This is a genomic window from Hydrogenophaga sp. RAC07 (assembly GCF_001713375.1).
Lineage (GTDB): Bacteria > Pseudomonadota > Gammaproteobacteria > Burkholderiales > Burkholderiaceae_C > Hydrogenophaga.
This window is the reverse complement of the sequence record NZ_CP016449.1, coordinates 1,568,670-1,625,479: the sequence shown is the minus strand read 5'-3', so window position 1 is coordinate 1,625,479 and position 56,810 is coordinate 1,568,670. Positions and strand designations below refer to the sequence as shown.

Genomic DNA, 56,810 nt, shown 5'->3' with positions numbered 1-56,810 from the left:
TCGGCTTCGACCGCAGCACACCCCTGCTCGGCGACCTGCCCGAGCTCGACTCCATGGCCGTGCTCGCGCTCATCACCGGGCTTGAGGATCACTTCGGTATCGCCTTTGAAGACGACGAACTCAACGGCGCCGTGTTCGCCACCGTCGGCAGCCTCACCGATCTGGTCGAACAACACCTGAGCAGCACCGGCGCATGAACGCAGCGCCGGACCGTTCCCAAGCGAGCTCGCACCTCAACCTGCAGGGCGAAGGTCCTCCAGCTACCGCCACCGAACGCCCAGGCCTGCCCCAGGCGTTCTTTCTGCCCACGCCCACCGGCCAGCGCTTCTGCCTGTTTCACCCGCCGCAGGGCGCGCCGAAAGGCCGCGTGCTTTACCTGCACCCGTTTGCCGAAGAACTCAATACCACCCGCCGCGCGGTGGCACAACAAGCGCGTGCCTTGGCGCAGGCCGGGTTCGCCGTGTTGCAGATCGACCTGCTCGGCTGCGGCGACAGCGAAGGTGAACTGGTGGACGCCACCTGGGAAGCGTGGCTGCAAGACGCCCAACACGCCCACGACTGGCTGATCGATCACGCGCAGGGCCCGCTCTGGCTTTGGGGCATGCGCGGGGGTTGCCTGCTCGCCACCGTGTTGGCGGCCCGGCTGCCGCAGGCGCCCCACCTGCTGCTCTGGCAACCGATCATCAACGGCCAGCAGATGCTTCAGCAGTTTCTGAGGCTGCACGCCGCCGGCCAGTGGCTGGGCGAAGGCAGCAAGGGAGAATCGCCCGCGAAGGCACTGGCGTCTGGCCAATCGGTGGACATTGCCGGCTACACCCTCACCTCGTCCCTGGCCACCGGCATGGGCGCAGCCCGCATGCAAGCAGTGGCCACAGAAGCGCCCGGCCGGTTGGTCTGGCTGAAAACATCCACCCAGCCCGAGCCCGCCCTCGGCCCTGCAGCCACGGCACACCTGGACACCTGGCGCGCCGCAGGATGGGCGGTGAACGCCCAAGCCGTGACCGGACCGGCGTTCTGGCAAACCGTCGGCACCGACGAAGCCCCCGCCCTGATTGCTGCCACCCTGCAAGCAATGAGCGCCGATGGGGAGCACGCAGCATGAGCATCAACGAACACAGCATGTGGTTGCACGGCGAAGGCTTCGACATGCTGGGCATCGTCAGCCTGCCGCCCACAGGCAAGCCCCTGCAAAACACCGGCGTGGTCATCGTGGTCGGCGGCGCCCAGTACCGCGCCGGCAGCCACCGCCAATTTGTGCAACTTGCGCGCTATCTCGCCGATGGCGGCTTCCCGGTGCTTAGATTCGACTTGCCCGGCATGGGCGACAGCCCGGGCGAGCTGCCTTCGTTCGAAGACTCCGCGCCGCACATCGCTGCGGCCATCGACGGGTTTCAACAGCGGCACCCAGGCGTTGAACGCGTGGTGCTGTGGGGCCTGTGCGACGGCGCTTCGGCCAGTCTGCTCTATGTGGACGCTACCCACGACGCTCGCGTTGCCGGTTTGGCGCTGCTCAATCCCTGGGTGAGGAGCGAGGTGAGTCTGGCTCGGGCGCGGGTGAAACATTACTACTGGCAGAGACTGCGGGAGCCTGGGTTCTGGCGAAAGTTGTTCAAGGGCCGCGTGAGTTGGAACGCCTTGAAGGAGTTGGGGGTGAACGTGCTTGGCATGTCAGGCGCCCCACCGGCAACACAGAGCTTCCAGGCGCGGATGGCTCATGCCTGGCGCGCCTTTGACTCACCCATTCTGCTGCTGCTCAGCGAGCGCGACCTGACCGCACAGGAGTTCGTGGAACACGCCAACCTTGGCGCAGCGTGGGCCGAGTGGAATCACCATAGGTGCCTTGACCAACACACCCTTGCGCTCGCAGACCACACCTGCTCGGCGCTGAAGTCGGCCAGTCAATGCGGCGAGTTGAGCCGCAGCTGGTTGCAACAGTTGCCCTGAGCAAGGCCCGGGGTCCAAAACCCCTGCTCCAATAGAAAAGGGCTGGCAAAAGCCAGCCCTTTTCACCTGCAAGACAGGCTGGTTGGACGTGTCAGACCTTCGCTGCGCGACGGCGGGCAGCCCCCACGCCAATCAGACCGATGCCCAGCAGAGCCAGCGAGACGGGCTCAGGCGTTTCGTTCGTGATTTCCTTGATCAGCTTTCTTTCGATGGCTGCAGCAAAGTCGCTGAAGCTATCAACGCCGATCACGAACCCACCACCACCCTTGACATCGCTGTTGTAGTAGCTCGTGATGCTGCTTCCGCCAATGGCCAAGCCGTTGATGGTGTCGACGCCCAGGGTATTGATCGCGTAGTCGCGACCGTAGGCGGTGGAGCAATCTCCGCTGTTGCAAGCGCCGTCACCCGACACGTCGATCACCTGACGCAGGGATTCGAAGCCGTTTGCGAACAGGCCAGCACCGTAACGAATGGCCGCTTGCACGCCGGTGTTTCCCGAGAAGGCTCGGGTCTCGTCCGCGATGTCGTTCGCAAATGCGATCGCGCTGGCAGCGCTGTTGATCAGCGACCATCCCACCTGCACCGCTTGCTGGGTGGCAGAAGACCATTCCACGTAAGTCACAGCGATCGCACCACCCTCGCTGGCCAGGATGGCGTTTTGCACGCTGACGTTCTGGAACGCCTGCACGTAACCATTTCGCTGCAACAAATATTCGCTGTTGCTGACGCTGCCGGACACGTCGACCAACAGCACAAGTTCCAGACCCACCGGCACAGCCGAGGCTGGGGTCGAGGCGAACAGAGCAGCAGCCCCGCACACCGATGCCAAGAGTTTCTTCAACATGATTTCCTTCTCCTTGGTTAAGCCGGCGGACTGCCGCGCACCAAGCGATTAGCATCTGGTGTGCCAGAGTTCACACATCCTTGATATTCTTGAAAATTCCCGCGGATACCCTGGGCAGTGGGGTGGACTTTGTCAAAAAACCCGACAAGTAGTCAGCCCATGTTCAGCACCCCCGGCATGCGGCCCGCTCCAGACACTTCTGCTTTAGGAGCGACAGAGCCGCCCAGATTCATCTTCAAGTCTGTCGAATTGCTTTACAGATTTTTGTTACTTTTCCGGTAAGTACTTGATTTCATTGCCTGGCATGGATATCGCTTAGTAGCGTAACAAGCCGCAACTGCGGTCTAACCCTCCAAGGAGTTTTTCATGCGTTTCATCAAGTCTTTTGTCGCAGCCGCCGCCCTCGCGGTTTCTGCCTCCGCCTTCGCCACCCCGGTGAGCGGCACCAGCCTGCAGAACCAGATCAACAATTTGTATGGTGGCGTTGGCGCTTCCTCGGTTTCATCGGCACCCAACGTGCAGACGGACCAAGCGGCTGAGTCTGGCCTGTTCCAAATCGAGGTGAGCGCAACTGCTTCTGCCTCCATCGTGTTTGAACTGGCTGGCTTTGCACCAACTACCACATTCGGCATCTACGATCCGAATGCAATCGGCACGAAGCTGGAACTGTTTAATGGCGCTGCAGGCCCAGGTGTCAAGAAGGAACTGACGCTGTCTCTTGGCAACTTGTTCACCACCTACCGCTTTGACCCACTGGTCCCGCCCTTCGCATTTGATGTATCGAGCGCAGCTTTCTCCACGAGCACGTTTGGTTATTACATCAAGACTCCCAACGATATCTTTTACTCGCAGGCATATCTGAATGGCGGCGATGACCACATGGTTGCCTACCAAGGCGTCGGCGATACCATTCGCCTGCCTGGAGCCCCTGCAAACAGCTTCTGGGGCAGCGAAAGCTACCTGCTCGCTTGGGAAGATCTGCCACTCGCTGGCTCGGACAAGGACTACGACGACCTGGGTGTGTACGTGACACTTGTGAAGCCAGTTCCCGAGCCAGGCTCCCTTGCCCTGCTGGGTCTGGGCCTCGCCGGTCTGGCAGCAGCCTCGCGCCGCAAGCAAAAACAAGCCTGATCGTTCTTCGGAACCGTCAACATCAAAAAGGGTGGCTCTGCCACCCTTTTTGCTTTTGGGAGCCTGGCTTTTCTGTCGACATTCTTGACATACTCGTGCCTGACTCGCGCAGAGCCACACAAACGCCATTGAATTCATTGATTTTTTTACTTTGGCACAGACTGTGCTTGTAAAGCACCATCGAAACCCCGCCGAAAGAAATTATGAAATCCATCTCGAAAACCGCCGTAGGCCTGTTGTTTGCCTTGGCAGCTGGCGTGGCCAGCGCCCTCCCTGTCAACCTTGTGTCCAACGGCAGTTTTGAGAGCGGACTTACGGGCTGGACTATTGGTGGGACCGATAGCCAGGGCTTTCCGCCCGTGGCCATCTTCTACAACTCCGCCGCGGGCTACCCCACCGGCGCCTTCGGCGAAGCCGTTCCACAGAACAACGCACCGACCAACTCACCCGACGCCGTGGGCGATCGCGCTGCCTACTTTGTCAGTGACCGCACGGTCAACCAGAGCTTGTCGCAGTCGATCACGGTCAGCACCGGCGGCATGTACCAAATCGGATTCAGCGCCTACGCACCCGCCAACGGCTACGCCAACTTCTACGACGCCACCTTCTCCGGCGTGATTGCCACCGTGCAACTTGCCAACTATGCCGTGAGCACGGGCCCAGTCACCACCTGGCAAACGTTTGCCGGTGCGGCCGACCTGCTGGCAGGCAACTACCTGGTTGAATTCGTGTTCAACACCAATGGTGTCCCCGCCAAAGACGTGGTAATCGACCAAGTCTATGTCATTGCCGGCAATCCTCCGGTCGGCGTGCCCGAGCCAGGCTCGCTCGCACTGCTGGGCCTTGGCCTCGCCGGCTTGGCCGCAGCTTCGCGTCGCAAGCAAAAACAAGCCTGATCGTTCTTCGGAACCGCATGCATTAAAAAGGGTGGCTCTGCCACCCTTTTTGCATTTCTGCTCAGCTCAAGCCTTGCGGTGCCGGCGCCACCAAACCGCTGCAAAATGCCGCGCGGCAGCCGCCACCCCACACAGGCTCCGCCTGTCAAGCGCCACCAGCCCCACCCGCTCACGCCGCAGCGCCATCCAGTCTGCCTTGTATGCGTCGTCACCACTCAGATAGTCCACCTCGCCCACGCCGTCCACGTCCATGGTGTGTTGCATGAGTGCGGTGGTGAGCACCGAGCCGGCGGACAGCTTTTCGAACCCCTGCACGTAGGCCAGCTTGTAGATGTTGGCCTTGCCCTGGCACACCAGCCACAGCTGGGCGGCCAGGGGTTCGCCGTTGAGCCAGAGCACACCCAGGCGCAGCCAGCCCAGGCGGGCAGCCAGGCGAATGAGGCCTGGCATGAATTCGGGACAAGGCTCGGGTGTCTTCCAGCTCTTGGCGTACACCGCCTCGTACGCAGCAATCGCATCTTCCAGCGCGTCTGATGCCTGGCTGTGGATGTCGATGCGCCATGCGCCCGCTTTGCCCAGGCGTCGGCGGCCCCGGTCGACACTATTTCGCAGGGCCGAAGGTCGCATCGGCCAGTAGGCTTCAAACCCGCCCTCAGGCACCGGCTGGTACCAGTTGCCGAAGGCAAAGTACCGGTCTGTCCAGTAGCCGGCTGCGCGCAGGCCGCCTTCCAGGTGTGGTAACCAGTCCGCAGAAGTGTCCAGCGGCTGCAGGCGCAGCACCGCGCCACCTGGCAGCGCTTTCATGGCCTGCGCCGCCGCCTGCCATTGCTCGGGCGACACAGTGCCCGCATCGCCCTGCGGGCCGTAGAGGCCGCTGTAGTAGTTGCTCAGCGAGCTCAGCGGCTCACCGCCTGCCTGCTGCATGAGCTGGAGGCAGACGCCAGGCGCCAGCGGCAAGGGAAAGTGGCGGGGCTGGCGCTCGAAGCCGTGCGCCAGCAGGTGGGCAAACCAGGCTTCGGACTGGAACAGGTCAATGGCCATGAAACGCAGTGGCCCTGCTCCGCCCGCTCAATCAGCGGCCGATGGCCAGGTAGTCGAAGCCCATGCCGCGCACCAGCGCCGGGTCATACAGGTTGCGGCCGTCCACGATCAGCGGCTGCTTGAGGCGCTGCTTGATCAGGTCAAAGTCCGGGCTGCGGAATTCCTTCCACTCGGTCACGATGACCAGCGCGTCGGCGTCCACCAACGCGTCGTTGGGGTTGTTGGCGTAGGTGATGCGGGGCTCGTCGCCCAACACGCGCTGGGCTTCGTGCATGGCCACCGGGTCGTACACCGTGGCGGTAGCGCCGGCGGCCAGCAGGTCGGCCAGCAGCTCCAGGCTGGGGGCTTCGCGCATGTCGTCGGTGTTGGGCTTGAAGGCCAGGCCCCACACGGCGAAGTGGCGGCCCTTGAGGTCGTCACCCAGGCGCTGCTTCACCTTGCGCCCCAACACATGCTTTTGCGCGTCGTTGGCGGCTTCCACGGCGGTCAACACCTTGAGGTCCAGCCCACCCTGGTCGGACGCGGTTTTGATCAGCGCCTTCACATCTTTGGGGAAACACGAGCCGCCGTAGCCCGCGCCGGGGTACAGAAAGTGATAGCCGATGCGCGGGTCGGAGCCCATGCCCTGGCGCACCATTTCAATGTCGGCGCCCAGCGCCTCGGCCAGGTTGGCCAGCTCATTCATGAAACTGATGCGCGTGGCCAGCATCGCGTTGGCTGCGTATTTGGTGAGTTCGGCGCTGCGCACATCGGTAACGATGAGGCGTTCGCGGTTGCGCTGAAACGGCGCGTAAATGGCGCGCATGAGGTGAACGGCCTGCTCGTCGTTCGCACCCACGATGATGCGGTCGGGCCGCATGAAGTCTTCAACCGCGGCGCCCTCTTTCAGGAATTCGGGGTTGGACACCACGGCATACGGTGTGGCCACACCGCGCTGGCGCAGTTCGTCGGCAATGGCTTCGTTCACCCGGTCGGCCGTGCCCACCGGCACCGTGCTCTTGTCCACCACCACCTTGTAGTCGGTCATGAGGCGGCCGATGTTGCGCGCCGCGGCCAGCACGTATTGCATGTCGGCCGAGCCGTCTTCGTCGGGCGGCGTGCCCACGGCAATGAACTGGATTGTGCCGTGGTGCACGGCGCGGGACACGTCGGTGGTGAAGCGCAGGCGCCCCGCCGCCACGTTGCGTTGCACCATCTCCTGCAGGCCCGGTTCGAAGATCGGGATGCCCCCCTCTTCCAGAATGCGGATCTTGTCCGGGTTCACGTCGAGGCACAACACGTCGTTGCCCACCTCCGACAAACACGCCCCACTGACCAAGCCCACGTACCCGGTTCCAACCACTGTGATTTTCATGTTGTGCTGAATTGATGCGGCGCTTGGGCCGGTTGAATGAACCATGCATCATAGCGAGGCACTATGTATTCAAAGACACACAACGAGGCACTACACGCATGCGACGTCTGACCCGCTGGACAGCCTGGCTCGCTTTGTGTGCGCTATTGCTCACCGCAGCTGCGGCAGCCTTGCTGACCCTCACGCCCACCGGCCAGAACCTGGTGGCCGAAGCCAACAGCCGCAGCCCGCAAGAAATCATCAGGTACCTGAAGCGGCGGCTGGAAGGGCACAACAAACTGGAAGCCGTGCTGCTGCCGCCGCTGCACGCCGCACAACGCCACTTTGAACGCGAGCCGCCCGCAGGCCCGCTGCCCACGCTGGGTAAGGGTCGGCAGGCCACTGCGTTGAAAGAACCCATTGCAGGAATCAGCCAGCAAATACACGTGGACAGCCCACAGGCCATTCGCCAGGCGCTGCTGCAGGCCAAGGCAGGTACGCGCATCGTGGTGGCGCCCGGCCTGTACCCCTTCAGTTTGAAAATGCGCCTGGGAAACGAGGGCCGTTCGGACGCACCCATCGTGCTCAGTGCCGAGCGGCCCGGCGCAGTGTGGTTTCAGTTCGGCCAGGTCGAAGGCATCCTGGTCGACCGGCCGTACTGGACGTTTGAGAACCTGGACATACGCGGCGTGTGCAAGCGCCACGATGACTGCGAACACGCCTTTCATGTGGTGGGCCGGGCGGCCTTCACCACCATCCGCAACAACCGCATCACCGACTTCAATACGCACATCAAGGTGAATGGCTACAACGGTGACTGGCCCGACCACGGGATGCTGGCCCACAACACGCTCACCAACACCAGCGAGCGCGCCACCACCAAACCCGTGGTGCCGTTTGATTTGGTGGGTGCGAACCACTGGCGGGTGCAAGACAACCTGGTGAGCAACTTCGTCAAGCGCGATGGCAACAAGGTGTCTTACGGCCTCTTCATGAAAGGCGCCAGCGAAGGCGGCCGCATCGAACGCAACCTCGTCATCTGTACACCGAATGACATCTCTCGACCCGGCGCACGGGTGGGCATTTCGTTCGGGGGCGGAGGTACCGGCCCGGCCGTGTGCAGAGACGGCACCTGCCAAGCCTATGAACACCGTCTGGGCCTGGCCGCCAACAACATCGTGGCCCACTGCAACGACACCGGGCTCGATGTGAACCAGAGCAATCAGATCGTGCTGGCGCACAACACGCTCATCAACACAAGCGGCGTGGCCACGCGAGGCACTTTGGCGCAGGCACGTCTGTACGGAAACCTGTATGAAGGTGTTGCAAGAGCCCGGGACGGCTCCCGGATCACCGCCGAATTCAACGAAACGCTGAACCACGGCAGCGCCTTCGTGAATACAGATGGACTACTTTTGGACTGGCGGCAACCGCCCGAACGAGTACTCAGCTTCAAAAGCCTCCAGGACGACTTTTACCGCCAGCCGCGGGCTCCCGGCAGCCTGCCTGGCGCATTGAGCCAATAAGCGTTAATTGGCCACAGGGGAATTCTGCATTGGTAGTAATCCAAAGCAGAATTCCCATTTCATTGTGAGCGGGCTTTCAATTCGTTACAGCGCCTGACGAATTCGTTTCAACTGCCCGGCAGAATCGCGCCGCCCACCAAGCCTTACCTCCAGTGTCTCGTGCGGTCCGCTCCAGCAGCGGCCTGCTCCCTCACTCACTTACGACACAACAGCTTGCGAGGCCGTCCTCACCGGTCTCCTCGCCTGCCCGTATCGACTTGCCAGCGAATGACCTTTGATCCTCGCAAATGCACCGCTTATTAATGCCAATTTCCACACATCGTTCTCAATTGGCGTCCCGTCCGGTTGGTGACGAAATTCACGGACTGCCCACCTAAAGTCCAACCCGTTGTCGTCGAGATAGGTGCAACAGGTGGCGTGAAAAAAATCACGCGTGACACCAGACCACGTCCAAGTTGCCCATGTCCCCTTGCCCAGCCTGCACAAGCAACAGCCCGCAGGCCGACAAACTGAATACCAAAGCATCCATGAACTCGAAAACCATTTTCAAAGGTCTCCGCAACAGCTCGTGCCGGCAAGTGCCCGGTGCGGTGCTCCTGGCCGCGCTGGCTGCCTGCGGCGGCGGCGGTGGTACAGCCAGCACCACCAGCGACATGGAGTCCAGCAACGCCAAGAAGGTGACGTCGCCTTCTCAGGGCAAGGGAAACAACCTCATCAACGTAGGCTTGGACACGACCAACGACACGGTGGTGGTTGCACCTGCACCTGCTCCTGCTCCTGCTCCTGCTCCTGCTCCTGCTCCTGCTCCTGCTCCTGCTCCTGCTCCAGCTCCAGCTCCAGCTCCAGCTCCTGCTCCAGCTCCAGCACCTGCCCCAGTGGCATCTGGACCCTTCACCTGTGCCGCAGGCGCAATCACATGCTTTGAGGTCTCATCCACCGCGTCCAGCACCCAAGAGGCTGCCTCTGTCACGCTGGGCCAACCGTTTCGCGCTGGCGACTGAAAACCCGCTGAGTCCGGCTTGATCGCTCGTGACAGCTCCAACAACAACGTCGTCTTTCAGGCCAACGAAGTCTCAACGCGCCCAGACGGTACTGCCCGCTTTGCTGTGATCAGCGCCCAGATCCCCAAACTGATGCCCGGCGAAAATAGAGTCGTCAACTTGTTCAAGGGGGCAGCGGCACCTTCGAGTGGCAGTTTTCAGGTTCCTTCGTTTTACGATTTCAAGATTCAGGCGACTGTATACGGCGCGCAACTCACCGAAGTAAGGTTTGGAAACCGAAACGGCCAGACCGCCGGGACCCCGTTTCTTGTTGGTCAAGTCATCACGCTCACCCTCAATGGCCCTGCAACTGAAAGCCATTCCGTCACCGTTGATTCCACGATGGCAGGTGGCGGCTGGGAAACCCTGAGCAAAATCGCAGCCGCATTCATGTCACGCGTGAATTCGAATAGCGCGGTGTACAAAGTCAACCGCATGGGCGACGCTTACGAAAAGATGTGGCTCAGCACCGTATCGCCCAAGGCAGGCGCCTTTACGGTCAGCTTCAGTTATGGCGGAGCAGCGCCCATCAGTCAGAACACGCTCAGGTCGTACACGACCCCCATGTCTTTGGTGTCTGACTCGGCTCAACTGTTGAAGTCTGCCGTCTCCTCTGGAGCAGCTCGCCGCCTGGATGGACCGGCGGTGCAGGAGTACACCACTGTGGCCCGTCTGAAGGACCCAGTGACCAACGTGGTACATCCACAGCTGACTGCAAGGCTGCACACCCGCCTGTTCGCCGACGGGAAAAAGGTCCGCACAGACATGGTGATCGAAAACGCCTGGGCCTATGAGGCAGCCCCAGGCAACCTTACTTATGACGTGAAGGTAACGCACGGCGGAAACACATTTGTCCAAGAACCGTTCACACACAACCACCATTCGCGTTGGCACAAGGTGTTCTGGACAGGCCCGCAAGTGAGCGCGAAGGTACGCCACCACATGCCGTACTTCATGGCCAGCGGCGCTATCTGGAACTACAACCAGAAGCTTTATGAGGGAGCTGCCACCGTGAAGGAAAGCGTGCTTTCTGCTGAGGCATCGGCGCTGGCTGCAGCAGATACCAAACCCATGGGTAAGGCTTTCATTACGCCCTACTTCCCAATGACAGGAGGGCGCTCCGACATTGGACCCGTTCCAAGGTGGACAGCGCTCTACCTGACTACCCAGGATCAGCGTGCACTCGATTCGATGTTGGCAAACGCAGACGCTGCAGCGGGTATACCCGTTCACTTTCGAGATCTTGCATCCGATCAACCACTGGACCTCGACCGTCACCCCTGCGTTGCATTGGTGTTCGGCACCTCGTGCCCGCAAGATGCACTGCCAGCGATGGCAGACCAGCAAACCATGTGGACGGTGGATAGCGCTCACCAACCGTCCTTTTCATACGTTCCGTACCTTGTCACGGGAGACGCGTTTTATCTGGACGAAGTGATGTTTTGGGCAAGTTGGAACATGGCTGCCGTCAATCCAGGTCTTAGAGGACAAACGGCTGGGTTGATCAAAGAGAATCAGCTCCGAGGTCAAGCTTGGAGTCTGCGTTCTATCGGCGAAGCAGCGAGAGCTTTGCCAGATGCCCACCCGATGAAGCCCTATTTTGAGAAGCGGCTGCAGAACAACCTCACGTGGTATGTGACTAACTACGCACGCAACTCCGACACCACCAAGGTGTCCCCCATGAACGTACTGACGGCAGTTCCGGGATCAAAAATAGCCAGTATCTGGCAAGGAGACTTTTTCACTCTCGTCATCGGTCTGCTTGCAAAAGACGGAGACCCGCTGGCCAAAGAAATGCATGATTGGATGAGCAAGTTTCAGGTCCAACGGTTTTTGAAACAATCCGAGGGTTATTGCCTGACGCATGCACCAGCGAACTACATAAATGTGCGCTACGACGATAGCGCGCCAGCAACAACATGGACTGAGTTGTTTCAGCTGAATTGGCCAGGCGTCGCCTGCGGCTCCACCGGTATTCTCGCCGACGCATATCCGTCCTCCGCCCTTGGCTATGCAGCCAACGGTGCAGCCATGTTGTCCAATGCGGCTGATATTGGAACGACGGGCGCTACGCAGGCTTATAAATCGTGGGCAACGATGACACCAAGCCTACCTGCAGCAATGCAAAAAGATCCAACTTGGGCCTTAGCACCTGCAAACTAGATATTGAAGTCCCCTTGAAAACCTGAACCAGGTGGAAGTAGGGAATTTCCCCACCATGGGCTTCCCCCAGTTTCCCGGACGGTTTGCTTAGCCCATTAAGCCTTGCTCAAAGTCGACTGGGCTGAGGAAGTCTAGCTTTGAGTGTTTGCGCACCGGGTTGTAGAAGCGCTCAATGTAATCGAACACGTCGGACCTGGCTTGTTCCCTCGTCCGGTAGACCTTGCGGCTGAGCCTCTCGGTCTTCATGGATGAGAAGAAGCTCTCCATCGCGGCGTTGTCCCAGCATTCACCACGACGGCTCATGCTGCAGGTGATGTCCTGTGCCTTGAGCAACTGCTGGAAGTCGTCGCTGGTGTACTGACTTCCCTGGTCCGATTGATGCATCAGCGAGCTGGGTTTGCCGCGCCGCCAAAGGGCCATCAACAAAGCGTCGCTCACCATCTTGGCCTGCATGGTGTCGCTCATCGACCACCCCACGATACGGCGTGAGTACAGGTCCATCACCGCTGCCGCATACAGCCAGCCCTCAGCCGTCCAGATGTAGGTGAAGTCGGCCACCCACTTCTGGTTCGGGCCACTGGCCTGGAAGTCGCGCTGCAGATGGTTGGGCGCGTTGTGGTTCTCAAGCCTGCTGCCTGTATCGCCAGGTGGCCTGCGTCGCTTGTGGCGAGCTTGCAGCTTGGCCAGATGCATCAGCCGGATGACCCGGTTCATCCCGCAACTCTCGCCCAGCGCTCGAAGGTCGTGCCAGACGCGTGGACTACCGTAGGTGCGGTCGCTGAGCTCGAAGCTCTCTCGGATTAGGCGGGCGAGCCTGGCGTCGTCCTGGCTGCGCTGGCTCGGCGCTCTGCCCATCCATTCATAGAAGCCGCTGTGGGAGACCGCCAGAACCCGACACATGGTGCGGGTGGGCCAGACACTACGATGCCGCGCAATGAAGCCGTACTTCACTGCGGGTCCTTGGCAAAGTAGCCGAGCGCTTTTTTTAGGATGTCGCGCTCCGTGGTCACACGTCGCAGTTCGCGTTGCAACCGCTCCACCTCGGCGGCGGCCTCACTGCGAAGCGGCCGGTTCGGCCTGAGGTCCAACACCCCGCCACGCTCCTGGGTGACCCAACGTCTGAGCACGCTGTTCTGGATACCCAGGTCCCGCGCAATGTTCATGACCGTGGCTCCTGGCTGCTTGCACAGCTTCACTGCTTCACGTTTGAACTCGTCCGTGAAGCTCCTTCGGGTTCTTGTCATGCCTATCTCCTTGACGTCTCCCCCGAATTCCGGACTTTTCAAAACTAGAGGTACGGTTGCTTTCCGGCAAGCCCGAAGGGGCGCAAGGAGAAGCAATGAAGAGATCGAGATTTTCAGAGGAGCAGATCGCGTACGCGCTGCGATTGGCTGAGTCAGGCACACCGGTGGTCGACGTGTGTCGCCAGATCGGCGTGTCCGAAGCGACGTACTACACATGGAAGAAGAAGTTCGGGGACCTGGGCGTGAGCGAGCTCAAGCGCCTGAAGATGCTTGAGGACGAGAACGCCAGGCTCAAGCGCATCGTGGCCGATCTGACGCTGGACAAACAGATCCTGCAGGAGGTCGTCCGAAAAAAGCTTTAAAGGCTGTCAAGCGGCGTGAGCTGGCGGCCTGGATGCAGGAGCGCTTCAAGGTGAATGTGCGCAGGTCGTGCCGGCTGGCGCTGCTGCGACCATCGGTCTGGTACGCAGAGAGCGAGGCACGCGATCAGAGTGCGCTGCGCCTGCGCATCCGGGAGATCGCGATGGACCGTCCACGATTCGGTTACCTGCGCGTGTTGGTCATGCTCAAGCGTGAGGGCTGGGAAATCGGCAAGAAGCGCGTCTATCGCCTGTACCGGCTGGAAGGACTGCAGTTGCGCATGAAGGTCAAACGTCGCAAGCGCATCAGCCTGCAGCGTGGTCGGCCAATGCCCGCCACAGGGCCGAATCAGCACTGGAGCATGGACTTCGTGCACGATCAGATGCTCGATGGACGGGCATTTCGGGTGCTCACGGTGATCGATCAGTGGAGTCGCGAGAGTGTGTCTCTAGAGGCCAACTTCCGGCTCACTGGCCGGTGCGTCGGCAAGGCTCTGGACGAGGCTGCGCTGCAGCGGGGATGGCCCAAAGCAATCACGGTGGACAACGGCACGGAATTCACATCCAAGGCACTCGATGAATGGGCCTGGCGCCGCGGTGTGAAGCTCGACTACACGCGGCCTGGAAAGCCCACGGATAACGGGCTCATCGAGTCATTCAACGGTCGGTTGCGCGATGAGTTCCTGAACGTCAACGAGTTCATTACGATGCAGGATGCGCGTGAGAAATTGAAGGCTTGGCAGCATGACTACAACCATCACCGTCCGCATGGCTCACTCGGCCACCTGACCCCGAGTGAGTTCGTCAGAAAGAGGTCAGATCAACAGCTGGAAAGCCGTCCAACTCCAATTTAGAAGTGACCGGATATGGGGGAGACGTCACTCCTGAACACATCATGTCATTGGATGTGTCCGGGAAACTGGGGGAAGCCCACCGCCAGCCGAAAGTGCGTAAAACCATCGGTCAGTCAGACGCCGTAGAGCCAACGAAAAAGACGAATCCCAAATGCAGCAGGCGACCGGTCCCACGGCATACAGCGGCAAAGCTGATAGTCGTCACCCAACATGGCAGCACCGCCGCTTGAAGAAGTAAATGCAGCCTCAAACCCCGCATCTTTAACCATTTTGACGTGGCGCAGATCAAAGTCCTTACCAAACTTCCCATTGGGGTATGCAAAATATCGAACATCACCGTCTATTGTGGCCTCCAAGACCCTCTTGCTCTCGGCAATCTCTCTTCGAGCTGATTCATCAGACACGTTTGACAAGATGGGATGACTGACAGTATGAGCACCAATCTCAATACCTGAACCAACCAATGCACGAAGCATAGATTTCGTCAACATCAAGTTAGGCTCAATTGAAACCTTACAGTGCATTTCAATCTCCCGCGTCAATGACTCACGAAGATCAGGCGCAAGATATTTTGCAGATCCAATGATAGTTTCGCATGCCTTTTGCCTATCCAAAACAGTACCACAAGACAATACACCGAAATCAACGGACGGAAGATCCAAGGAACCACCTTCAAAACCACGAATAGCCTCAATGATCCGATCATTCCACATTGCGCCATGACCTATATAGCCACTAGAAACAAAAACGGTTGCTGGCAACTCATATTCAAGAAGTATAGGAAGAGCCAAATCATGAATAGACCGATAACCATCATCGAACGTGATACAAACAGCACGAGGCGGAATAGTTCCATCTCTTAAACCTGCCAATGCAAGATCAAGAGGAATGACGTTAAAAAAACTTGACAACAACTGCATTTGCCAACGAAACGTTGAGATATCGGGGTCATTCGGCAGCATCGAGTCCAAAGAAGGCAACACACGATGATAGTTAAGAATACAAACCCGATCACTACTCATCGGAAGCGAAGAGTAAATGTCACCTACACGTCTGAGAGCGCGCAGTCCATACTTCGTGGCCAGATTTAATGAGGTCATTGAGTGAACAATTCAAATATAGCGGACTACAACTGCTGCGCTGGCGAAAAGCAGACAGCTCCGCAGAAATAATAGTCCATATACAATTAATTTAACGCCCGAATAGCCTCTCGTCCATGGCGGGCATACGCGCCACCATTGAAGCGACAATATCCAATGAAATGAACAAACGACGGGGCAGCCCTATTCAACTCCTCGCAGCTGCTATACTTTGGATGGGGTAACACAAGTGAATGCGAATTGGCAACAACCAAATTAGACATCACCTGTTCAGTCCCTCACTCATTCCAACGAGGTCCAACAATGCTCTCCATTTCAGAAGACAAATTTTCAACATACTCCCTTGAAAATGAGCCTTTTGAGAAACCAGCAAAGCCTGCGCAACCTCTTACATACCGCATGTTTTTACAGTCTCTTATCTTATCAAAATGACTTTCTGCGAGCATCTGAATATGAGGTTTCTGCCCAGAAATGGAGGCCTTAGCATTTTGCGCACAGCTCAGCATTTCATCAATAACTTGATTATCGGTTGTGCCCAAAGTGAAAGAAGTGTCCGTCGAGATGCACTGCACTACTTCTTCAAGCTCTCCAAGCGCTAAAGTATCACCATCCAGTTGAATCACATAATGCTCTTTAACGAGCTCGGCTACCGCTAGAATTCGCTCCCAGCAAGCACCCCGTGGACACTTTGTGCTTGAAAAGTCACTAAGTTGAAAGAAAGTAACACCTGGAATATGATGCGACAGTATTGCCTTGTCACTCAAGGTTAATGAACCGTCACTCAACACATAAACTTTGGAAATAGGGACGCGAACTGAAAATGTCTTACATGCAAGCAGAAACATCCTCATGTCTTTATGCTGCAACTGGGTAAGCACCACAGCTTTGGAATTTGGATCCAATTTGACAGGCTGCACTTTAAGTACATCCTGGATCTGAAAATCGAAAACTAATCGCCGAACGTAGTCCTTAAGACGATAAAACATATAAAACCTTCACTCAATTAAATGTATGGCAAGCGCTCTTAAATCACACTGAGAGATATATCATGAAACTCTTCTACTACAAAGACAAAATCGGAAACTTTGGAGATGATCTAAATCCCTGGATTTGGTACAGCTTATATCCAAATCTATTTGACAACAATGACTCTGAGATTCTCATGGGTGCTGGGACGCTAATAAACAGTGAAGCCCCCAAAAATGTAAAGAAATACGTTTTTGGATCCGGTGTTGGTTATCACGAGACCCCAGCAATCGATTCGAGCTGGGAGTTTTTGTGGGTGAGAGGACCGCTGTCAGCACAAAAACTAGGTCTAGAAAGGAAAGTGGCTCTAACCGACCCTGCAATTTTGGCACATGAGATTCTTAAACAAACATCATTAACAAGAAAAAATGGCGTAGCGTTTATGCCACACCATAAAAGCATTCATTTTGCAAACTGGCGGTCGATATGTCTTGACGCAGGAATAACCTATCTTGATCCCACAGGAGATATCCATCAAACACTTCATGATATAAGAAGTTCAACGTTTGTAATTGCAGAAGCAATGCATGCTGCGATAGTTGCAGATTCCTTGCGTATACCCTGGGTTCCGGTTGTTTGCTACGATCATATTCTTGCGTTTAAATGGCAAGATTGGTGCAGCTCCATGGATTTGGAATATAGTCCAATCCATCTAAATCCTGTTTGGGATATCGAGCGAAACAGCACAAAACTTAATCTTATAAAAAGCAATACAAAGCGCTTACTCAATGGCGTTGGCATTTCAAACCCTTCATGGTCACCCCCAATACCAAAGACCAATGTTCAAGAATCTCATGAAGAAGCTGTAAAGGCCTTTGAAAGAATTCTGAAGACGCAAAGTTGCCACCTAAGTAAAAACAGCGTTCATTCCGACAGAATAAGCTCAATACTGGAAACGATTCAGCAGTTCTCAAAGTAGTCGCTCAAACGGTTTGTCTTTGAAGCACAAAACTCAAACCTATTGAATCAGACGCCCCTCCGGCATCGGCCTCCAATGTTTATTGCGAGTTAGCATGCCTGTTCGCAACAGCTCTCTTCGAATGAAGTAATCTTTAATGGGCTTAAACTTCAACCATCCACGAAAAGAAAAATACACTTTGGAGCGACGGAAACGTCGAAACCGAAGTGGACTTGTATCATTTCTATTCGAAGTAAACGAATGTCTGCTGAGTTCTGAAACGGATGCCCCTTTTGGATCGACGCATACGAGGATCCGTAAGTCAACTGGCAGGTGTGAGTATATGTCGACCGGCTTAATAATTGGAAAAGCGCATTCGAGTCTTTTTCTTGCACCAGTGTTCGTCATCAAATAGGCATGGAGCAGTGACGGCCCTATGTTTGTCTCATATATTGGAAATCCAGGCGCTAACATTTTCTTTGAATCTGGATCGAAGAAAACTGCGCTCCTCTCGCTCATATTGTCACAATCAAGCAAACAATAATCAAACTCTACGTAACTTAGGCCACCTCGAAGCATTTCCACCATGGCAGGATTCAATATCGCGTCGTCCTCTAAAATTAATGCTGTAGCAATATTTTTTTCTACAATAATTTTGTAGACCATGATATGCGACAAATAGCACCCTACAACCCCACAGTCGTAGGAGAGACCTTCGCAGACTACCTCAGCGATTTCTTCTTCTGACAGCTTTTTGCCATCGACAGCATTGACAACTTCGTACTCAAGGCCAAGGCTATCCAAATGTGAAGTAATCGCATGACGACGCTCTGGCGCTCTTTCCAGACTAATAACAAATATTGGAATAGCTTGGTGATTCATTCTGGATTACAAGTAGGGTTTATTTCTACGACCGAGCCGAAAACTTCCTTAGCATTAGCGCCTCGATCTTGTCATAAAGAATTGAGGCAATCACTCGCTCGCTGGAACGAGGAGAGCCGGCAAGCAACCAAAGAATCGCCAGAAATGCCGAGTATGCCAATACTCCAATGAGCATCTTCGCAACTAACAATATTAATGAAGCACTGATATTCAAGTATTGAATGAGCCAAACAGCAAACAAGTACATCAGTACGCTCGCAATCAATGGACGTGCAATGCCTTTTAGCAAGCTCGCAGTATTGACAAGCCTACTAAAATGCAGGATAAAACCGTACATCAAACATGTCAAAATGCCTACGACCACGTAAAGGACTGCAATCCCTTCGGTACCACCCATGAGATACGCAGGGTAGAAAAATCCAAGGGCTAAACCGGCTTGAATCCATGAAATCAATGCGTTCGTTCGAATCTTTCCTGTTATCAATAGGACGTTCGCCACGGTAACCTTGAATCCGGAGAATATAGAGCCTATACTGAAAATGGTGACCAGGATGACGGCTTCTTTCCAGCCAGATCCAAATAAAAGTTGCACAAACTCTGGTGCGATAAGTGCGAAACCTACAGCCGCCGGGGCAGTAAGAATTAGAGTTCCAACAATCGCTTTCTCGACGGCTAGTCCAAATCGTTCCCTTTCATCCACGATTCTTGACAATGTGGGTAGCAATGCTCGACCGATGGGAAGAATAATTTCGGTCGCAGGCAAAGATGCAATCTCTTTACCTACTGCATACAGGCCGGTTTGTCTAGGGCCTGCGAGAGTTCCCACAAGAAATCTATCAAACTCATACGTAAAAAAATCTCCAACCCCTTTCAGAAAGTACCAACCGGAGAAGCTTGTGAGGCTGCGCCATTCAGAAAGACTCCATGATGCTCTTTTCGGCATCATGACGTAGCTTACAAGTACTTTTGATAGTTCAGCAACACAGATCCCTATCACCAACCCCCAATAGGATTTAAGCAACAAGACCGAAACAATTGCCGCGGTGAATGAGGCAATTTTTGGGAGGATTGATAGAACGAAGTCTGAACGAAAGTTCAACGTCTTTCTGTATAGCACAACGTAAATGTTTTGCATCCCCCCAATGAGGCCAGCAACGGCAACTGCTATCATGATGGGTATTACCCGAGGATCCTTGTACAAACTTGCCGCAATAGGCGAAGCAACGATCACGATCGTCGCAACAATCAGGCTTTGAATGATCCTCAAAGACCATGCAGTGTTGTAGGTCTCCTTCGTTGGATTTTGCTCACGAATAAGTGAGGCATCAATCCCAAATTCAACGAGGATAGCAGAGAAGGCGACAATCACCATTGCCATGTTTACCAAGCCATAGTCTGCAGGAGTCAATATTCTTGCGCAAACAGCTAGGCTGATTATTCCCAAAAAGCGCGAAGTCCATCTGATCAATATAGACCACGAGCTCCCGACCACCAAAGCTTCTGACATTGAAGTCATATAAATACTACTCTCTCTAATTACTTGGGCAGAGCAATAGTGACACTCTTTACTTCTTCCTGCGATACAACATCAATTAGCTTTATTAAAATTGCAAGGTAGTAGGGAATTTCGTAATAAGCAAGGCTCAGCAAAGCCCCGCCAATCAGATATACAACAATTGAGACAGATATCAAATTTGCCAGATCATTTGCCCATGCTATTCCTCCTGTTTCCCTCGCTCGTTTGGCTATTTCTCCCCTGACATGGAACACATATCCGAATATTGCAACAAATAATAGAAGGCCATTAAAGCCCAAATCACCAAGGATTTGAAAATAAATACTGTGAGTAGCAGTCGGACGCAACAGCCCTGGCGTTTCTATAAAAGGCAAAAGGCCCTGTGAGTTTCGAAATACTTCAAACGTCGATGCTGCTTGACCAGCGTAGAAACCTCCTCCAAACAGGGGGTTTTCTATTGCAATAGCAGTGGCAAGTTTCCAAGCCGCAACTCTTCCCATAAAAGAGCTGTCTTCTTGGGCTTCTTGGATGGTGCTCATGCGCGAAAACCAATCGTCTGGCGCTGCTATGAACACGACGAAACAGAGACTGAGACCGAACAGCAGGAGCTTGATCTTCTTCTTACCTATCAAGGTAAACCAAAGCAAGCCGGCCATTGCAGCTATCAAGGCACCTCTAGAATTGGTCCCGACGACGGCCAGCAACATCAGCATAAAGAGTCCGAAGCTTGCCCATCGCAAATATAGTGACTCAAAGTATCTGGCAAGATAGATTGCAAGTGGCATCACCATCAAGAGAATGAGTGCATAGTGATTGTTATCGCCGAATTTGCCAATACCCGTCACGTTGTGAGCACCCGCGCTTGCCACCATCTTAAGACCATCAAGAAGTCCATGAAATCCGATTGCAGTCACGACACAAAGAACATACAAATTTATACTTTCTCGATTCTTTAACACCAACGGCATCAAGGCACACATGACGATAATTTTAGCCAAATTCCCAAATATCTCCCAGTTCCGCTCAAGCCCTGGATAGGCGAGCACTGCGCTTACTGCTCCGTGCAACAGGAGAATCAACATAAGGCCGATCATTGCGTTGAGTTTGTAGGCGGATATCTTTTTGTGATACTGAAGCAGGACAACGAGGAACGTTACTAGTGCATAGAGCTGAACATACTTAATTGCACTCATGAAGCCGTAGACGTAATTGTTGATTACGACCAAGTCGGCCCAGGTCCAAAGAAGAAATGCAACCAGTCCACTTGACAATGCAAGAGGCAAAGTCCAAAGAAAGAAAGCAAGAAAAAAGATGTCTCTCATTTTTATTCGGTAGAGTTTCTGAATAATCTATGAGAGTTTTGTTTCTTTGAATTCAAGCTGTCTGTGCGCTTGGCGATGCCAGCAATGCAAACCACCACGAAGAGCATGAGCAGGTAAAGGATACCTTCGATCATTTCGATTTAGGATTTCTATAATAATCTGAATAGTTACGAGAATTCGCGCGGGCTGCTTTCTATCTCCGACGAGAACAGATTGACAATTTTTTTCGTGGTGTCGATCCATTTGAATTTCTCTGCATGCTGGCGTGTGTCGGATCTGGAGGGAGAAGACATATTCAGGTCTTTCCAGCACTCTGCCAACGAAATTGCGTCTCGCTGTTTCATTAGCTGTCCAGCCGCTGAACTACTCACCACCTCAGGCGTGCCCCAGATATTTGTGGCAATCACCGGGGTGCCGCACGCCATGGCCTCCAGCAGCACATTGGCCCAGCCTTCACGGCTGCTGCACAGTGTGAGCGCATCGGCAGCGCTGTACCACCACTTCAGTTCGGTCTGCGGCACGACACCCGCCCAGTGCACGCGTTCGGCCACGCCCAGGCGGTTGGCCAGGGCCTTGAGGGCACCCTCTTGCGGGCCTGAGCCGGCAATGAGCAAGGTCACGCCGGGCAACTGCGCCAACGCTTCAATGGCGATGTGGTGGCCCTTGCGCTCGATGAGGTGGCCCACCGACAGCAGATAAGGACCTTCAGTTTTCAGGCCCAGGCGGGCGCGGGCCACGTCGCGTGGCTCGGGCACGAAGCGCTCCAAGTCAACGCCGTTGCGCAGCGTGTACAGCTTGCCGGGCTCAGCGCCCAGCCCTTCCAGCGTGTCCATGAGCGCTTTGCAAACGCCGATGGAGCCGCTGGCCTTTGCCGCAGTTTGCAAGATGAGCTTGCGGGGAAACGGGTACTCGGGGATCAGGTTCAGGTCGGTGCCGCGTGCGGTCACGAAGAACGGTTTGCCGAGCCACTTGGCCAGCAGGCCGGCAGCCACGCCGTCGGGGTAGTAATAGTGGGCGTCGATCAGGTCGAAGTCAAAGCCTTCGCGCTGCAAGCGCTTCACGGTGGCCAGCGCTCCCAGGGCCATGGTGTAGGGCGCCAGGTTCATGCCCACCTTGGGCAGCAGCAGGTAGCGCGGGTGGTGCACCTCCAGGCCGTTGCGCTGCTCTTGCCGGGGAGTGGCGGCGAACTGGGCATATTCGCCAAAGCTCTTACTTGTGGAAGGAAACCAGGGTACGGGCGCAACCACCTTGGCTTCCACCTGCCCGGTTTTCAACAGTTCGCGCAGGCGAGTTTCCACAAAGATGCCGTGGATGGGTCGAGTCGAGCTCGGATACAGGCTCGAAAACAGCAGGATTTTCATAGAGGTAGTTGGCGGCCTGTCATGCGCCCACGACGAAACGACTGCGCCTCCCCAATACACGTTTGCATACCCATATTGAACCAACCGATGCAATGAGCACGATCACGACGTAAATGCTGAGATTCAGCAGTGTGCCTTCAATCAAATAGGCGTCTTCACCGTCGTAGGCTCGGCCATCTACAAAATACGTGGCAACAACCTTGACAAAAGAGATGAAGTAAGCATGGATGAAAAAGATTCCAAAACTGATTTCAGCAATGTAGTTCAAGCGATCTCCGAACACAGGGTAGACTTTCAATAGCGCAATCACCATCAGCAACGCCATTGGCAGCTTCATTACCATCAAAAAATACGGCGGCTCTTTATAGTCCAATGTATATCCGGCAAATCCAAGCAGCGAAACTACCAGCAGTGGAATCCAAAATTTCTTGATCAATTCCTCCGCTTGGTCACGGTAACTGGATGTCACCATGCCTAGCAAATATACAGGCAACAAATAAAGCGCTTTCTCTATTGGGCCAATTGGCCCATTGCGACCGTTATAAATAGCCAAAATCCAAAGTGGCAGTATCAACCAATAAACCCTGGGGATTTTTCGATCAATATAAATGAAAACAGGCGCCGCAAGATAAAAGAGCGTGATGGTAGGCACAAACCACAAAGGTGCAAGATGCTTCCCAGTCAGGAGGAAGAGCGAAACTTGCTGCCAAGTGTGAAGCTCGTAGAACCATGGCCACATGTTTGTACGCTCAACCACCATTGTGAATAGGTACAACGAAGGTATAGAAATGATGAGATACGGCAGAATTACCGTCTTGAACTTCTGCAACAGATACGACTGGTAGCTGAATCGTTCGCTTAAATGCTGAAACAGGTATCCTGCAATGAAAAAGAAGAAAATGGATGCCTCATTGGCGATGCCATCAAGAAATCGACCTAGAAGCGGGGATTCAGACCAATCCAAAGATGGGATCGAATGAGCAGAGACAATCAATATAATTGCAATTGCCCGAAATACGTGTATGTGCTGCTGAAATTTCGGGTTTCGACTCATGATGGACTCCACAAGCTCATTGTGAGATAGCAACCATGGCTGCCACCCGCTGCGCATTCCCCAGCCAAGTGAGGTTGAGCCGGTCGATGGTGTCGCGGGCACCGTGCGCCAGGCGTTCGCGCAGGTCACCGTCGCTGCACAGGCGGGTCAATGCGCCTTCCAGGCCACCCGGGCTGGCCTCGTCGAACATGAGGGCGTTGGTCTCGTGCGTGAGCACTTCCAGCAGATTGGGTGTGCTGGGCGCCACGATGGCTTTGCCCAACACGAGGTATTCCATGAGCTTGAGTGGCGAGGCGTACGGCGTCACGGCGGGTTGCAGGGCCACGTCAAACGCGGCCACGTGGGCGGGCACCTGGTCGCGGTGAATGACACCGGTGAAAGCCACGCGGTCGGCCAGGCCCAGCTGCTTGGCCTGCGCTTCCAGTGCTTCGCGCACGGGGCCATCTCCAACCACCAGCAACTGGGTATGGGCTGGGGCCTGCGGGGTGGCCATCCAGTCCACGATGCGGTCCACGCCGTGCCAGTCGCGCACAAAGCCGGTGAAGCCCAGCACCAGCCGGCCTTGCAGGCCCAGGCGGGCCTTCGCTTCGTCGGGTCCTGGCGCCTGTGCGAAGTGCGCGCGGTTGATGCCGTTGGGCACCACCTGAATGCGCTCGGCAGGCACTCCGCAGGCGCGCACATGGCCAGCCAGCACCTCGGTCACCGGCAACACCCGGTCTGCGCCTCGCCAGGCGGCGCCTTCGGCCCAGCGGGCCAGGCCGGCGAGCGCCAGGCCACCGCTGTGCTGTGAACGCTCCAACACCAGGGGGGAATTCACCTCCAGCAGCAGCGGCACACCCAGGCGCTTCTTGGCCATGAGGCCGGCGAGCAAAAACAGGTTGTAGCGCTCGTAGATCACGTCGGGCTTGAACTCTTTGGCCGCGGCCATGAGCTTGCGGTAGGCGACCAGGCTGTAGGCCAGTTCCATGAGTTCGTACACCGCCTTGGGGAGACGCGCCTTGAGGCCGTGCACCCAGCCCATGTCGCTGCCCATCTGCCCTGCCCCGCCCTCGTCTGCATCTTGCCCGGGCGCAACCACGCGCACCTCGTGCCCTTCGCTGCGCAAGGCATCGATCATTTCTTCGATGTGCACGGCCTGACCATCTTTGGAGGCGGTGCGGTGGTGATACAGGATGCGCATTCGAACTCGATCAGTGGGCGGCTTGCCACTGCGCAGCGCGCTGTGGGCCTGAAAAAAGGGCATCGTAGGCCTGCACCATGGCGTCGAGGCCGAACTGGTTGATGGCGCGCGTGCGAGCGGTGTGCGCAAACCGCTGCGCATCGGCCTCGTTGCAGAACACCCTGTGCATCGCCTCGGCCAGCGCCGCTTCGTCGTCGGACGGCACCAGGTGGCCGGTGGCGCCCTCTTCCACCAGGTCTGGCGTGCCACCCACCGCCGTGGCCACCACGGGCAGCCCGCTGGCCATGGCTTCCTGCAAGGTGCACGACGTGCCTTCGGCTTGCGAAGGCAACACAAAAAGGTCGAGCGAGCGGAGTACGTCGGCCACGTCGTCTCGCGCGCCGGGCAGCCACGCGTGGCCTTGCAGACCGGCAGCAGCCAGCGTGCTTTCAACCTCGCCCCGCAAAGGCCCTTCGCCCACGATCACCAGCCGCGCCCGCTCCGCCATCTCGGGGTGCTCACGCAGCAGGCGCACAAACGCCCGGGCCAGCAGCGGCTGGTTCTTCACGGTTTGTAGACGACCCACGGTACCCACGAGCCAGTGCTGGCCGGGCACAAACGGGCAACCGGGCACGGGCGCGGCGCGGCCCACACGCGGAGCAAAGGTGTCGTTGTCCACGCCGTTGGCGATCAGGCTGCGGCGGCTCGCCGGCACGCCAATGGCGCGCGCGAGGTAGGCGTCCAGATCTTTCGATACGGACACGTAGTGACTCACGAAGGGCTTGTAGAGCTTTCGCAAGCGCTGGTAGCGTGGGTTCTGGCCTTGCGGGTCGTGCGCGTCCCAGCCATGCTCGGCGTGCACACGCAATGGCACACGCGCCAGCCAAGCCAGCGGCGTGATCTCCAGCGCGGCCAGGTTGCAGGTGTGCACCACGTCGGGTTGCAGTTCACGAAGCAGTTGGTAGATGCGCGGGTACAGGGGGATGGCGTGGCCGGGCTGTTTGTGCAGCTCGATGAAGCGCACACCGGGCTGGGTGATGCGGTTCTTGAAATCGCTGATGGTGGTGAGTGACAGGACCACGTGTTCGAACTGGTCGGCAGGCAGGCGGTTGATGAGCTGCACGATGACGTTTTCGAGCCCGCCCACCGAAAAGCTGTAAACCACATGGACGATGCGCCGGCGGCGTGGCATCACAGCGTTCATGCCGGGACGGTCGCTGCAGCCGCAACCGGGGGCGCGGCTTGTATGGGCGCCTGGGCCTGGCGCAGAAACGCATCAAACATGATCAACATCCACAGCGCCGTCGAATGGTCGAACTGCCGGCTCAGGTGCTGGTCAATCAGCGTGCGCAAGGTGGCTTCGTTGAAGTAGCCCGAGTCCAGCATGCGCGGGCTCAGAACCGACTCGCGCATGCGCTCGGCCAGCGGCCCGCGCAGCCAGCTGGCCAGCGGCACCGAGAAGCCCATCTTGGAGCGGTACAGGATGTCGTTGGGCAGCAGCGGCTCGAAGGCCTTCTTGAAAACGTACTTGCCTTCGCCCGCGTTGATCTTGAGGCTGCTGGGCAGCGTGGCCAGCCATTCGATCAGCTGGTGGTCCATGAGCGGTTCGCGCACTTCGAGCGAGTGGGCCATGCTGGCCCGGTCGACCTTGGTGTTGATGTCGCCGACCAGCCAGGTCTTGTAGTCGAGGTACTGAATGAGTGCGAGCGGGTCGTCGGTGTTGGCGCGCTCCGCGTGGCCACGGAACACGGTGATGGAGTTGTAGCCACCCAGGCTTTTGTTGAACGCCGGCGAGAACAGGCGCTGGCGCTGGTCGGCCCGCAGGTGCGACATGCTGTGGTGGTAGGCCTGCACCGAGTCCATGGCTATGGCCTGGAAGGTGGTCTTGGCGCGGAACATGCGCGGTGCCCAGTCGGCCTTGGGATACAGGTGGCCGAGCGAACCGAACAGCGGGCTGCGCAGGCCGTGCGGCAAACGGCTGCGCACGCTCTCTTCGCCCAGGTGCATGCGGTAGCGCCGGTAGCCACCCAGGCTCTCGTCGCCGCCGTCGCCCGAGAGCGCCACGGTCACGTGTTTGCGCGCCATCTGGCACACGCGGTAGGTGGGAATGGCGGAGCTGTCGGCGTAAGGTTCGTCGTAGAGCCAGGCCAGGGTGTCGATGAGGTCGAAGTCGTCACTCTTGACCACTTCCAGGCGGTGGTCGGTCTGGTAGCGGTCGGCCACCTGCTGGGCAAAGGCGGACTCGTTGAAACGCGGGTCGTCAAAGCCGATGGCGCAGGTGTGCACCGGCGTGGTGGACAAGCCAGCCATGGTGGCAACCACGGCGCTCGAATCGACCCCGCCCGACAAAAACGCGCCGAGCGGCACGTCGGCCTTGAGGCGGAGCTTCACCGATTCGCGCACGCGATCGCGAAGTTCGGCTTCGGCGTCGGCCTGGTTGATGGGGTTGTCGTTGCTGAAGTGCACGTCCCAGTACGGCACGGGCTGGGCCTGAGCGGCGTCGCCGCGGCGCAGCGTGAGCGTGTGGGCAGACGGCAGCTTGTGTGCGTTGCGGTAAATGCAGCGCGGGTCGGGCACGTAGCCGAACGAGAAGTAGTCTTCCACGGCCAGCGGGTCGATGTCGCGCGCAAAGCCGGGGTGGGCTGTGATGACCTTCAGCTCGGAGCCGAAAATGAAGGTGCCATCAGCGAGCCACGCGTAGTGCATGGGTTTGACGCCCATGCGGTCGCGCGCGAGGAACAGGGTTTGCTGGTTGCGGTCCCACAGAGCAAACGCAAACATGCCGCGCAGGCGGTGCACACACTCGGGGCCCCAGGCTTCCCAGGCGTGCACGATCACTTCAGTGTCGCTGCGCGTCTTGAAGATGTGGCCCATCGCCTGCAGCTCGGGCACGAGCTCTTCAAAGTTGTAGATCTCGCCATTGAAGACGATGCCCACGCTGCCGTCTTCGTTGAACAGCGGCTGCTGGCCGGTGGCGAGGTCAATGACGGACAGGCGGCGGTGGCCCAAGGCCAGGCCGGGTTCGAAGTGCAGGTCGTCTTCGTCGGGGCCGCGGTGGGCCTGGATGTTGTTGATGCGCGCGGCCAGGGCGCGGTCAAAGTCGCGCGTGCCGAGCGTGTCGAACAAGCCGGAAATGCCGCACATTCAGGGCGCCCCTCGCGTGGTCTTCAAGGCGGCTTCAATGGCGCCACCCTGGTTCTGCATGAAGTTCTGCAGCACGGCCGTGGCGGCCGCGCGTGCGTCGGCTTCGGTGAGCTGCGGATCGAGCGGGGTGTAGATGACCACAATGGCTCCGTCGTCGCCCTGCCCGGTGATCCGGCTCAAGGCGCCCTGTATTTTGGCAAGCGCGTCGCTCGCCGTGAAGCGGTTGTTGACCCAGTAGACACGCCAGACCTGCAGGCGCTGGGTGTTCGCGGTCAGACCACCGGCCTGGTTGCGCAACGTGGCAGCAGCCACGGTAACGGGCTGGCCGGCCAGCTGGGTGGTCGCGCTGCCGCCCGACACCTGCGCCCACTGCTTGTCGTCGTGCACGACCAGCATGTTTTGTGAACTGACGAGCTTGCGTTCGTAGTCTTGCTGGCGGTAATAGGTAATGTGCAGGCCCACAGCCTCGCCCTGCGGACCGCTGTAGCCCAGGTGGCTGGTGGCCACTGGCAACTGGAAGGCCGGCACCCAGTCGCTCGGCGGACTCGCGTTGTTTTGCCAAGGCGCCTGGGCCGCGGGTGCGGCCAGGGAGACAGCGCTGGTCTGGGTGCCCAGCGCCAGCAGACGTTCGAGCAGGTGGGGCGACGCCACGATGAGCAACGCGACCACAGCGGCCATGGCCGTGCGGCGGGAAGACATACCTCGCGCTTGCGCACCAGCGGAAGCAGCAGCACCCAGCGGGCCGGCAGGTGGCGCCGGAGCATCGGCCCAGCGGGCGCCGACGAACAACATGATGAGGATCACCACACCGAAAAACACCCAGCCGTAAATGAGGTGGTCCACGCCGGTGGCCAGCTCGTTGCCCGAGAGGTGGCCGATCATCACGATCATGTAGGCGCGCAACCAGTTGGCCACCAGCGGCACCAGAATGGCCACGCCAATGAAGATGAGGCGCTTCTTCAGGCTGGTGTAGCTCAGGTAGGCGAACAGGCAGCCCACGGTGACCGAAGCGATCATGTAGCGGATGCCGCTGCAGGCTTCCACCACCGACCAGGCGCCCGACGGGATGATGAACTGCAGGCCTTCGCGGTACACCGGGATGCCGCTCACGCGGAGCGCGAGCACGGTGAAGTCGGCCGTCCACTCCATGAAGTACGGGAGCATGAAGTCGCCAATGGGCACGGCAAAAAACAGAAAGCCCAGCGGGAACGCCATGGCTTTCGCCAGATGCCAGCCCAGCACGGCCGGCACGGCCAGCACCAGCAACATGACCAACGCGAGCTGCGTGGCGGCGTTCACCGCCACCAGGTCGCCCGCCAGCCAGAAGCCCGCGGCGCCCAGCAGCATCACCCAGGCCAGGGGGCTGGGCTTGGGCACCAGCGCGGCCAGGGTGTGGCGGATGCGCCAGATCAGCCAGAGCGTGATGACAGGCACCACAAAGCCGTGGGCATACGTGTCCGAGCGGGACCAGATGGTGACCATGCCCACCACCGTGTGCGCATACAGCGCCAGGATGGCCAGCAACAGCAACACCAGCGCGGCCAGCGGCAGGCGCCAGTGGGCAGGGAATCGTGTGGACAAACGAACGGCGTCAGACATGGATGGCGGCCTCCGGGAGGGTGACGGTGTCGTTGGCGTGCAGTGGACCGAGCCAGGCGTCGATGCCGCTCAGGTGCGCCTGCCAGCTGAAACCTTGTTCCACAAAAGCCCGGGCGTGCACGCCCAGCTCGGCGGCGTGGCCGGGATGGTCCATCAACGGGGCCAGCGCCTGAATGAATTCGTCGGGCGACTCGGCACGCAGCAAACCTTGGTCCGCACCCGCACCGATCGCGTCGGCACAGCTGTTGACCGTGACCACGGCCTTCTGCATGGCCATGGCCTCCAAGATCTTGTTTTGAATGCCGCGCGCCACGCGCAACGGCGCCACCACGGCAGCAGCGTGCTGCAGGTAAGGCCGTACGTCGGGCACGGTGCCGGTGACCACCACTTGTTCACCCGCCAGCGCGAGCACCTGGGCCGACGGACTGCGGCCCACGATGTAGAAACGTGCGCGCGGCCAGTGGGCGCGCAGGCGGGGCAACATGTCGGCCACAAACCAGCTCACGCCGTCGATGTTGGGCCAGTAGTCCATGGCGCCGGTGAACACCACGGCCTGCTCACCGGGTGCGAACGGGTTGGGCCGCTGTGGATCGGGGGCAAAGAAGTCCGCGTCCACGCCATTGCTGAGGGACTGCACCTTGTCGCGGCTCTCGGGAGCTTGCGAGACGAACAGCGCGGTTTCGTTGGGCGTGACGAAGTACGAGCGCCGCGCCTGCGCGGCCACTTCGCGCTCGTAGGTCAGCAGGCGCCGGCCTTCGCGGCGGTACAGCATCGAGAGCGGCCAGCGGTGCGCGGGCGCGTACTGCGTCCACTTGGCCGAATCAACGTCCACAAAGTCCACCAGCATGGGCACCTGCGGCTGCAGGGGCTGCGCGTACTGCGCCATGGCCGACGAAAACACCACGCTTGCCTGCAGCTCGTTCGCGGCGGTGGTGGCTTGCACCCAGCGTTGCATGCCGGCGCTGCGGTAATACGCCAACGTGAGGGCCTCGCCACTCAGCAGGCCACCCAGGCTCTTGATCTTGGCGGTGCGGGGAGCGATGCGCTCCACGTGCAGGTCGGGGCACAGGGCGCGCAGCGTGGGCAGGTGCTGCTCATCGTCCGGGTCGTCGATGAAGGTGCCCAGGAACACACGGTGGCGCTGCAGCAAATGGCGCAACAGGTGGTACGAACGCACCTTGTCGCCCTTGTTGGGCGGGTACGGCAAGCGGTGCACGAGGTAGAGCAGGTTCGCCATGGTGTGACTGCTCAGCCGAGGTTGCGGACGATGTGGGGGCCGAGCCAGTTGGCCAGACCCAGCGGCATGCGGCGCCACGTGGCGATCAGCAACTTGTACTTCGCGTTGGCCGGGTTGTTCTGCGGAATGCTCTCGCGCTTGTAGAGGCGGTATTCGTAGTGCAACGGCGTGGGTTCAAAGCCCCAGTTGCGCTTGAACGCATAAGGGCCGGTGCCCTCTTTGCTGCGGCCGTAGTCAAACACCTTGAGCCCGCGCGCGCAGGCCATGCGCATGAGTTCCCAGTACTTGAAGTCGTTGGCGGCGAGGTCGCGCGCGGCTTCGTCGTCGCCCGCGTAGTAAGGCAACACCTCGTCGCGAAAGTAAAAACTCATCACGCTGGACAGCGGCCGGCCTTCGGCAGAGCTCACGGTGAGCACCTCGCAGTCCTTGCCAAAGGTCTTGAGCAAGGTCTGGAAGTAGCGCTTGGAAAACGCGGGCGTGCCGTGGCGGTGCACGTTGTCGGCGTAGAGCGCGAAAAAACGGTCGGCGTTGTTGTCCACCTGCGAGGTGAGGCCGTTCTTGATGCCCTTGCGCACCATGGCGCGCTGCTTGCGCGGAATGGCCAGCATGTTGTCCTCTTCCTTGGGCAGGATCGCCTTGCGGAAGGTGACATAGAGCTCCTGCACCGGCCAGTCGGTGTGGCGGCGCTCGGTGTGGCGCAACTCCAGGTGGTCGGTGCCCAGTTCAACCGCCAGACGCTGTGCTTCGGCTTCCAGCGCGGTGGCAGCCGTTTCAGAGTCGGTGGCCACACCACCGTAGACCGCAAAGGGCAAACCCGTCAGCGCGTTGCCGAAGAGGCGGCTGTTCACGTGGGCGAGCGGCAACACGCCAACGATCTCGCCGTCCTGCTCGGCAAAGAGAAAGTACGTGGGGTGCCGGAACACATCACGGATGACGGTTTGCCAGCCTGCACGGTGAAAAAACGTGGCTTTGGGGCACGCCGCCACAAAGGCTTCCCATCGGGCGACCTGGTCGGGTTGGGAGCTGTCCAGGCGCTTGATGTGCAAGGCGCCGCGCTCAGACAACGGTCACCTCGGCCAAACGATCGGGTGCACGTTCCTTCAAGAAGATGTCGTCCATGCGGCCCCAGCGGAAATCGTCAAGCAGGCGCGCCAGGCGCTGTTCCGTGCGGCCAATGTTCACGTAGTGGCGAAAGCGCGTCTTCAGATCGATGCCGGGAATACGGGGCTGGTCGGCGTCGATTTCCCAGGGGTGGAAATAGAAGATGGCGGACTCGGCATCGCGCTGGTTCACCTGCTGCAGCATCCAGCGCGACAGCGCGTAGGGCAGCAGGCGGAAATAACCTCCACCACCAGAAGGCAGGTTGCGGTTGAACAGGCGCAGCGTGGTGGGCGGCACTTCCATCAGGCCGTCGCGGATCTGGTGGGCGAAGCGCGGCGCGTCGGGCATGCCGTAGTGGTCGTGCTTGACGGGGTAGATGCTGGAACTGTAGCGGTAGCCGGCGCGCAGCAAGGTGTCGAGTGCCCAGAGGTTGTCGGTGCCGATGGAGAAGCTCGGCGCGCGGTAGCCCTGCACTGCGGTGCCCCCGATTTCTTCGAGCAAGGCCTTGGCGTGTGACACGTCGTGGAAGAACTCGGTCTCGGTGAGGTCGGACGCGCGTTGGTGGCCATAGCCGTGGCTGGCGAGTTCGTGGCCTTCGGCCACGATGCGGCGCACCATGTTCGGGTAACGCTCGGCCACCCAGCCCAGCGTGAAGAAGGTGGCCTTGGTGTGCTTGTCGTCCAGCAGCTTGAGGATGCGGTCGATGTTGTGCTCGACGCGGCATTCACGCTTGTCCCAGTCGGCACGGTCGATGTGGGGCGCAAACGCGGAGACCTGAAAGTAGTCTTCGACGTCGATCGTCAGGGCATTGGTGATGGGAGCGCGGGTGAGCATGGGGGTCACTTGGGCAGGTCGGTGGTGGGGCCTGCGGCGCGGGGCTTGCGGGCGGCGGCCACGATCTTCTTGAGCGAACTCAGGATCTCCAGGCTGATGCGTTCCTGGCGCAGCACGCTGCGCTCCATGCGCAACAGGCGCGTGCTGAGCTGCTCGGCCGAGACGCGGGTGAGCTGGTCGCTCATGCCTTCCACCAGATGGGGGTCGAGTGACAGTTCCGAGAGATCCATGTCGTCGTTCAGCCAGGTGGGGGCGACGCTGGCACCGGCGTTGGGCAGGTGCGCCCAGCGCTCCTGGTCTTCAGCCACGCGAGAAGGCGCCACCGAGTTCTCCACCTGCATTTCGGCCACCACCTCGTTGAGTGCGTCCAGCGTGAGGTGCGTCATTTCGGAAAGGTAGCCCAGCAGCAGCAGCCGGTCGCACAAGGTGTTGATGCGCCGCGGAATGCCGCCCGAGTGCTGAAACAGCGCGGGGAAGATGGCGGGCTCGAACGTCGGCTTGTCGGTGGCGCCCGCGCACTTGAGGCGGTGCTCCACATAGGCGCGGGTGTCTTCTTCGTCGAGCGGGCCCAGGTGGCAACGCGCGGTGATGCGCTGGCGCAGCTGCAGCATGCTCGGGCCTTGCAGGATCTCGCGGAACTCGGGCTGGCCCACCAGAAAGGTCTGCAGCAAGGCCTGGTCACCAAACTGGAAATTGGAGAGCATGCGCAGCTCTTCCACCGCCAGCGGCTGCAGGTTCTGCGCTTCATCCACGATCAGCAGGCAGCGTTTGCCCTGCGTGGTCTGGGTGATGAAGAAGGCTTCGAGCGCCATCAGCATGTCGGCCTTGCCGGTGCCGCGCACCGGCACGCCGAACGCGGCGCACACCAGCTTGAGCGCGTCTTCAGCGCCGAGCTGGGTGCTCACCAGGTGCGCAGCCACCACCGAACCGTTTTCCAAGCTGTCGAGCAGGTCGCGAACGATGGTGGTCTTGCCGGCCCCCACCTCACCGGTGATGACAATGAAGCCCTCGCCGCGCATGACGCCGTAGACGAGGTAGGAGCGCGCCCGCCGGTGCGGCTTGCTGCTGTAATAAAAGCGGGGGTCTGGGTTGAGCTGGAAAGGCTTGCTGCTCAGCCCGTAGAAGGCTTCGTACATGGATCAGAACCGGTGGGTGATGAAACCCGAGATGGCGGTGTCGTTGTAGGAACCGGTGGAGCCGTTGTAATTGCCGCGCTGCAGCTGGACGCTGGCAGAGGTGCGGCGACTCAGGCGGGTGCCCAGGCCGACAGAGGCCGTGGTGGATCGGAGTTTGAGGCCGGAACTGCCGAAGCTCTTCTGGTTGGTCAAGCCGGCGTTGAGCGATGTCCGCGGGGTCAGGCGGTGCGCGTAGTTCAGGCTCCAGCCCTGTTGTTCGATGTCGGTGTTGAAGTCGAAGTCGTCACCGTTGCTGACAATCGTGTCCAGGCGGCTGGAGTCGCTGCGAAAGACCGAGAGCGTCCAGACGCTGCGAATGCCCGACAGCGCGACCGAGAGGCGCTGCACCCGGTCGAGCGTGGCCGATGAACTCAGGAAATTCTGAACAGCGACCGCGTCGGCTGGCAGGTTATAGAAACGCAACAGCTCGTTGACAAACCTCGCTCGAAGAATGGGGTCTGGAATCAGCTGCTGGTATTGCTGGTCGAAGAACTCATAGTTCGTACCGAGCGTCGCAGAGCCGTCTTGCAATGGGTTGTTGACCACGCCCTTGGTATCGGTGTAGCTCCACAAGGTCTGACCCGTGCGGTGCTGCAGCGCGATGTTGTGGCCATTGCCGAAGTAGCGGTCTTCAACGCCCACAAACACGCGCGTGTTCGGCGAGGGACGCCACTCCACGTTGATGCCGGCCGTGTTGTACGACTCTTTCTGCAGCGTGATGATGTCGTTGGACTCGACACCGGCGAGCAGCGTCACCTGCAGCTGCGGTGAGACGGCAACGATCAAACCGCCCTGTGCGCTGCTTGACTCCGTGTCGCGGCCGCGGCTGTAGTCGGTGGCGCCCGACGAGGCATTGAACGACCACCCCAGGGTCTGGCCTACGGGGCGGCTGCCCAGCCGAACCGAGACGGACTGGTCGGTGATGTCGGACCTGGCGGCGGTATCCGTGTCGGCGGTCTGCAGGCTGTAGCGCAGTTCGTAGTCGGTGTCGCCGGCGAAGCTGCCGCGCAGGTAGGGCGAAAAACGGAAGCTGGCGGTTTCGGACTGGTTGGTGTCGGACCGGCCGTTGACCGACCGCGGGCCAAAGGCGGAGATGGCCTGGTTGGACACCACACCCGACAAGTCGATGAAAGCCCGGTTGTCCCAGGCGTTGACCTTGGCGTTGGCGTTGAGCGCGTTGCGGAACTGGTTGCCCGAGGTGCCCTGCGCGTAGAACAAGGCGCTCAGCGAATAGTCAATGAAGCCTTGCACGCGAGGTGTGTTGAACACCGCGCGGATGCCGGGAGTCACTTCGGTGGTCTGCTCGCTTCGCCCGTTGGTGGACAGGTTGCCGTTGGTGGACAAGGTCTGCCCCACCGTGACCCGGCGTTCGATCCAGATGGAGGGCTTGGGGCCGGGCGCATCCACGGCGTTGACGCTGTCCTGCGCATGCGCCACCGTGCCCAGGGCAGCGGCGGCCAGGGCACCCAGTGCGAACACGGCAGAACGCTGAGCGAGGGCGGAAGGCACGGTCATGCTGCGGGTCTTCACGGCGTGCGTCCTGCTGCTGCGATTCATGTTGCCGCGGCCACCGGCACGTTGGCGTCGGCGGCCTGGCTGGCGGTTTGACCATAGCCGTAGCCATATCCGTAACCGTATCCATAAGCGTCCTGATCTCCACCACGTGCCTGGTTGAGCAACATCAGTTTGACCGGGCAGGCTTCGATGGTGGTCATGGCGTGCTTCACTTGCGATTGCAGGGTCTTTTCCGCCTGCACCACCATGATGATCTGGCCCATGTGGGTCGCGAGAACCCGCGCCTCGGTGGTCAGCAGCAATGGAGGTGAATCAAAAATGATGATGCGATCAGGGTAGCGTTGGCCCATCTCTTCGATCAGCGAAGTCATGGCGTCGCTGGCCAGCAGTTCGGTAGCGCGCGGGTGCGGCGTGCCGCTGAGCAGCACGCTGAGTTTGTCCACGTTGGTGCGCAGCAAGACGTCCGACATCTGGGTCTTCCTGTCGATCAGCAAATCGAGCAGCCCGGGTCCGGCGGCCAGCCCCAACGCCTGGCGCAAGGAAGGCCGGGCCACGTCGGCGTCCACGAGCAACACGCGGTAGTCCAGTTCCATGGCAATGCTCATGGCCAGGTTGATGGCGGTGAAACTCTTGCCTTCACCAGGCATGGCGCTGGTGACCATGATCAGGTTGCCGTTGGGCACGGGCGCTGCGCCCTTGCCTGTGGCGTTGGCCAGCAAAGGGCGTTTGATCACGCGGAACTGGTCGGCAATCGGGGAACGGGGTGCATTGGGCGTCACGAAACCGGCCACGCGCAGCGTCTCCAGGTCCATCTGAACCGCTTTGGACTGGATGCTGTCGGGCGCGTGGGCTTCGGAGGGCACCGCGCGAGCCTGCACGGCGGCGTTGGAAGGCACGGCGGCCGCTTTGGCGGGCACATCAACCGGGGCAGGAGCATCGGCCGGAATGTCGGCACCCGCCTGGCGCAACTGCTCGAGCCGCTGGGCGGCCTTTTCAATGAGACTGGACATGATGGGCAATCACCTTCAAAGACCGGCGCGGTAGGACATCACCGCGATACCGATCACAAACACGACCACCAGGGCCAACACGGAAGCGGCAAAACGCATCAGGCTGCGGCGTTCCCGCTGGCGCAAGGCGTCGTGCTTGACCAGGGTGACCACGCCCAGCAAGGGCATGTCGGTGGCCGAGCGCAGCGAATTCGCATCAAAGAACACCGGGCGGACCTGGCTCATCAGGAAGGTGAAGCCCAGGCCGGCGGCCAGCGCGGCCAACAAGGCCAGCGGCATCAGCAGAATACGGTTGGGAGCCACCGGCTTGGGCTCGGCACGGGGTGGATCGATCACGCGGAAGTCGGCCAGGCTGGAGGCGCTTTCCAGCTCACCACTCATGGTGATGGACTCGCGCCGCGCCACCAGGTCTTCGTAGTTCTTGCGGTTGATTTCGTAGTCGCGGTTCAGCTGTGCCTGTTCGGCTTCGATCTGCGGAGCGGCCCGCATCAGTTCGCGTGCACGGGTGGCGCGCGACTCGAATTCGGCCACGCGGGCGCGCAGCGAAGCCACCTGCACCTCGGCCGCCGAGTTGATGCGCGAGAGCTCGAACAAGGCGGGGTTGGATTCCATGGACGGCTGGCCGGGATTGGCCGCCGCTGCGCGCTGCAGCTCGGCCACTTCCTTGCGCTTCTGCTCTTCCAGCTCCTTGATCAGGCGGCGCGTGTTGACCACGTCGGGGTGCTGCTCGGTGAATCGCTGCAGCAAGCTGTCGAGGTTGCGTTTGAGCGGGTCGATCCGGGCGTCGAGCTCGGGCGTTGCAAACGAGGGGCCGCCACCGGCGGCTGGCGTGGCGCGCTGCGCGGCGCGCGCCTGGTCGAGCTGGCGCCGTGCGGCTTCGCGGGCGCTTTCGGCTTCGCGCAATTCCAGTTTGGCCTGGTTCAGGGTGTTGACGATCTCCGTCATGCGCCCGGCCATGTCCATGCCACCCTGGGTCTGAAGATCGAGGTTGCGCAGGCGGAAGTCCTTGAGTCGTGTTTCGGCTTCCGTCAGCCGGGCCTCATAGTTCTTGATCTGGTCTTCAATGAAGCGGCGGGCCGCGTCCGAGTCGGTCTTGGAGTCGCCCAGGCTGGACTCCACAAAGATCGTCATGAGCGACTGCACGACACGCAGCGCCTTGTCGGGACTTTCGCCGCGGTAGGACAGGGTGTAGAGGTTGTCGCGGCCGGTGGAGCGGATGGCCAGCGACTGCGTCACCTGGGTGATGAGCTCTTCCTGTTGCTCCTTGGTCTTGGCGCCCAGGTCCAGATCGGCCATGCGAATGAGTTTTTCCACCGTCGGCCGGCTGATCAGGGTGCGGCTGAGCATGGTGACCTGCTGCTCGATGTTGGGCTGAACAGCCAGACCGGACATCAGGGGCCGCAGGATGGACTGCGTGTCCACATAGACACGAGCCGATGCCTCATAGCGGTCGGGCATCATGAAAATCACAGTGGCCGTGGCAGCGGCCACCAGCCATGCGACCAGCACGCCGAGGCGGCGGTACTTCCACATCCCCCGCAAGAAGGTCGTTATTTGATCAATGAGGTCTTGCATGCAAGCAACTGTGGGTGACAGCAAAAAGAAAAAGAAACCACCGTGCGCAGGGCGGCGGTGGTCAGCTCAAGAGGCGCGGGATCAGAACCAGCCCTGAGGAATGATCAGGATGTCGCCAGGCAGCATCTCAACGTTGGCAGAGATGTCGCCGCGCTTGACCAGGTCTTGCAGACGCACGCCATAGCGCTTGTTGTTCTCGCTGGCGCGAATGATGGTGGCCTTGTTGCCATCGGCAAACTCGGTGAGGCCGCCCACGGCAATCATCACGTCCATCACGGTCATCTTCTGCTTGTACGGCAGGAACTGCGGCTTGGCGGCTTCACCCACCACACGGATCTGTTCGCTGTAAGGGCCCACGAAATTGGTGACGATGACGGTGACGACCGGGTCGCGCACGAACTTGCCGAGGGCCTTTTCCACATCACGGGCGATTTCGGTGGGCGTCTTGCCCTGGGCAACCAGCTCGTCCACCAGCGGGGTGGAGACCTTGCCGTCGGGGCGCACCGGCACGGTGGAGGACAGCTCGGGATTGCGCCAGACGTTGATGTTCAGGGTGTCACCAGGTCCGACCTTGTATTCGTAGGTGGCGCTGGCTGCCGTGGTCGGCGCTGGAGGGCTGGCGTTCTGGGTGGCACAACCCACCGCACCCAACACCAGGGCCACCAAAGCGGTACCGCGAGCCAGGGTGCGGATGAGTTCTGAAGTATGTTTTTGCATGGTCCTGGTCCTCAAAAGCACGGTCAAATGTTAATAAAAGTTAACGGTCTTTTTGAATATACCGCACACCCCCAGGGCATGACTACCCGCAATGTGTGACGAAGTGCCCAAAGTGAGGAGGGTCGCACACTACAGCAAATTTACTTGTCCTTATGCGCGCTGCCGCACCAACGCACACCGTTGCCGCATGCTGGCAAGGACCCGCCGATTAAAATCCCGGGTTGCCCCGCCCTCCAACCTTCAGGAAACTCAGCATGTCCCTCTTCACCGCCGTCGAAATGGCGCCGCGCGACCCGATTCTGGGTCTGAACGAACAGTTTGCCGCCGACGTCAACCCCAACAAAGTGAACCTGGGCGTGGGTGTGTATTTCGACGACAACGGCAAGCTGCCGCTGCTGCAGTGCGTGCAAAGCGCTGAAAAAACCATGATGGACAAGCCCACTGCGCGTGGCTACCTCCCCATCGACGGCATCGCCGCCTACGACGCCGCGGTCAAAGGTCTGGTGTTCGGCGTGGATTCGGAGCCCGTGAAGTCCGGCCGGGTGGCCACCGTGCAGGCCATCGGCGGCACAGGCGGCCTGAAGATCGGCGCCGATTTTTTGAAACGCCTGAACCCGGATGCCACCGTGTTGATCAGCGATCCGAGCTGGGAAAACCACCGAGCCCTCTTCACCAACGCAGGCTTCACCGTGGGCACCTACGCCTACTACGACGCTGAAAAGCGCGGCGTGAATTTCGACGCCATGCTGGCCAGCCTGAACGCGGCCGCGCCCGGCACCATCGTTGTGCTGCACGCCTGCTGCCACAACCCCACCGGCTACGACATCACTCCCGAGCAGTGGGACCAGGTGATTGCGGTCGTGAAAGCTCGCAACCTCACCCCGTTCCTCGACATGGCCTACCAGGGCTTCGGCCACGGCATTGCCGAAGACGGCGCCGTGATCGCCAAGTTCGTCGCCGCCGGCCTGGTGTTTTTCGTCTCGACTTCGTTCTCCAAGAGCTTCAGCCTCTACGGCGAGCGCGTGGGCGCCTTGTCGGTGCTGTGCGAGAGTGCCGAAGAAGCGTCGCGCGTGCTGTCCCAGCTCAAGATCGCCATCCGCACCAACTACTCCAACCCACCCATCCACGGCGGCGCCGTGGTGGCGGCCGTGCTCAACAACCCCGAGCTGCGCGCGCTGTGGGAAAAAGAACTGGGCGAGATGCGCGTGCGTATCAAGGCCATGCGCCAGAAGCTGGTGGACGGGCTCAAGGCCGCCGGCGTGAAGCAGGACATGGGCTTCATCACCAGCCAGATCGGCATGTTCAGCTATTCCGGCCTGAACAAAGACCAGATGGTGCGCCTTCGCAGCGAGTTCGGCGTTTACGGCACCGACACCGGCCGCATGTGCGTGGCAGCGCTCAACAGCAAGAACATCGACTACGTTTGCCAGTCGATCGCCAAGGTGGTCTGAACAACGTGGCTCCTGCCAGCAAGGGCCGCCTTCGGGCGGCCCTTTTCCATGGGATCAGCTCCACACGACAGAGCGCATGGAGATCGAAGCGCCCTGGAAACCCTCGTTGAAAAAGCGCGGCACATCATCCGCCTGCACGGCGCCCGCCGCATAGAGCAGCGGCAGGTAGTGCTCCCAGGTGGGATGCGCCATCTGAGCGACAACGCCCAGTTGCTGGAAATCACACAACGACGGCAGGCGCTTTTGCGAGATGTGTTCCGCCGTGACGCGATCGAACTCGATGGCCCAGTCGTAGGCCTGGTTGTCGGGGGCGTCGCGGCGCATGGTGCGCAGGTTGTGCACCGTGTTGCCGCTGCCGACGATCAGCACGCTGCGTTCGCGCAAACCTGCAAGCTGCTGGCCGATGGCGAAGTGTTCGGCGGCGGGCCGGCTGTAGTCCATGCTGAGCTGGATCACCGGAATGTCCGCGGCCGGGAACATGGGCTTGAGAATGGACCACGCGCCGTGGTCCAGGCCCCAGTCGGCCTCATTCAGCGCCAGAGGCTCGTTGGAGCCTGGTTGCAGCACAGACTGGCTGATGAAACGCGCTGCCTGGGGCGAGCCCGGCGCAGGGTACTGCTGGTCAAACAGTGCCTGGGGGAAACCTCCGAAGTCGTGGATGGTGCGCGGCTTGTCCATGGCGGTGAGCTGCCAGCCCGGCGTGAGCCAATGGGCCGAAATGCACAGGATCAACCGCGGAGGCTGTGGGCGCGCCAGCAACTCGCTGCCCAGCGCCTGCCAACTCTGGCGCCAGCGGTTGTCCTCGATGGCGTTCATGGGGCTGCCATGGCCCACGAACAGCACGGGCATGCGCTCGGTGGCGGGCAGTTCGCTCCAGGGGGATGCGGCAGGTGAAGATATGTCGGACATGGGGTGACGCGGGTCTGCGCCGTCTGGCCGGCGGTGAGAATCGGTGGTCCGGATTCTTTCACGAAGGTGACAGATGCCCCTGTAAATTAGGTGTTATCACGCTAACGCTCTTGAGAGCATGCTGATATATTGCACTGCAACATAACGAAGCCGGACACCCATGCTCTACCAGATTTACGAAACCCAGCGCTCCATGATGGAGCCGTTTTCAGACCTGGCCGAAGTGGCCGCCAAACTGTTCACCAACCCTTCCCTGCCCCTGGCCCAGTTGCCGATGGCGCAGCGCATTTCGGCCGGCTACGACCTCATGCACCGCCTGGGCAAGGACTACGAGAAGCCGGTCTTCGGCATCCACACGGTGGACATTGACGGCATCGATGTGGCCATCCACGAACGCATCGAAATCGACAAGCCGTTCTGCGAACTGCGACGGTTCAAGCGTTTCTCCGACGACACCAGCACCCTGGCCAAGCTCAAGGGCGAGCCGGTGGTGCTGATCGTGGCGCCCCTCTCCGGCCACTACGCCACGCTGCTGCGCGACACGGTGCGCACCATGCTCAAGGACCACAAGGTCTACATCACCGACTGGAAAAACGCCCGCCTGGTGCCGCTGTCCGAAGGTGAGTTCCACCTCGACGACTACGTGAACTACGTCCAGGAGTTCATCCGCCACCTGCAAAAGGGCTATGGCAACTGCCACGTGATCAGCGTGTGCCAGCCCACCGTGCCGGTGCTGGCTGCGGTGTCGCTCATGGCCAGCCGGGGCGAGACCACGCCTCTGTCCATGACCATGATGGGCGGCCCGATCGACGCCCGCAAATCGCCCACCGCGGTGAACAACCTCGCCACCCAGCGCGCGCACAGCTGGTTCGAGAACAACGTGATCTACCGCGTGCCCGACAACTTCCCCGGCGCCGGTCGCCGCGTGTACCCCGGTTTCCTGCAGCACACCGGCTTTGTGGCCATGAACCCGGACCGCCACGCGACCAGCCACTACGACTACTTCAAAGACCTGATCAAGGGCGACAACGAGAGCGCCGAGAGTCACCGCAAGTTTTACGACGAGTACAACGCCGTGCTCGACATGGACGCGGACTACTACCTGGAAACCATCGACACGGTGTTCCAGGACTTCAAGCTGGTCAACGGCACCTGGGATGTGAAGAACCCGCAGGGCAAGCTGGAGCGGGTGCGTCCGCAGGACATTCAGCACACCGCCCTGCTGACGGTGGAAGGTGAGCTCGACGACATTTCGGGTTCGGGCCAGACCGCCGCAGCGCACGACCTGTGCACCGGCATTCCCAAGACGCACCGCATGCACTACGAAGCCGCCGGCGCGGGCCACTACGGCATCTTCAGCGGCCGCCGCTGGCGCGAGTTCGTGCATCCGGTGGTGAAGACCTTCCTGAAGGTGCACCAGCCGACGGTGGCGCCGGCCGCTTCGGCGACCACGGTCGCCGCCCCGAAAACGGTGAAGACCCTGGCCAAGGCAGCCGTCAAGCGCGCAGCCAAACCCGCCGCGAAGGCCGCACCCGCCAAGGTCGCCAAGGTCGCCAAGGCCACCAGACCCGCAGCCAAGGCACCCGCCGCGCGCAAGCCGCGCACCACGACCGCCTGAGACACCGGGTTCCAGGAGCCCGGCGCGCATCCAGGGCGCCGGTATATTGGCCGTCATGAACGACCTTGCCCGGCGCATTGACGCCGCCCTGCCGCAAACCCAGTGCACGCGCTGCGGCTACCCCGACTGCGCGAGTTATGCGCTGGCCATCGCCGAGGGCCGTGCCGACATCAACCAATGCCCGCCCGGTGGCAGCGAGGGCATCGAACGACTGGCCGCCATCACCGGCCGGCCGGCCACGCCGCTGAATCCGCACAACGGCATTGAAGGCCCGGTGACGGTGGCTGTGATCGACGAGGCCTGGTGCATCGGCTGCACGCTGTGCATCAAGGTCTGCCCCACCGACGCAATCCTGGGCAGCAACAAGCGCATGCACACGGTGATCGAGCCGGTCTGCACCGGTTGCGAGCTGTGTTTGCCGGTGTGCCCGGTGGACTGCATTTCACTGGAGATCGTCAGTGGGGAGCGGACGGGCTGGCAGGCCTGGACCGCCGAGCAGGCGCGTCAGGGCAAGGAACGCTACGAGGCCCGGCAGGCGCGGCTGACGCGTGAGAAGCGCGAGCACGACGACCGGCTGGAAGCCAAGGCGCAGGACAAGCTGTCCGACCTGGCCGCACATTCGCAAATCACCGACGAGACCCTGCTGGACAAGAAACGCGCCGTGATCGAAGCCGCGCTCGCCCGGGCCAGGGCCAAACGAACCAGCGCCTGAGCCTGCGATCGAGATCAGGCCGCCTGGCGCGCAGCGGCGGTCTTGTAGACGCCGCAACCCACGTACAGATCGTCGATCTTCACCACGTAGGACATCTTGGCCTGGATGCTGCCGTTGGCCGGGTTGCCGATGTTGTATTCCACCCAGCCCGGGCCGGACTCGGCCTGCGACACGATGGCGTCGAGCAAGGCCTCGCCGTCGATGCCGGGGATGTCCTGCACGCGGCTGCCGACCTTCTCGGGCTTGCCGCCGAACGAGCGGTAAACCCCCGCTTGGTCGAGTGCGAACACGTACATGTCGCGATCAAAGAAGTTGTTGGCCGGCGTGGTGATCTCACGCACGAAGGCGTCGCGCCCGCGCTGCTGGCGCATGGCCTGTGCCTTGTCCACCAGTTGCATGGCCTCTTCGGCCGTGCCCTGCTGCAACATGAAGGACGAGACAGCTTTGGACAGGTGGGCCGCGCGCTGCTCCAGCTGGTCGGCCTGCGCCACGGCGCGTTCGACCATCTGCGCATTGCGCTGGGTGATTTCGTCGAGCTGCGACACGGCCGACGAGATCTCGCTCAGGCCCGTGCTCTGCTCGGCACTCGAGGCCGAGATCAGCGACATGTTGGCCGCCACGCCGCGCACGCCGTTGGCGATCTGCTGGATGCTGCTGCCGGCGGTGCGGATCTGCTTCACGCTGGCCTCCACCTGCTGGCCCGAGGCCACGATGAGCTGGCGGATCTCTTTGGCCGACGCGGCCGAGCGCTGCGCGAGCGAACGCACTTCGGCAGCCACCACCGCAAAGCCCCTGCCCTGCTCACCCGCGCGTGCGGCTTCCACCGCTGCGTTGAGCGCGAGGATGTTGGTCTGGAACGCCAGGCTGTCGATCACGCCGATGATGTCGTTCATCTGCTGCGCACTTTTCTGGATGCCTTCCACCGACTCGACCGCGCGTCCCATCGACTGTGCACCCGACTCCGCCACGTCGCGCACCTGCGCGGCCTGCTGGTCGGAGTCGCCGGCGGTCTTGGCGTTTTGCTGCACCGTGCTGGAGAGCTCGTGCACGCTGGCGGCGGTCTGTTCCAGGTTGGCGGCTTGTTGTTCGGTGCGGTCGGCCAGATCACGGTTGCCGGTGGCCAGGCTCTTGCCGGCGTGGGCCACCAAGGCGGAATTGCTGCGGACCTCGGCCACCATGGACGAGAGGTTGCCGACCATGCGGTCGAGCAGGCGGGTGAGGTCGGCCAGTTCGTCGCCGCCGCGCACCTTCAACACGGTGCGCAGGTTGCCCGACGCGGTCTGCTCCATGCTGGCGAGCACCAGCCGGAAGTCGCTCATGAAACTCACATAGAAACTGAGCATGAGGTAGGCCAGCACGGCGACGCCACCGAGCTCAATGCCCAGCACCCAGGTGCTGGCCGAAGGCGGCCCGGCGACCAGCCAGATGAACATCTGGGGCAGAAGGGATGACGCCGCCAACAACAACAGCTTGCCTCGCAGGCGCAGGCGCCGCATCAGCCAGACGCCGGGGGACAAGGGGTTGAAGCCGGACATGCGCGAGTATCTCCTCTGTGGGTATGTACTTGTATCGACCGGAACCGAGTGGGCTTGAGATCCCACCGGCGCTCAGTGGGACCGGGAAATCCCTGACTGGCGGGCTTCGAAGTGCCGAAACAGCTGCACCGCCATCTCGCGCAGGGCATCGTCGGCCATGTTGTGGGCGTGGGTGAGCTGCTCCAGGCCGTAGCGCCGGTCGTGCTGCATCAGGGCGCGGCTCACACACATGCCCTGGCTCGACATGCGCAGGCAGAACGCCTCCAGCAGGTCGTGGGGCCAGAGCTGCGAAGCGTCGGGCGTTCGGCGACCGACCGGAGGGCTTGCGGTGGCGGGCGTGTGCTGTGTGGGGACCGTGCTCATGGCGAGCTCCTGGAAGGTGTGTGTCCAGACGCGCAGACATGTGGCCCCCGAACACCTCAAGCGTAGGCCGGGCGCCCTTGGGGCATTCCTCCGAACAACCGGTCAAAACCCGCTTTGCTCCCGGTTTCTGCGTCGGCTCGCGGCACAATTCCGCCATGAACACCCATGCTCCCCGCCTGATCAAGCTCACCGCGCAGCCCACCGGCACACCCGACACCGACCACCCCAAACCCGATCGTCTGGTGCACGGCAATCCGTTGCGCGAAACCTGGAACCGGGTCGATGCCGCCTTGCCTGCCGGGCGGGTGTATTGCGGCGTGTGGCGCTGCGAGCCAGGCCGCTGGCGCATCGCCATGGGCGAGACCGAGCGGGAGCTGTTCACCGTGCTGCTGGGGCGCTGCCGCGTGCACGACGCGCTGGGCGGGTTTGAGGAGGTGGGGCCCGGCGAAGGTCTTTACATTCCACCGGGCTTTGCCGGCGAGTTCGAGGTGCTGGAAGCACTCACCAAGACCTACATGATCGCGGAGTGACGTCTCCGCACGGACTCAATCGGGCTGGGCGTCGAGCCGGGCAAACGCGCTGACCACCTCGGGCGGCGCCTGCACCAGTTCGATCAGCACACCTTCGCCGGCGATCGGAAATTCGTCGTTGGACTTGGGGTGCAAAAAAGTGATGTCGAAGCCTGCGGCGCCCTGGCGGATGCCGCCCGGCGCAAACCGCACACCCTGGGCTGTCAACCAATCCACCGCGGTGGGCAGGTCGTCGATCCACAGGCCGACATGGTTGAGTGGCGTGGTGTGCACGGCGGGCTTCTTGTCGGGGTCCAGCGGTTGCATCAGGTCGACCTCGACCTTGAACGGCCCGGTGCCGATCGCGCAGATGTCTTCATCCACGTTCTCGCGCTCGCTGCGAAAGCTGCCCGTGACTTCCAGGCCGAGCATGTCGACCCAGAGTTTCTGCAGGCGTTGTTTGTCGGGGCCGCCGATGGCGATTTGCTGGATGCCCAGCACCTTGAAGGGTCGGACGGAGTTGGCCGAAGTGCTCATGCGTCAGTGAAAACCGTTGTGGGTGTGTGAGGGGTGGCTGGCCTGCTCCAGCGTCCACACGGTGGCCGGAGGCAGGTTGGCCCAGATGGTGGTGGCCCGGCGCCAGCGCCAGCCCACCGGGATGTCCTTGAACGGCCGCAGATGCGGGGAGGCATAGGTGTACTGGATGAGCCGCGAGCCGGGGCGGGACTCGATCAAGGCCACCATGGCGTCCACACAGGCGTGGGCTTCGTCGCGTGTCATGGACAGCAGCGGCAGGGAGGACACCACCGTGACCGGGCTTCGCGCCGCGATGTCCAGCGCATCCAGCCGGGTGGCGCATTGGTTGAGGACTTCCAGGTTGGGGAAATGTCTGCTGAGCAACCGGGCGAAGCCCGCGTCGCGCTCGATCACCATGAAGCGCTCTGCCCGGTCCAGCGCGGGCAGCAAGGCGCGGGTGATGGCACCCGTGCCCGCGCCGACCTCGATCAGGGTGCCGGGCGCAGAACGCATCACCTCGTTCAGGATGGCTTGTGCCAAGGCCTTTGACGCCGGCGCGATGGCCCCGACCCGCCTTGGATGGCGCAGGTAACCCAGTGCGAAAGCCAGACCTTGGTGCATGCGAAACCCTTCAGAGTCGTGATGAACGACAGGGTAGCGCAATTCGAAGCCGGTGGGCCGTGGGGCGGCCGCGGGGTTCACGCTCACTCGAACTCGACGATGGGCTGGTCCACCACCAGGGATTCCCCCTTGGCCGCCAGCACCTTGCCCACCACGCCATCGGCCGCGGCGAACAACACGTTCTCCATCTTCATGGCCTCGATCACGGCCACGCGCTCGCCCGCCTGCACCTTCTGGCCCGGCTGAACCGCCACGTCAACCAGCAGGCCCGGCATCGGCGACAACACGTATTTGCTCATATCGGCCGGCGCCTTGAACGGCATGAGTGCGTGCAATTCGGCCATGCGCGGCGACACCACCATGGTCTCGATGCGCGTGCCGTTGTGCTGCACCACCAAGGCCAGCGGATTTTGCGGCGTGCCACGCTCGATCTGCGCCGTGAACGGCTGGCCATTGCACTCGCCGGTGATGCAGATGTCGTTCAGCCGCGAAGGGCTGCTGATGGCGTAGCGCTTGCCGGCCACGGTGACCACGGCGGAGCCGAGCTGGCCCACCACCTCGTCCACATGCACCGGCTTGTAGCGGTGCTCGCCCGTGGATCCCAGCACGATCACGCGAAAGTCGTGACCGACCTTGACACCATAGCCGGGCAACTGGCCCGACAGACCCGCTGCGCGTTCTCGCGACTTGCGACGCACGAAAGCCGCCAGCGCCACCAGAAAGTCGGCATCGTCGTGCGGCACGTCTTCGGCACGGAAACCGTGGCCGTAGTGCTCGGCGATGAAGCCGGTGTTGAAGTCGCCCGCCACAAACTTCGGGTGCGCCAGCAGCGCCGCCTGGAACGGAATGTTGCTGCTGATACCCCGGATCACGAATCCGTTGAGCGCTTCGCGCATCTTCGCTATCGCTTCCTCCCGGTCCTTGCCGTGCACGATCAGCTTGGCGATCATGGAGTCGTAGAACATCGGGATCTCGCCGCCGTCCTGCACGCCGGTGTCCACGCGCACGCCCAGCAGATCGGCCGTGTTCGCCTGCCACATGCTCTGGGCCGGTGGCGCAAACCGCACCAGGCGACCGGTGCTGGGCAGGAAGTTGCGGAACGGGTCTTCCGCGTTGATGCGGCATTCGATCGCCCAACCTTCGCGCTTCACGTCGGCCTGGGCCAGTGGCAGCTTCTCGCCAGCCGCCACGCGGATCATCAACTCCACCAGATCGAGACCGGTGATGCACTCGGTGACCGGGTGCTCCACCTGCAGGCGCGTGTTCATCTCCAGGAAGTAAAAGTCCTGGTCCTTGCCAACCACGAACTCCACCGTGCCCGCGCTCTGGTAGTTCACCGCCTTGGCCAGAGCCACGGCCTGCTCGCCCATGGCCTTGCGCGTGGCATCGCTGATGAAAGGCGACGGCGCCTCCTCGATCACCTTCTGGTGGCGGCGCTGGATCGAGCATTCGCGCTCGTTCAGGTAGATCACGTTGCCGTGCGCATCGCCCAGCACCTGGATCTCGATGTGGCGCGGCTCCTGCACGAACTTCTCGATGAAGATGCGGTCGTCGCCGAAGCTGTTGCGCGCCTCGTTCTGGCAAGCTGTGAAGCCCTCGAAGGCTTCCTTGTCGTTGAAGGCCACACGCAAGCCCTTGCCGCCGCCGCCGGCACTGGCCTTGATCATCACCGGGTAGCCGATGTCCTTGGCAATTTCCACCGCGCGCTCTGCGCTTTCAATGGCGTCGTTCCAGCCCGGGATGGTGTTGACCTTGGCCGCATTCGCCAGCTTCTTGGACGCGATCTTGTCGCCCATGGCCGCGATGCTGAAGTGCTTGGGGCCGATGAAGGCCATGCCCTCCTCTTCCACGCGCTTGGCAAAGGCTTCGTTCTCCGACAGGAAGCCGTAGCCCGGGTGGATGGCCTGGGCGCCGGTCTGCTTCGCGGCTTCGATGATCTTGTCGGCCACCAGGTAGCTCTCGCGCGAAGGCGCCGGGCCCAGCAGCACGGCCTCGTCGGCCAGTTGCACGTGGCGCGCTTCCTTGTCGGCCTCGGAATACACCGCCACGGTAGCGATGCCCATCTTCTTGGCGGTGGCGATCACGCGGCAGGCGATTTCACCGCGGTTGGCAATCAGGATCTTGGTAAACATCATTCGTCCAATCTGTTCAATACCGATTCGTTTCCGGAGCAACATTCCAGAGTGCCGCGGAACCGGCTTTGCCGGGCCGCTGGCGCTGCCCCCTTGAGGGGGTGACGCGCGCAGCGCGGCGCGGGGGTGCTTACAAAGGTATGTTCCCGTGCTTGCGCCACGGGTTTTCCAGCTTCTTGTCCTTGAGCATCACCAGTGAACGGCAGATGCGCTTGCGCGTCTCGTGCGGCAAGATCACGTCGTCGATGAAGCCGCGCGCGCCGGCCACGAAGGGGTTGGCAAAGCGGGCCTTGTACTCGGCTTCGCGCAGGGCCAGCTTGGCCGGGTCCTTCTTCTCCTCGCGGAAGATGATCTCCACCGCGCCCTTGGCGCCCATCACCGCGATCTCGGCGTTGGGCCAGGCGAAGTTCACGTCGCCGCGCAGGTGCTTGGAGCTCATCACGTCGTAGGCACCGCCATAGGCCTTGCGCGTGATCACGGTGATCTTGGGCACGGTGCACTCGGCGTACGCATAGAGCAGCTTGGCACCGTGCTTGATGATGCCGCCATACTCCTGCGAGGTACCGGGCATGAAGCCGGGCACGTCCACAAACGTGATCACGGGGATGTTGAAGGCGTCGCAGAAGCGCACGAAGCGCGCGGCCTTGATCGAGCTCTTGATGTCCAGGCACCCGGCCAGCACCAGCGGCTGGTTGGCGACGATGCCCACCGTCTGGCCGTCCATGCGCGCGAAGCCGATCAGGATGTTCTTGGCGTACTCGGGCTGCAGCTCGAAGAAGTCGCCATCGTCCACCGTCTTGACGATCAGCTCCTTCATGTCGTAGGGCTTGTTCGGGTTCTCCGGCACCAGCGTGTCCAGGCTGAGCTCCATGCGGTCTATCGGGTCGCCGCTGGGTCGCACCGGCGCCTTCTCCCGGTTGCTCAGCGGCAGGTAGTTGTAGAGCCTGCGCAGCATCAGCAGCGCCTCCACGTCGTTCTCGAACGCGAGGTCGGCCACGCCGCTCTTGGTCGTGTGCGTGATGGCGCCACCGAGCTCCTCGGCCGTCACTTCCTCGTGCGTCACGGTCTTCACCACCTCGGGCCCGGTCACGAACATGTAGCTCGAATCCTTGACCATGAAGATGAAGTCGGTCATGGCGGGCGAATACACCGCGCCGCCGGCCGACGGCCCCATGATCATGCTGATCTGCGGCACCACGCCGCTGGCCATCACGTTGCGCTGGAACACGTCGGCATAGCCACCGAGCGAGGCCACGCCTTCCTGGATGCGGGCGCCGCCCGAATCGTTGAGGCCGATCACCGGTGCGCCGACCTTCATGGCCTGGTCCATCACCTTGCAGATCTTTTCCGCGTGTGCTTCGCTCAATGCGCCGCCGAACACGGTGAAGTCCTGGCTGAACACAAACACCAGGCGGCCATTGATCATCCCGTAGCCGGTGACCACGCCGTCGCCGGGGATCTTGTTGTCCTGCATGCCGAAGTCGGTGCAGCGGTGTTCGACGAACATGTCCCACTCTTCAAAGGTGCCTTCGTCCAGCAACACCTCCAGCCGCTCGCGCGCGCTCAGCTTGCCCTTGGCGTGCTGCGCGGCAATGCGCTTCTCACCACCGCCGAGTCGGGCCGCGGCGCGTTTTTCTTCCAGTTGTTGAAGGATGTCCTGCATGGTGTTGTTCTCCAGGGAAAGCGTGAGATTCAGTCGAAGAGGTCGAGCAGCTGGCGCGCTGCGGTGCTGGCGGGCAGGCTGCCGGCCAGCACGCGTTGGGTGGTGTCGTCCAGGGCAGCACGCACCTGGGGGTGCGCTCGAAAACGTTGTTTGAGGCCGGCGTCGATGCGCTCCCACATCCAGGCACGGGCCTGCTGTTGACGGCGCAGCTTCAGCTGACCGTTGGCGCTCTGCAGGCTGCGAAAGCGCGAGACCTCCGCCCAGAAGGCGTCAACACCACGACCCAGCAAGGCGCTGAGCTGGATCACCTGTGGATGCCACACAGCGTCGTTGTGATGGGCGTGTTCCGGGTGGCCTTGAAGACCCAGCAGTCGCAGCGACGAGGTGATCTGCGCCCTTGCGCGGGTTGCAGCGTCGGGATCGATGTCGGCCTTGTTGATGACCACCAGATCGGCCAGCTCCATCACGCCCTTCTTGATCGCCTGCAGATCGTCGCCCGCGTTGGGCAGCTGCATCAGCACGAACATGTCGGTCATGCCGCTCACCGCGGTCTCGCTCTGGCCCACGCCCACGGTCTCGACGATCACCACGTCGTAGCCCGCCGCCTCGCAGACCAGCATGGCCTCGCGCGTCTTCTCGGCCACGCCGCCCAGCGTGCCGCTGCTCGGGCTGGGGCGGATGTAGGCCTGCTCGTGCACCGAGAGCTTTTCCATGCGCGTCTTGTCGCCCAGGATCGAGCCGCCCGACACCGTGCTGGACGGATCGACGGTCAGCACCGCCACGCGGTGGCCCTTGTCGATGAGGTACAGGCCCAGCACCTCGATGAAGGTGCTCTTGCCCACGCCCGGCACGCCGCTGATGCCCAGGCGGAACGCCTGGCCGGTGTGGGGCAGCAAGGCGGTGAGCAGTTCGTCCCCCTGCGCGCGGTGGTCGGCGCGGGTGGATTCGAGCAGGGTGATGGCTTTGGCCATGGCACGGCGCTGCCCGGCGGGCTCGCCATGCACGACACCGTCCAGCAACACCGAGGGGATCACCCGAGCGCCTTCTTGATCTGCTCCAGAACGTCCTTCGCACTCGCCGGAATCGGCGTACCCGGACCATAGATCCCTTTGACGCCGGCCTCGTAGAGCATCTCGTAGTCCTGGCGCGGGATCACGCCGCCCACGAACACGATGATGTCGTCGGCGCCCTGCTTCTTGAGCTCGGCAATGATGGCCGGCACCAGCGTCTTGTGGCCGGCGGCCAGCGTCGAGACTCCGACCGCGTGCACGTCGTTTTCAATGGCCTGGCGCGCGCACTCCTCGGGGGTCTGGAACAGCGGTCCCATGTCCACGTCGAAGCCAAGGTCGGCAAACGCCGTGGCCACCACCTTGGCACCGCGGTCGTGGCCGTCCTGGCCAAGCTTGCTGATCATCACGCGCGGGCGGCGGCCTTGCGCTTCGGCAAACGCGTTGATCTCGGTCTTGAGGGCGTCCCAGCCCTCGGCGGAATCGTAGGCAGCTGCGTACACACCGGTCACCTTTTGCGTATCGGCGCGGTGGCGCCCGAAAACCTTCTCCAGCGCGTCGCTCACCTCGCCCACAGTGGCGCGCAGGCGCGTGGCCTGGATCGACAGGTCGAGCAGGTTGCCCTCGCCGCTGTCGGCGGCGGCGGTCAGCGCGTCCAGCGCGGCCTGCACTTTGGCGCTGTCGCGCGTGGCCTTGATCTTCTGCAGCCGTGCGATCTGACCGTCGCGCACCGCCACGTTGTCGATGTCGCGCGATTCGATCGCGTCTTCGGTCTTGAGCTTGTACTTGTTGACGCCGACGATCACGTCCTTGCCCGAGTCGATGCGCGCCTGCTTTTCAGCCGCGGCGGCCTCGATCTTCAGCTTGGCCCAGCCGCTGTCCACGGCCTTGGTCATGCCGCCCATGGCCTGCACCTCTTCGATGATGGCCCAGGCCTTGTCGGCCATTTCCTGCGTGAGGCTCTCCATCATGTAGCTGCCCGCCCAGGGGTCGACCACGTTGGTGATGTGCGTTTCTTCCTGGATGATCAGCTGCGTGTTGCGCGCAATGCGGGCGCTGAACTCGGTGGGCAGTGCGATAGCTTCATCGAACGAATTCGTGTGCAGCGACTGCGTGCCACCGAACACCGCCGCCATGGCCTCCACCGTGGTGCGCACCACGTTGTTGTAGGGGTCCTGCTCGGTCAAACTCCAGCCCGAGGTCTGGCAATGGGTGCGCAGCATCAGGCTCTTGGGGTTCTTCGCATTGAAGCCTTTCATGATGCGTGTCCACAGCAGGCGGGCTGCACGCATCTTGGCGATCTCCAGGTAGAAGTTCATGCCGATCGCCCAGAAGAAACTGAGGCGCCCGGCGAAGCCGTCCACGTCCATGCCCTTGGCGATCGCGGTCTTCACATACTCCTGGCCATCGGCCAGCGTGAAGGCCAGCTCCAGCGCCTGGTTGGCGCCGGCTTCCTGCATGTGGTACCCGCTGATGCTGATCGAGTTGAACTTGGGCATGTGGCCGGCCGTGTACTCGATGATGTCGCCGATGATCTTCATGCTCGGCTCGGGCGGGTAGATGTAGGTGTTGCGGACCATGAACTCCTTGAGGATGTCGTTCTGGATCGTTCCACTCAGCTGGTCCTGCGCCACGCCCTGCTCTTCGGCCGCCACCACGTAGCCGGCCAGCACCGGCAGCACCGCGCCGTTCATGGTCATGGAGACCGACACCTTGTCCAGCGGGATCTGGTCGAACAAGACCTTCATGTCCTCCACGCTGTCGATCGCCACGCCGGCCTTGCCCACGTCGCCGGTCACGCGCGGGTGGTCGCTGTCGTAGCCGCGGTGGGTGGCGAGGTCGAACGCGACCGACACGCCCTGCCCGCCGGCGGCCAGCGCCTTGCGGTAGAAGGCGTTGCTTTCTTCGGCGGTGGAGAACCCGGCGTACTGACGGATCGTCCACGGTCGCACGGCGTACATGGTGGCCTGCGGGCCGCGGATGAAGGGCTCGAATCCGGGCAGCGTGTTGGTGTGCGGCAGGCCCGCCGTGTCTTGGGCGGTGTACAGCGGTTTGACGCGGATGCCGTCCGGCGTGACCCAGTCGAGCGCGCCGAGGTCGCCGCCGGGTGCCGATTTCTGCGCGGCCTTGGCCCAGGCTTCGAGGGGAACAGTTGGAAATTCGGGCGTATTGGAGCTCATGGCAGGCAATGGTTGATATGACACGGGGTCGGCCGGGATTTTATATCATTCATAATTATTGATGCAGAATATTCCTTGCGACTTACAATCCTGCCCATGTACGCCCTGTCCCTCGCACCCCGAGCCCTTTACGAAGAAGTAGCCGAACTGCTGCGCCAGCGCATCTTTCAGCGCGAGCTGGAGCCCGGCAGCTGGATCGACGAACTCAAGCTCGCCGAGGAGTACGGGATCAGCCGCACGCCCCTGCGCGAGGCGCTCAAGGTGCTGGCCGCCGAAGGCCTGGTAACGATGAAGGTGCGGCGAGGCGCCTACGTGACCGAAGTGTCCGAGAAAGACCTGGCCGACGTCTACCACCTGCTGGCGCTGCTCGAATCGGACGCGGCCGGTGTGGTGGCCGAACGCGCCACGGACGCCGAGCTGGCCGAGCTGCAGACCCTGCACGACGCGCTGGAGGCGGCCGTGGGCGAGCGCGACCGTTTCTTCGCGCTCAACGAACAGTTCCACATGCGCGTACTGGAACTGGCGCGCAACCGCTGGCGCGAGCAGATGGTGGCCGACCTGCGCAAGGTCATGAAGCTCAACCGCCACAACTCGCTGCTCAAGACCGGGCGCATCGAAGAGTCGTTGGCGGAGCACCGCGCCATCGTGAGCGCGCTGGCGCAGCGCAACGCCGCGCTGGCGGTGCAGCGCATGCGCGAGCACTTTCAGAGCGGCCTGGAAGCGGCGGCCTGAGTGCGCCGAATCAGGCGTTGAACACGGCGGAGTGGCCCAGCACCGCGGTGTAGCTCCTCGACTTCACCGTGCTCACAAACCACCAGTCGCCGGTGGCGGTGGTGGGCGTGAAGGTCATAAGCAGGAAGCCCCGGCGCGCCGTGTCGGCGTAGTTCAGCGTGTCGATCACACCGGTGAAGATGCTCGCGGCATTGGCAGGCGGGATGGCCGAGAGGTATTCCTCCAGCCCCGGCGAGCTCACGCCCGGTGTGGCGAACTCTTCGCCCACCTTGGTGCCGTTCAGCAAGGTCAGGTCGCTGTGCCACGCGTTGTGGGTATCGCCGGCCAGGGTCACCAGCCGTTTGCCCAGCGTGTTCGCCGTGCCCAGCAACACCTCGCGCGCCACCGGGTAGCCGTCCCACGCGTCCACGTTGTAGCCCAGCTGCGGGTTGAGGGCCGGATCGAGCAAGGACTGTTGCGTCGGCGTGCGTGAACCCGGCGGGGTGGCTTTGGCCGTGAGGTAGTCGGTGATGGCCTGCAGCCCGGCGGCTTGTGCGGCCGGGTCGGTGTTGGACGGGTCCAGCGCCTGCAGGATGGACACCGGGAACGCCATGCGCGCCATCAGCACCTGCTGGCCCAGCACCTGCCAGGTGGCGCTGGACGCTGCCATCTGCTGCTGCAGCCACGCCTGCTGCACGCCACCCAGCATCTGCCGCGACGCGGATGTGAGGCTCGCCAAAGCGGCCGCCTGCGTGGCCGGATTCACCAGACTGGGCAGCTCGACGCCCTGGTCCCGACCGAGCAATCGCGTCTCCAGCATGTGCAGCGAGAGCAGGTTGCCAAAGTCGAAGCTGCGGTAGATCTTGCGCAGATCGGTCATGTCGGGCGTGCGCACCGGCATCCACTCGTGCCAGACCTTCAGCGCGGCGGCCACGCGGTCGGTGAATGCGCCCTCCGCGCCTTCGGTGTGGTTCTCCGCACCCGTCACGTATGCATCGTTCGCGATCTCGTGGTCGTCCCACACCGCGATCAGCGGCAGGCTGGCGTGCATACGCTTGAGGTCGGGATCGCTGCGGTACTGGGCGTAACGGGCGCGGTAGTCGGCGAGTGTCAGGCACTCGTTGGCGGGGCTGCTCACACGGCCCAGCGCCACCGCGTCCTGCGAGGCGTAGCCGTTGGCCGGGTATTCGTAGATGTAGTCGCCGAGGTGCACGGCGTATTCGGCGCCCTGGTTCACCGCCTCGCTGTAGGCATGGAAGAAGCCTGCGGGGTAGTTGGCGCAGCTGAACACCGCCATCTTCACGCTGCCCACGCCCGAGGCCGGCAAGGTGCGGGTGCGGCCCACGGGCGAGTTGTTGCGGCCTTCGCGAAAGCGGAAGTGGTAGCTCTGCCCGGCGCTCAGGCCGGTGGCGTCCACCTTGGCGGTGAAGCCCGCGGCTGCGGTGGCCTGCACCTGGCCGCTGGACACCACCTGGGTGAAGCCGGCGTCCCGCGCCACTTCCCAGGTCAGGCTCACCGTCGACTGGCCGTTGGCCGGCGCAGCGTGCGTCCACAGCACCACCCGGTCGGCCAGCGGGTCACCACTGGCCACGCCGAAATCGAAGCGCGCGGATGGGGACGCATCGTCATCACCGCCACCACACGCCGAGAGCAGACCGCCCGCGGCCACCGCGGCAGACGCCGACGCCACACGGATGATGAAACTGCGCCGATTGGAAATCGCCATGAAAAGCCCCGAGACCCAACCCGAAGCAGGCTGGCTGGCGCGAGCTTGGCGATCGAATTTGACAGGGCCGTGAATGGCCTCGCAGCGCTTATCCCCAGAACGGGTCGAGCTTGTCGGTGAACGCGGCGAGGTCTTCGAAGTACGGCAATGCGCCCCCCTCGATGGCATGGAACTGCCAGTTGGGCCGCTGCTCCACCGTCACCTTGCCCTGGTAGTCGGTGAAATCGCCCCGCGTGGCCATGCTCACCCACACCGGGCAGGTCACGGCCTCGTACAGGCTGTTGATGTCGCGGCTGAACATACCCGCCGCCACGAAGTGCAGCGGCGCAAAGCGCGCACCGGGCTGGCGTGTGGTGATCACGTCGTAGCGCCACAGCGCTTCGTCGATACGCTTCGATCCCCAGGTGCGCTCCAGAAAATAGCGAATCACCGCCGGGCGGGTGAGGTTGCGGTAGATGCCTTCGGACCAGAATGGCCACGAGAGGATCTTGAACAGCCAGGCCTGGAACAAGGTGCTGCCGGGTGGGCCGTAGCGCCGCTTGGGGCCGCTGAACCCG

Annotated in this window: 50 protein-coding genes (2 of these 50 cut by a window edge); 14 read left to right on the top strand and 36 right to left on the bottom strand. The window is 61.1% G+C overall.

From position 1 onward, the window contains the following. The 3 genes in view from BSY239_RS07610 to BSY239_RS07600 are tightly spaced (each overlapping or abutting the next) and all read left to right on the top strand, a layout consistent with a single transcriptional unit that may run on beyond the window. On the top strand, positions 1–197 hold the 3' portion of the coding sequence (locus BSY239_RS07610; RefSeq protein ID WP_069046314.1) for an acyl carrier protein. Its footprint begins 64 nt before the window's first position; 197 of the gene's 261 nt are visible here — the last part of the coding sequence; the start codon falls outside the window, past its left edge; it ends in the stop codon at positions 195–197. After that, positions 194–1,102: a hydrolase 2, exosortase A system-associated gene (locus BSY239_RS07605; protein WP_083239867.1), complete on the top strand. Its 909-nt coding sequence runs from the start codon at positions 194–196 to the stop codon at positions 1,100–1,102. The genes BSY239_RS07610 and BSY239_RS07605 overlap by 4 nt, the downstream gene beginning before the upstream one ends. Next, positions 1,099–1,944: a hydrolase 1, exosortase A system-associated gene (locus tag BSY239_RS07600; RefSeq protein ID WP_069046313.1), complete on the top strand. Its 846-nt coding sequence runs from the start codon at positions 1,099–1,101 to the stop codon at positions 1,942–1,944. The genes BSY239_RS07605 and BSY239_RS07600 overlap by 4 nt, the downstream gene beginning before the upstream one ends. A 91-nt stretch (positions 1,945–2,035) precedes the next feature. Here the strand turns inward: BSY239_RS07600 and BSY239_RS07595 are convergent, their stop codons facing one another. Next, on the bottom strand, positions 2,036–2,788 hold the full coding sequence (locus BSY239_RS07595) for a DUF1194 domain-containing protein (RefSeq protein WP_069046312.1): 753 nt from the start codon (positions 2,786–2,788) through the stop codon (positions 2,036–2,038). A gap of 366 nt (positions 2,789–3,154) precedes the next feature. Between BSY239_RS07595 and BSY239_RS07590 the strand changes: the two genes are divergently transcribed. Both BSY239_RS07590 and BSY239_RS22810 read left to right on the top strand, forming a co-directional pair. Continuing rightward, the gene (locus BSY239_RS07590; RefSeq protein WP_069046311.1) at positions 3,155–3,919 is read left to right on the top strand and encodes a PEP-CTERM sorting domain-containing protein; all 765 of its coding nucleotides are present in this window, start codon (positions 3,155–3,157) and stop codon (positions 3,917–3,919) included. Between the two features lie 203 nt (positions 3,920–4,122). Further along, a complete protein-coding gene (locus BSY239_RS22810; protein WP_083239866.1) occupies positions 4,123–4,815 on the top strand; it encodes a PEP-CTERM sorting domain-containing protein in 693 nt (230 codons plus the stop codon). A gap of 66 nt (positions 4,816–4,881) precedes the next feature. Here BSY239_RS22810 and BSY239_RS07580 read toward each other — a convergent pair whose 3' ends face one another. Then, entirely contained in the window at positions 4,882–5,856 is a 975-nt protein-coding gene (locus BSY239_RS07580; RefSeq protein ID WP_083239865.1) for a GNAT family N-acetyltransferase, read from the bottom strand. A 31-nt stretch (positions 5,857–5,887) separates the two neighbouring features. Beyond that, complete coding sequence (locus BSY239_RS07575) at positions 5,888–7,210, bottom strand: UDP-glucose dehydrogenase family protein (RefSeq protein ID WP_069046309.1); 1,323 nt, start codon at positions 7,208–7,210, stop codon at positions 5,888–5,890. A 98-nt stretch (positions 7,211–7,308) separates the two neighbouring features. Here BSY239_RS07575 and BSY239_RS07570 point away from each other — a divergent pair, with 98 nt between their 5' ends. After that, the gene (locus tag BSY239_RS07570) at positions 7,309–8,715 is read left to right on the top strand and encodes a chondroitinase-B domain-containing protein (RefSeq protein WP_069046308.1); all 1,407 of its coding nucleotides are present in this window, start codon (positions 7,309–7,311) and stop codon (positions 8,713–8,715) included. Positions 8,716–9,142: 427 nt separating this feature from the next. Here the strand turns inward: BSY239_RS07570 and BSY239_RS22600 are convergent, their stop codons facing one another. Further along, positions 9,143–9,388: a hypothetical protein gene (locus tag BSY239_RS22600; RefSeq protein ID WP_172823047.1), complete on the bottom strand. Its 246-nt coding sequence runs from the start codon at positions 9,386–9,388 to the stop codon at positions 9,143–9,145. 41 nt (positions 9,389–9,429) lie between these two features. Next, complete coding sequence (locus tag BSY239_RS22595; protein ID WP_172823046.1) at positions 9,430–9,597, bottom strand: hypothetical protein; 168 nt, start codon at positions 9,595–9,597, stop codon at positions 9,430–9,432. A gap of 137 nt (positions 9,598–9,734) precedes the next feature. Here BSY239_RS22595 and BSY239_RS07565 point away from each other — a divergent pair, with 137 nt between their 5' ends. Beyond that, on the top strand, positions 9,735–11,918 hold the full coding sequence (locus BSY239_RS07565) for a hypothetical protein (RefSeq protein WP_069046307.1): 2,184 nt from the start codon (positions 9,735–9,737) through the stop codon (positions 11,916–11,918). 87 nt (positions 11,919–12,005) lie between these two features. On the opposite strand, the gene BSY239_RS07560 is transcribed toward BSY239_RS07565, so the two are convergent. Then, positions 12,006–13,162 (bottom strand): IS3 family transposase gene (locus BSY239_RS07560; RefSeq protein WP_156775436.1). Its coding sequence is split into 2 segments (ribosomal slippage): positions 12,006–12,895 and positions 12,895–13,162, totalling 1,158 coding nucleotides; the frame shifts between segments, so codons are not numbered across the junction. 95 nt (positions 13,163–13,257) lie between these two features. Between BSY239_RS07560 and BSY239_RS07545 the strand changes: the two genes are divergently transcribed. After that, positions 13,258–14,375 (top strand): IS3 family transposase gene (locus BSY239_RS07545; RefSeq protein WP_439590737.1). Its coding sequence is split into 2 segments (ribosomal slippage): positions 13,258–13,513 and positions 13,513–14,375, totalling 1,119 coding nucleotides; the frame shifts between segments, so codons are not numbered across the junction. A 113-nt stretch (positions 14,376–14,488) separates the two neighbouring features. On the opposite strand, the gene BSY239_RS22040 is transcribed toward BSY239_RS07545, so the two are convergent. Together BSY239_RS22040 and BSY239_RS22385 are read right to left on the bottom strand one after the other, a co-directional pair. Further along, the gene (locus tag BSY239_RS22040; protein ID WP_236944155.1) at positions 14,489–15,337 is read right to left on the bottom strand and encodes a polysaccharide deacetylase family protein; all 849 of its coding nucleotides are present in this window, start codon (positions 15,335–15,337) and stop codon (positions 14,489–14,491) included. Positions 15,338–15,753: 416 nt separating this feature from the next. Continuing rightward, the gene (locus BSY239_RS22385; protein WP_156775434.1) at positions 15,754–16,461 is read right to left on the bottom strand and encodes a hypothetical protein; all 708 of its coding nucleotides are present in this window, start codon (positions 16,459–16,461) and stop codon (positions 15,754–15,756) included. Between the two features lie 62 nt (positions 16,462–16,523). Here BSY239_RS22385 and BSY239_RS22035 point away from each other — a divergent pair, with 62 nt between their 5' ends. Next, complete coding sequence (locus BSY239_RS22035) at positions 16,524–17,420, top strand: polysaccharide pyruvyl transferase family protein (RefSeq protein WP_083239862.1); 897 nt, start codon at positions 16,524–16,526, stop codon at positions 17,418–17,420. Between the two features lie 39 nt (positions 17,421–17,459). Here BSY239_RS22035 and BSY239_RS22030 read toward each other — a convergent pair whose 3' ends face one another. The 17 genes from BSY239_RS22030 to BSY239_RS07465 all read right to left on the bottom strand — a co-directional run bounded on the left by BSY239_RS22030 (position 17,460) and on the right by BSY239_RS07465 (position 38,600). Then, a complete protein-coding gene (locus BSY239_RS22030) occupies positions 17,460–18,281 on the bottom strand; it encodes a glycosyltransferase family 25 protein (protein ID WP_083239861.1) in 822 nt (273 codons plus the stop codon). Positions 18,282–18,306: 25 nt separating this feature from the next. Continuing rightward, positions 18,307–19,788 carry an oligosaccharide flippase family protein gene (locus tag BSY239_RS22025; RefSeq protein WP_172823089.1) on the bottom strand — a complete coding sequence of 494 codons (1,482 nt, stop codon included), beginning with the start codon at positions 19,786–19,788 and terminating at the stop codon, positions 18,307–18,309. 29 nt (positions 19,789–19,817) lie between these two features. Then, entirely contained in the window at positions 19,818–21,119 is a 1,302-nt protein-coding gene (locus tag BSY239_RS07535) for a putative O-glycosylation ligase, exosortase A system-associated (protein ID WP_069046303.1), read from the bottom strand. Between the two features lie 167 nt (positions 21,120–21,286). Continuing rightward, positions 21,287–22,480: a glycosyltransferase family 4 protein gene (locus BSY239_RS07530; protein ID WP_069046302.1), complete on the bottom strand. Its 1,194-nt coding sequence runs from the start codon at positions 22,478–22,480 to the stop codon at positions 21,287–21,289. 19 nt (positions 22,481–22,499) lie between these two features. Further along, on the bottom strand, positions 22,500–23,534 hold the full coding sequence (locus BSY239_RS07525; protein ID WP_069048854.1) for an acyltransferase family protein: 1,035 nt from the start codon (positions 23,532–23,534) through the stop codon (positions 22,500–22,502). A gap of 16 nt (positions 23,535–23,550) precedes the next feature. Next, positions 23,551–24,714, bottom strand: coding sequence for a glycosyltransferase family 4 protein (locus tag BSY239_RS07520; RefSeq protein WP_069046301.1), 1,164 nt, complete (start codon positions 24,712–24,714; stop codon positions 23,551–23,553). Between the two features lie 10 nt (positions 24,715–24,724). Then, positions 24,725–25,897 carry a TIGR03088 family PEP-CTERM/XrtA system glycosyltransferase gene (locus tag BSY239_RS07515; RefSeq protein WP_069046300.1) on the bottom strand — a complete coding sequence of 391 codons (1,173 nt, stop codon included), beginning with the start codon at positions 25,895–25,897 and terminating at the stop codon, positions 24,725–24,727. Further along, complete coding sequence (locus BSY239_RS07510) at positions 25,894–27,837, bottom strand: XrtA/PEP-CTERM system amidotransferase (RefSeq protein ID WP_069046299.1); 1,944 nt, start codon at positions 27,835–27,837, stop codon at positions 25,894–25,896. Before BSY239_RS07510 ends, BSY239_RS07515 begins: the two co-directional genes overlap by 4 nt. Continuing rightward, positions 27,838–29,436: an exosortase A gene (gene xrtA / locus BSY239_RS07505; protein ID WP_069046298.1), complete on the bottom strand. Its 1,599-nt coding sequence runs from the start codon at positions 29,434–29,436 to the stop codon at positions 27,838–27,840. Continuing rightward, positions 29,429–30,673 (bottom strand): TIGR03087 family PEP-CTERM/XrtA system glycosyltransferase, encoded by a 1,245-nt coding sequence (locus BSY239_RS07500; protein WP_069046297.1) that lies wholly within the window; start codon positions 30,671–30,673, stop codon positions 29,429–29,431. The genes xrtA and BSY239_RS07500 overlap by 8 nt, the downstream gene beginning before the upstream one ends. A gap of 11 nt (positions 30,674–30,684) precedes the next feature. Next, the gene (locus BSY239_RS07495) at positions 30,685–31,719 is read right to left on the bottom strand and encodes a FemAB family XrtA/PEP-CTERM system-associated protein (RefSeq protein ID WP_069048853.1); all 1,035 of its coding nucleotides are present in this window, start codon (positions 31,717–31,719) and stop codon (positions 30,685–30,687) included. 10 nt (positions 31,720–31,729) lie between these two features. Then, positions 31,730–32,608 (bottom strand): XrtA system polysaccharide deacetylase, encoded by an 879-nt coding sequence (locus BSY239_RS07490; protein WP_069046296.1) that lies wholly within the window; start codon positions 32,606–32,608, stop codon positions 31,730–31,732. Between the two features lie 5 nt (positions 32,609–32,613). Beyond that, entirely contained in the window at positions 32,614–33,744 is a 1,131-nt protein-coding gene (locus tag BSY239_RS07485; protein ID WP_069046295.1) for an XrtA/PEP-CTERM system-associated ATPase, read from the bottom strand. 3 nt (positions 33,745–33,747) lie between these two features. Then, a complete protein-coding gene (locus tag BSY239_RS07480) occupies positions 33,748–35,298 on the bottom strand; it encodes a TIGR03016 family PEP-CTERM system-associated outer membrane protein (RefSeq protein ID WP_172823088.1) in 1,551 nt (516 codons plus the stop codon). Positions 35,299–35,336: 38 nt separating this feature from the next. Then, a complete protein-coding gene (locus tag BSY239_RS07475) occupies positions 35,337–36,308 on the bottom strand; it encodes an XrtA-associated tyrosine autokinase (protein WP_069048852.1) in 972 nt (323 codons plus the stop codon). Between the two features lie 15 nt (positions 36,309–36,323). Further along, a complete protein-coding gene (locus tag BSY239_RS07470; RefSeq protein ID WP_069046293.1) occupies positions 36,324–37,883 on the bottom strand; it encodes an XrtA system polysaccharide chain length determinant in 1,560 nt (519 codons plus the stop codon). Between the two features lie 81 nt (positions 37,884–37,964). Next, on the bottom strand, positions 37,965–38,600 hold the full coding sequence (locus BSY239_RS07465) for an XrtA/PEP-CTERM system exopolysaccharide export protein (protein WP_069046292.1): 636 nt from the start codon (positions 38,598–38,600) through the stop codon (positions 37,965–37,967). A gap of 254 nt (positions 38,601–38,854) precedes the next feature. Between BSY239_RS07465 and BSY239_RS07460 the strand changes: the two genes are divergently transcribed. Next, positions 38,855–40,051 carry an amino acid aminotransferase gene (locus tag BSY239_RS07460; protein ID WP_069046291.1) on the top strand — a complete coding sequence of 399 codons (1,197 nt, stop codon included), beginning with the start codon at positions 38,855–38,857 and terminating at the stop codon, positions 40,049–40,051. Between the two features lie 54 nt (positions 40,052–40,105). Here BSY239_RS07460 and ygiD read toward each other — a convergent pair whose 3' ends face one another. Further along, positions 40,106–40,960, bottom strand: coding sequence for a 4,5-DOPA dioxygenase extradiol (gene ygiD, locus BSY239_RS07455; protein WP_069046290.1), 855 nt, complete (start codon positions 40,958–40,960; stop codon positions 40,106–40,108). Positions 40,961–41,120: 160 nt separating this feature from the next. On the opposite strand from ygiD, the gene BSY239_RS07450 reads away from it, so the two are divergent. Together BSY239_RS07450 and rsxB are read left to right on the top strand one after the other, a co-directional pair. Next, complete coding sequence (locus tag BSY239_RS07450; RefSeq protein ID WP_069046289.1) at positions 41,121–42,578, top strand: polyhydroxyalkanoate depolymerase; 1,458 nt, start codon at positions 41,121–41,123, stop codon at positions 42,576–42,578. Between the two features lie 55 nt (positions 42,579–42,633). Further along, positions 42,634–43,290: an electron transport complex subunit RsxB gene (gene rsxB, locus BSY239_RS07445; RefSeq protein ID WP_069046288.1), complete on the top strand. Its 657-nt coding sequence runs from the start codon at positions 42,634–42,636 to the stop codon at positions 43,288–43,290. Positions 43,291–43,304: 14 nt separating this feature from the next. Here the strand turns inward: rsxB and BSY239_RS07440 are convergent, their stop codons facing one another. Continuing rightward, positions 43,305–44,825, bottom strand: coding sequence for a methyl-accepting chemotaxis protein (locus BSY239_RS07440; protein ID WP_069046287.1), 1,521 nt, complete (start codon positions 44,823–44,825; stop codon positions 43,305–43,307). A 72-nt stretch (positions 44,826–44,897) separates the two neighbouring features. Then, positions 44,898–45,188 (bottom strand): hypothetical protein, encoded by a 291-nt coding sequence (locus BSY239_RS07435; protein ID WP_069046286.1) that lies wholly within the window; start codon positions 45,186–45,188, stop codon positions 44,898–44,900. A 155-nt stretch (positions 45,189–45,343) separates the two neighbouring features. Here BSY239_RS07435 and BSY239_RS07430 point away from each other — a divergent pair, with 155 nt between their 5' ends. Further along, a complete protein-coding gene (locus BSY239_RS07430) occupies positions 45,344–45,718 on the top strand; it encodes a cupin domain-containing protein (protein WP_069046285.1) in 375 nt (124 codons plus the stop codon). Positions 45,719–45,733: 15 nt separating this feature from the next. On the opposite strand, the gene BSY239_RS07425 is transcribed toward BSY239_RS07430, so the two are convergent. From BSY239_RS07425 to scpA, 6 genes are all read right to left on the bottom strand, one after another. Further along, entirely contained in the window at positions 45,734–46,234 is a 501-nt protein-coding gene (locus tag BSY239_RS07425) for a VOC family protein (RefSeq protein ID WP_069046284.1), read from the bottom strand. A 3-nt stretch (positions 46,235–46,237) separates the two neighbouring features. Beyond that, a complete protein-coding gene (locus BSY239_RS07420; protein WP_069046283.1) occupies positions 46,238–46,834 on the bottom strand; it encodes a class I SAM-dependent methyltransferase in 597 nt (198 codons plus the stop codon). 83 nt (positions 46,835–46,917) lie between these two features. Further along, positions 46,918–48,966, bottom strand: coding sequence for an acetyl-CoA carboxylase biotin carboxylase subunit (locus tag BSY239_RS07415; RefSeq protein ID WP_069048851.1), 2,049 nt, complete (start codon positions 48,964–48,966; stop codon positions 46,918–46,920). A 130-nt stretch (positions 48,967–49,096) separates the two neighbouring features. Beyond that, positions 49,097–50,629 carry an acyl-CoA carboxylase subunit beta gene (locus tag BSY239_RS07410; RefSeq protein WP_069046282.1) on the bottom strand — a complete coding sequence of 511 codons (1,533 nt, stop codon included), beginning with the start codon at positions 50,627–50,629 and terminating at the stop codon, positions 49,097–49,099. 29 nt (positions 50,630–50,658) lie between these two features. After that, positions 50,659–51,663, bottom strand: coding sequence for a methylmalonyl Co-A mutase-associated GTPase MeaB (meaB, locus tag BSY239_RS07405; protein ID WP_069046281.1), 1,005 nt, complete (start codon positions 51,661–51,663; stop codon positions 50,659–50,661). Continuing rightward, positions 51,660–53,816 carry a methylmalonyl-CoA mutase gene (scpA, locus tag BSY239_RS07400; protein WP_069046280.1) on the bottom strand — a complete coding sequence of 719 codons (2,157 nt, stop codon included), beginning with the start codon at positions 53,814–53,816 and terminating at the stop codon, positions 51,660–51,662. Before scpA ends, meaB begins: the two co-directional genes overlap by 4 nt. Before the next feature lie 96 nt (positions 53,817–53,912). Between scpA and BSY239_RS07395 the strand changes: the two genes are divergently transcribed. After that, entirely contained in the window at positions 53,913–54,548 is a 636-nt protein-coding gene (locus tag BSY239_RS07395; protein ID WP_069046279.1) for a GntR family transcriptional regulator, read from the top strand. A gap of 10 nt (positions 54,549–54,558) precedes the next feature. Here the strand turns inward: BSY239_RS07395 and BSY239_RS07390 are convergent, their stop codons facing one another. Together BSY239_RS07390 and BSY239_RS07385 are read right to left on the bottom strand one after the other, a co-directional pair. Further along, a complete protein-coding gene (locus BSY239_RS07390; RefSeq protein ID WP_069046278.1) occupies positions 54,559–56,253 on the bottom strand; it encodes an alkaline phosphatase D family protein in 1,695 nt (564 codons plus the stop codon). Positions 56,254–56,341: 88 nt separating this feature from the next. After that, positions 56,342–56,810, bottom strand: partial view of an alpha/beta fold hydrolase gene (locus BSY239_RS07385; protein ID WP_069046277.1) — the 3' portion only. It continues 425 nt past the right edge of the window; only the last 469 of its 894 coding nucleotides appear in the window; its start codon lies beyond the right edge, outside the window; its stop codon occupies positions 56,342–56,344.

Excerpts from the sequence above, each read along its gene's own strand:
- BSY239_RS07605 (WP_083239867.1), top strand. The coding sequence starts at position 194 with ATGAACGCAGCGCCGGACCGTTCCCAAGCGAGCTCGCACCTCAACCTG.
- BSY239_RS07600 (WP_069046313.1), top strand. The coding sequence starts at position 1,099 with ATGAGCATCAACGAACACAGCATGTGGTTGCACGGCGAAGGCTTCGAC.
- BSY239_RS07595 (WP_069046312.1), bottom strand. The coding sequence starts at position 2,788 with ATGTTGAAGAAACTCTTGGCATCGGTGTGCGGGGCTGCTGCTCTGTTC.
- BSY239_RS07590 (WP_069046311.1), top strand. The coding sequence starts at position 3,155 with ATGCGTTTCATCAAGTCTTTTGTCGCAGCCGCCGCCCTCGCGGTTTCT.
- BSY239_RS22810 (WP_083239866.1), top strand. The coding sequence starts at position 4,123 with ATGAAATCCATCTCGAAAACCGCCGTAGGCCTGTTGTTTGCCTTGGCA.
- BSY239_RS07580 (WP_083239865.1), bottom strand. The coding sequence starts at position 5,856 with ATGGCCATTGACCTGTTCCAGTCCGAAGCCTGGTTTGCCCACCTGCTG.
- BSY239_RS07575 (WP_069046309.1), bottom strand. The coding sequence starts at position 7,210 with ATGAAAATCACAGTGGTTGGAACCGGGTACGTGGGCTTGGTCAGTGGG.
- BSY239_RS07570 (WP_069046308.1), top strand. The coding sequence starts at position 7,309 with ATGCGACGTCTGACCCGCTGGACAGCCTGGCTCGCTTTGTGTGCGCTA.
- BSY239_RS22595 (WP_172823046.1), bottom strand. The coding sequence starts at position 9,597 with ATGCCACTGGGGCAGGTGCTGGAGCTGGAGCAGGAGCTGGAGCTGGAG.
- BSY239_RS22040 (WP_236944155.1), bottom strand. The coding sequence starts at position 15,337 with ATGCTGCCGAATGACCCCGATATCTCAACGTTTCGTTGGCAAATGCAG.
- BSY239_RS22385 (WP_156775434.1), bottom strand. The coding sequence starts at position 16,461 with ATGTTTTATCGTCTTAAGGACTACGTTCGGCGATTAGTTTTCGATTTT.
- BSY239_RS22035 (WP_083239862.1), top strand. The coding sequence starts at position 16,524 with ATGAAACTCTTCTACTACAAAGACAAAATCGGAAACTTTGGAGATGAT.
- BSY239_RS22030 (WP_083239861.1), bottom strand. The coding sequence starts at position 18,281 with ATGAATCACCAAGCTATTCCAATATTTGTTATTAGTCTGGAAAGAGCG.
- BSY239_RS22025 (WP_172823089.1), bottom strand. The coding sequence starts at position 19,788 with ATGTCAGAAGCTTTGGTGGTCGGGAGCTCGTGGTCTATATTGATCAGA.
- BSY239_RS07535 (WP_069046303.1), bottom strand. The coding sequence starts at position 21,119 with ATGAGAGACATCTTTTTTCTTGCTTTCTTTCTTTGGACTTTGCCTCTT.
- BSY239_RS07530 (WP_069046302.1), bottom strand. The coding sequence starts at position 22,480 with ATGAAAATCCTGCTGTTTTCGAGCCTGTATCCGAGCTCGACTCGACCC.
- BSY239_RS07525 (WP_069048854.1), bottom strand. The coding sequence starts at position 23,534 with ATGAGTCGAAACCCGAAATTTCAGCAGCACATACACGTATTTCGGGCA.
- BSY239_RS07520 (WP_069046301.1), bottom strand. The coding sequence starts at position 24,714 with ATGCGCATCCTGTATCACCACCGCACCGCCTCCAAAGATGGTCAGGCC.
- BSY239_RS07515 (WP_069046300.1), bottom strand. The coding sequence starts at position 25,897 with ATGAACGCTGTGATGCCACGCCGCCGGCGCATCGTCCATGTGGTTTAC.
- BSY239_RS07510 (WP_069046299.1), bottom strand. The coding sequence starts at position 27,837 with ATGTGCGGCATTTCCGGCTTGTTCGACACGCTCGGCACGCGCGACTTT.
- xrtA (WP_069046298.1), bottom strand. The coding sequence starts at position 29,436 with ATGTCTGACGCCGTTCGTTTGTCCACACGATTCCCTGCCCACTGGCGC.
- BSY239_RS07500 (WP_069046297.1), bottom strand. The coding sequence starts at position 30,673 with ATGGCGAACCTGCTCTACCTCGTGCACCGCTTGCCGTACCCGCCCAAC.
- BSY239_RS07490 (WP_069046296.1), bottom strand. The coding sequence starts at position 32,608 with ATGCTCACCCGCGCTCCCATCACCAATGCCCTGACGATCGACGTCGAA.
- BSY239_RS07485 (WP_069046295.1), bottom strand. The coding sequence starts at position 33,744 with ATGTACGAAGCCTTCTACGGGCTGAGCAGCAAGCCTTTCCAGCTCAAC.
- BSY239_RS07480 (WP_172823088.1), bottom strand. The coding sequence starts at position 35,298 with ATGACCGTGCCTTCCGCCCTCGCTCAGCGTTCTGCCGTGTTCGCACTG.
- BSY239_RS07475 (WP_069048852.1), bottom strand. The coding sequence starts at position 36,308 with ATGTCCAGTCTCATTGAAAAGGCCGCCCAGCGGCTCGAGCAGTTGCGC.
- BSY239_RS07470 (WP_069046293.1), bottom strand. The coding sequence starts at position 37,883 with ATGCAAGACCTCATTGATCAAATAACGACCTTCTTGCGGGGGATGTGG.
- BSY239_RS07465 (WP_069046292.1), bottom strand. The coding sequence starts at position 38,600 with ATGCAAAAACATACTTCAGAACTCATCCGCACCCTGGCTCGCGGTACC.
- BSY239_RS07460 (WP_069046291.1), top strand. The coding sequence starts at position 38,855 with ATGTCCCTCTTCACCGCCGTCGAAATGGCGCCGCGCGACCCGATTCTG.
- ygiD (WP_069046290.1), bottom strand. The coding sequence starts at position 40,960 with ATGTCCGACATATCTTCACCTGCCGCATCCCCCTGGAGCGAACTGCCC.
- BSY239_RS07450 (WP_069046289.1), top strand. The coding sequence starts at position 41,121 with ATGCTCTACCAGATTTACGAAACCCAGCGCTCCATGATGGAGCCGTTT.
- rsxB (WP_069046288.1), top strand. The coding sequence starts at position 42,634 with ATGAACGACCTTGCCCGGCGCATTGACGCCGCCCTGCCGCAAACCCAG.
- BSY239_RS07440 (WP_069046287.1), bottom strand. The coding sequence starts at position 44,825 with ATGTCCGGCTTCAACCCCTTGTCCCCCGGCGTCTGGCTGATGCGGCGC.
- BSY239_RS07435 (WP_069046286.1), bottom strand. The coding sequence starts at position 45,188 with ATGAGCACGGTCCCCACACAGCACACGCCCGCCACCGCAAGCCCTCCG.
- BSY239_RS07430 (WP_069046285.1), top strand. The coding sequence starts at position 45,344 with ATGAACACCCATGCTCCCCGCCTGATCAAGCTCACCGCGCAGCCCACC.
- BSY239_RS07425 (WP_069046284.1), bottom strand. The coding sequence starts at position 46,234 with ATGAGCACTTCGGCCAACTCCGTCCGACCCTTCAAGGTGCTGGGCATC.
- BSY239_RS07420 (WP_069046283.1), bottom strand. The coding sequence starts at position 46,834 with ATGCACCAAGGTCTGGCTTTCGCACTGGGTTACCTGCGCCATCCAAGG.
- BSY239_RS07415 (WP_069048851.1), bottom strand. The coding sequence starts at position 48,966 with ATGTTTACCAAGATCCTGATTGCCAACCGCGGTGAAATCGCCTGCCGC.
- BSY239_RS07410 (WP_069046282.1), bottom strand. The coding sequence starts at position 50,629 with ATGCAGGACATCCTTCAACAACTGGAAGAAAAACGCGCCGCGGCCCGA.
- scpA (WP_069046280.1), bottom strand. The coding sequence starts at position 53,816 with ATGAGCTCCAATACGCCCGAATTTCCAACTGTTCCCCTCGAAGCCTGG.
- BSY239_RS07395 (WP_069046279.1), top strand. The coding sequence starts at position 53,913 with ATGTACGCCCTGTCCCTCGCACCCCGAGCCCTTTACGAAGAAGTAGCC.
- BSY239_RS07390 (WP_069046278.1), bottom strand. The coding sequence starts at position 56,253 with ATGGCGATTTCCAATCGGCGCAGTTTCATCATCCGTGTGGCGTCGGCG.